The sequence below is a fragment of the Pseudomonas sp. CFBP 5748 genome (assembly GCF_053850495.1).
Window position 1 is genome coordinate 749358 of the sequence record NZ_JBSPTN010000001.1, and the last position, 56482, is coordinate 805839.

Here is a 56482-nt window from a genome sequence, read left to right on the forward strand (position 1 = left end):
TTCGATGCCAAAGGGCAACGGACAGGCGACCGCACGTTTGATTCTCGTTGTTGAAGATGATCAGACCATTCTGGAGTTCCTGTGCGAGATCCTGCAGGAGGAGGGTTTTGATGTGGAGCCGCGGGAAAGCGCCGACGCGGCGCTGGAGTTCCTCGAACAGAGTGCCGGCGACGTAGACTTGTTACTCACCGATATCACCATGCCGGGCATGCTGAACGGCGCGGACCTGGCCAACGTCACCGGGGACCGGTGGCCGCAGATACCCCTGCTGATCATGTCCGGCTACGAAACGCCGGAGAGCGCCGGGATCAAGCACCACGCTTCGTTCATCGCCAAGCCCTGGGCGTTGGGGCAGATGTTGGATCTGGTGGAAAGCACGGTGAAAAATCACTCGGTGCACTGAGCTATGGTGAAGTGGCAGGGCCGGTCCCGCGCATGTTTGGGTTGCAAGCGGCGATGTGCTCGATGACAATGCGATTCATTATCAGTCGCGAATTATTCCATAGCCATGCCCGCCAACGATCTGTCCTTACGCAGTGCTGTCGACGTTCTGTACAGTGATCATCACAGTTGGCTCCAGGGCTGGCTGCGCAAGCGCTTGGGCAACACCTTCGATGCCGCGGACCTGACCCAGGATACTTTCGTGCGCGTCATCAAGGCGCGCTCCGCATTGGATATTCGTGAGCCGCGACCCTATCTGTCGATGATCGCCAAGGGGCTATTGATCGATCTGTTTCGCCGCCGCTCGCTGGAACAATCCTATCTCGAAGCCTTGGCCGCGATGCCGCAAGAGCAGCACCCGTCGCTGGAAGAACAGGCCATCCTGCTCCAGGCCCTGATGGAGATCGACCGCTTGCTGCTGGGGCTGGGGCCGCGAGTCAGGCAGGCGTTCATCCTGTCGCAGTTCGATGGCCTGACCTACCCGCAAATTGCCGAGCGCCTGGGCGTCAGCGTTCGTACGGTCAATAACCACATGGCCAAGGCCATGGAACATTGCTGCCTGATGCAGATTCAATTGCAGCTTTCATGAACCTGCCAGCCGAAGAGTTGCAAGCCATCCGTGCCGCGGCGCAGTGGTACGCCCGGCTTCATTCCGGCATCACGACCGACGCGGATCGGGCCGGGTGGAATGCCTGGCTGACTGCAAGCCCGTTGCATAGCCAGGCCTGGCAAAGAATCACGGCGGTGGCCGAACAGATGGCGAGTGTGCCGGGCGCCCTGGCGGCACCGACCTTGAGCGAACGCCACAATCGATCCCGTCGCCAGGTATTGCGCAGCGCCTTGTTGCTGACGTCCGCCAGCGGCCTGGGTTGGTTGGGCTGGCGCAGCCAGGCTACACAAAACCTGCTTTGCGATTACCGCACCGCAGTGGGCGAGCGCCGCGAGTTTCAGCTGGCGGACGGCAGCACCGTGCTGCTCAACACCGACACCTCGGTCAACGTTCGTTTCGATGGGCGCCAGCGGCTACTGGAGCTGTTGTGGGGGGAGATCATCGTGACGACGGTGGTCGATCCCTTGCAGCGGCCTTTCAAGGTCATCACCGGTCATGTCGAGGTACTTGCGCTGGGCACGCGGTTTATCGTTCGTGGCCAGGCGCGGGGCGGCGAAGTGGCGGTGCTTGAGAAAGCGGTCGAGGTGAGCCTGCCGGCGATTGGCTCGAGGATGCGGGTCGAAGCCGGCCAGCGCCTGGATTTCAATGATCGGTCGCTGGGTACGCTGCGCGGCAACGATGTGTCGGTCGGTGCCTGGCAGAAGGGCAGCATCATCGCCATTGACCGTCCTCTGGCGGCGCTGCTGGATGAACTCTCGCGTTACCGCAACGGCGTGCTGCGTTGTGATCCGGCCATTGCCGACTTGAAGGTTTCTGGCGTGTTTCCCGTCGACAACACAGATCTCGCCCTGGCGGCGCTGGAGAGTGGTTTTTCGTTGCGCGTGACCCGCTACAGCCGATTCTGGGTCCGGGTATCGAGCAGCGATCAGCGCTGAGACGCAGATAAAAAATTCTTGCCCTGCACTTTTTATCCCCATCGTTCGGCTCTTCCTCAGTGAGTTTTTATCGACCGTTTTGGGGAGGGGAAGCATGTCTTGGGTGAGCGTGTCAGGTCATCTGGTGTCTGCAGTGAAAATCGGCTTGTTGGTCGTCACGACCGCCAGCGTCGGGGTCGTGAATGCCAGCCCGGTTCCAGGGGCCTCGGCGCAGCAGCGTTCGGTGCAGGTTTACGATATCGGGGCCGGTAGCCTGGTGGATGTCCTGACCCGGTTCTCCAGCACCGCCGGTGTCGCCATTTCGTTTGATGCCCGGCAACTCCAGGGTCTGCAATCGCCCGGCCTGAAAGGTTCGTTCGGCGTGAGTGATGGGTTTGCCCGTATTCTTGGCGGTAGCGGCCTGCAAGCCGACCTCCAGGCCAACGGCACGTACGTGCTGCGCCAGCTGCCCGCCAACGGTTCGATCATGGAGCTGGGAGCAACCACCATCGAAGGGCAGATGCTCGGAGCGACCACCGAGAACAGTGGCTCCTACACGACGGGGGCGGTCACGATCGGCAAAGGCGAGCATTCTCTGCGTGAGACGCCGCAATCGGTGACGGTGATCACCCGCAAAATGCTCGATGACCAGAACCTGAACACCATCGATCAAGTGATGGAAAAGACGCCCGGTATTACCGTCTACGACTCGACCATGGGCGGCAAGTATTTCTATTCCCGTGGGTTCCGGATGTCCGGTCAGTATCAATATGACGGGGTTCCGCTGGACATGGGCAACAGCTATGTCCAGGCCGACAGTTTCAGCAGTGACATGGCGTATTACGACCGGGTCGAAGTCCTGCGCGGTGCCGCCGGGATGATGAAGGGGGCGGGCGGAACCTCTGGTGGCGTCAATTTCGTCCGTAAACGCGGCCAGGCCACGGCGCAGACAGAACTCAGCCTGTCCGGTGGCACCTGGGACAACTACCGTGGGCAGGTCGATACCGGTGGCCCGCTGAATGATTCCGGCACCGTGCGGGGCAGGGCGGTGATCGCCGAGCAGAGCCGGCATTATTTCTACGACGATGCCCGGCGCAAGGACCAGATTTATTACGGCGCCCTGGACTTCGACCTGACGCCCGACACGACCCTGGGCCTGGGCCTGGCCTATGAGGACGTCGATGCGAGTCCTTGCTGGGGCGGGCAGCCGCGCTACAGGGATGGCAGCGATTTGAAACTCAGTCGCTCCACTTGCCTGGATCCGTCGTGGAACACCTGGCGTAGCCAGCGGACCACGGTGTTCAGTGATCTCAAGCATCAGCTCAATGACGACTGGGCCGTGAAGGTGGCCGGTGTCTATACGAAAAACACCCAGGACATCAAATACGCCTTTGCATCCGGCTCGGTGACGCCGGGCGTCTCGACCACCAATGTGCTGGGCAGCATGTACGACTATGACCAGGTCGATTATGGCCTCGACGCCTACTTGGACGGCAAGTTCGACGCTTTCGGGCAGCAGCATGAATTGATCGTCGGCTTCAACGCCAGCCGTTCGGACAAGGATGATTTTTTCTCGGTCGCCTTCCTGCCGCAGCAACAGAACGTATTCGATCCGGATCGACATATTCCGGAACCGGACGACAGTTACTTCATCGAGAACTCGACGCGCGGTGGCCCGGTTAAAACCGTCACCCGGCAACAAGGCCTGTATTCGACCCTGCGCCTGAAACTGGCGGACCCATTGACCTTTGTCGTGGGCAGCCGGGTGAGCTGGTACAACTCCAAGACCGACTCGGTGTTCCTCACCGGCGGCTCGGAGCACGCCAAGAGCACGGAGACGGGCCAGGTCACCCCGTTTGCCGCCGTGTTGCTGGACCTCAACGAACACCTGACGGCCTACGCCAGTTACTCGGACATTTTCACCCCCCAAGGCAACTACCGCTCCGAAAGCGGTTCGGCACTCAAGCCCCTGGTGGGTGAAAGCTATGAGCTGGGGATCAAGGGCGAATGGTTCGAGGGCCGTCTGAACAGCGCCTTCAACCTGTTCCGCACGCTGCAGAAGGACCAGGCCCAGACCGACTACATCTCAAGCTGTTCGTCCTCGGACGGTTTCTGCTATGAGAACGCCGGCAAGGTGCGCGCCCAGGGCTTCGAAGCCGAGATCAGCGGTGAAGTCATCGAGCGCCTGCAGTTGCTTGCCGGCTACACCTACACCCAGACCAAGACCCTGGATGACATTGACACCAGCCTCAACGGCGGCTCGTTCAACAGCTATGTGCCGCGTCATGTGCTGCGCCTGTGGGGTGATTACGCCCTGGGTGGGGCGTTCGAACGGTTCAGCGTCGGTGCCGGGGTCAACGCCCAAAGCGACAATTTCCGGGTGTCGCCGGCGACGGGCGAGAAGATTACCCAGGCCGGTTATGCGGTGTGGAACGGTCGTGTCGGCTACCGCATCGATGACACCTGGTCGTTGGCCCTCAATGGCAACAACCTGTTCGACAAGCGCTACTACAGCACCATCGGGACCGAGAACTTCGGTAACTATTACGGTGAACCGCGCAACTTCACCATGACCATGAAGGCGCGCTTCTGATCCGCTGGCGAGGGAACAAGTGCCCTCGCCACGGTTTTGCCCTCAGTTTTTATCCAGGTCCACGTTCCGGGTTTCCCGCAGGCAGATCATACCCACCACAAGGCTCACCCCGGTGATCACCACCGGGTACCACAGCCCATAGAAAATGTCCCCGGTGTAGACCACCAGGGCAAACGACACGGTGGGCAGGAAGCCGCCGAACCAGCCGTTGCCGATGTGGTAGGGCAGGGACATGGAGGTGTAGCGGATCCGGGTGGGGAACAGTTCGACCATCAGCGCCGCCAGCGGGCCGTAGCACATCGCGGAAATGATGATCAGCGCCACGATCAGGGCCACGATCATCGGCCGGTTGATCTGCTGGGCGTCGGCCTGTTGCGGGTAGCCCGCCAGGGTCACCGCGCCGCGCAGGGCAGCTTCGTCGTAGCCATCGATCGTCACCTCACCGACGCTGACCTGCACATTGCTGCCGGCCGGTGCCGCGACACTGCTGTAGGGCAGGCCTTGTTTGACCAGGAAGGTCTTGACCTTGTCGCAAGGGCTGTCGAAACGCGCCTTGCCCACTGGGTCGAACTGGAAGGTGCAGGTGGCCGGGTCGGCGAGCACGGTGATCGGCGCCTGGCGGCTCGCCTGGTCGATGGCCGGGTTGGCGTAGTGGGCCAGGGTCTTGAAGATCGGGAAGTACAGCGCCGTGGCCAGCAGCAGGCCGATCATCAACACCGGTTTGCGCCCGACCTTGTCCGACAGCCAGCCAAAGAAAATGAAGAACGGTGCGCCGATCACCACACTGACGATCAGCAGGCTGTTGGCCAGGGCCGGGTCCATCTTCAGGAACTGGGTGAGGAAAAACAGCACGTAGAATTGCGCGGCGTAGAAGGTCACCGCTTGCCCGGCGTTGATGCTGAACAGGGCGATCAACACCACTTTCAGGTTTTCCCAGTTGCCGAAGGATTCGCGGATCGGCGCTTTGCAGCACTTGCCTTCTTCTTTCATTTTCACGAAGGCTGGCGACTCGTGCAGGCTCAGGCGAATCCAGGTGGAAATGCCCAGCAGCAGGATCGACAACAGGAACGGAATACGCCAGCCCCAGACTTCGAACTGATCGCCGGTGAAGTAGCGGCAGCCCAGCACCACCAACAGCGAGAGCAACAGCCCCAGCGTGGCGGTGGACTGAATCCAGCTGGTATGAAAACCGCGCTTGCCCATTGGCGCGTGCTCGGCGACGTAGGTGGCCGCGCCGCCGTACTCACCGCCCAGGGCCAGGCCCTGGAGCATGCGCAACACCACCAGGATGATCGGCGCGGCGATGCCGATGCTGGCGTAGTTGGGCAGCAGGCCGACACAGAACGTCGCCAGGCCCATGAGGACGATGGTTGCCAGGAACGTGTATTTGCGCCCGATCATGTCTCCCAGCCGGCCGAACACCAGCGCACCGAACGGCCGCACGATGAAACCGGCGGCGAACGCCATCAGGGCGAAGATGAACGCCGTGGTGTCGTTGACCCCGGCGAAGAACTGCTTGCTGATCACCGCCGCCAGGGCGCCGTAGAGGAAAAAGTCGTACCACTCGAACACCGTCCCCAGGGACGAGGCGAAGATGACTTTCTGGGTTTCCTGGCTGGTTCCGGCGCTGCGCGTGGCTTCCAGGGGCTGAACATGTTCAGACATAGCGGTATCCCTCACAGTGATTGTTTTTGTTGTTCCACTGTCGACGCCGGGGTGGCGTCTCCTGCCTTCCTTCGTACGCACATTCCCCTGTGGGAGCGGGCTTGCTCGCTCCCACAGGGGGACTTACTTGTTCTTCAGACCGTGGCTGGCTCCTTCTGGATCGTGGTGCTCCTGGTGTCCTGTTCAAGCATCATCTGCGCCGCCTTCTCGGCAATCATCAGCGTCGGCGAGCAGGTGTTGCCCGAGGTGATGCGGGGCATGATCGAGGCGTCGGCGATGCGCAGGCCCTTGATGCCACGCACGCGCAGTTGCGCATCCACCACCGCATCGCGGTCCTGGCCCATGCGGCAGGTGCCCACCGGGTGGAAAATCGTCGTGCCGATGCGCGCGGCGGCCTGGTGCAGTTGCTCTTCGGTTTGCAGGCTGGTGCCCGGCAGGTATTCCACCGGTTTGAAGGCGCTCAGGGCCGGGGCCGCGACGATGCGTCGGGTCAGGCGAATAGCGTCGGCGGCGACCCGCAGGTCTTCGGGATGGCTCAGGTAATTGGGCTGGATCAACGGTGCTTCGTGCGGGTCGGCCGAGCGGATATCGACCCGGCCACGGCTTTGTGGGCGCAGGTCACAGACCGACGCGGTGAACGCCGGGAAGCTGTGCAGCGGTTCGCCGAAGCGTTCCAGGGACAATGGCTGCACATGGTATTCAAGGTTGGCCGAGGTCTGTTCCGGCCCCGATCGGGCAAACGCGCCGAGTTGGCTGGGGGCCATGGACAGCGGGCCGCTGCGGTCGTACAGGTAGCGCAGGCCCATGCCCATCTTGCCCCACAAGGTGCCGGCGATCTGGTTCAGGGTCCGGGCGTTTTCCAACTGGTAGATCAGCCGCAATTGCAGGTGATCCTGCAGGTTGTCGCCCACGCCGGGCAGTTCATGCACCACACCGATGCCCAGGCGCTGCAGCAGGCTGCGCGGGCCGATCCCGGAGCGCTGCAGGATCCCCGGCGAACCAACGGCTCCGGCGCACAGCACGATTTCCTTGCGGGCCTTGAAGGTCATGCCCTTGCCTTGCCAGCGGGCACTGACAGCGTGGGCCCGGTCATCACGCAGCAACACGCGGTCGACTTCGACGTCGGTCAATACCGTGAGGTTGGGGCGCTGGCGAATCGGTTTGAGAAAGGCCTTGGCCGCGTTCCAGCGTACCCCGGCTTTCTGGTTGACCTGGAAGTAGCCGCAGCCTTCATTGTCGCCGCCATTGAAGTCGTCGACGTTGGGGATGCCAGTCTGCTCGGCGGCGCTGCGAAATGCATCGAGAATCGGCCATGACAGGCGCTGGCGTTCGACCCGCCATTCCCCGCTGGCGCCGTGGAATTCGGACGCTCCGGCAAAGTGATTTTCGCTTTGCCGGAACAGCGGCAGCACGTCCTTCCAGGCCCAGCCGGGATTGCCCTCGGCGGCCCAGCCGTCGTAGTCCGCGGCCTGGCCGCGCATGTAGATCATGCCGTTGATCGAGGAGCAGCCACCCAACACCTTGCCCCGTGGGTAACTCAGGGCGCGCCCTTGCAGGCCTGGCTGCGCTTCGGTCTTGAAGCACCAGTCGGTGCGCGGGTTGCCGATGCAGAACAGGTAGCCGACCGGGATGTGAATCCACGGATAGTTGTCGCGCCCGCCGGCTTCGAGCAGCAGCACCCGATGTTGCGGGTTGGCCGAAAGCCGATTGGCCAGCAGGCATCCGGCAGGGCCGGCGCCCACGATCACGTAATCGTATTCATCGACGACAGGTTGCATTCGCGACCTCATTTTTATTCTTGTGGGGTCCATCCTAGTTGTTAGTTTTCGTCAAAAGAATGTTAGTTTTTGCGCAGCGGCTGTGCGTTTTTAAACAATCATGCCTTCAGACGTGTTCAAGGATGGTCCATGTTCGATTGGAATGACCTGCGCTATTTTCTCGAACTGCAACGCAGTGGCCGTTTGCTGACGGCCGCCCGTCGCCTCAACACCACCCATGCCACGGTGGCCCGGCACATCGAAGCCATCGAAAAGAGCCTTGGCACTGCGTTGTTTGTCCAGCATGCCCAGGGTTATGAACTGACCCCGGCCGGCGAAACGTTGCTCAAGCACGCTGAGGCCATGGAAAACGTGGCGTTGCTGGCCCAGGAGGACATCACCCAGTCCAGCGCGCCCCTGGGCAAGATCCGCCTGGGGGTGACCGAAGGGTTGGGCATCATGTTTCTGGCCAGCCGCATGGACGGGCTGTTCCAACGTTATCCGGGGCTGGAGGTGGAACTGGTGGCGGTGCCGCGATTTGTCAGCATCCTCAACCGTGAGGCGGAAATCAGCATCCACCTCGAACGCCCGGCGGCCGACCTGCTGGTGACGCGCAAACTCACCGACTACAGCCTGGCGCTGTACGCCAGCCAGGCCTACCTGGACCGCTCGCCAGCGTTGCGCAGCCGCGAGGACCTGGCTCGTCACGCCTGGATCGGCTACGTCGATGACTTGCTGTTCAGCCAGGAACTGATGTTCCTCAACAGCTTTTGCCGCAACCCCCGCGTGGTGTTCCACAGCACCAGCGTCATCGCCCAGCAACAGGCCGCGCGTTCGGGGCTGGGGATCGCCGTGCTGCCTTGCTACATGGCCAGCGGCGACCCGGCGCTGGTGCCCTTGCTACCAGACGAAACCATCCGCCGCAGCTACTGGATCAGCACACGCCGCGAATTGCACAAGTCTGTGCGGCTGCGGGTGTTGTGGGATTACGTGGTGCAGTTGTGCGAGCGCGAGCAGGGGTTGCTGCTTCCTTAGCAGCGCTAGGGAATTCGCGGTCGGCCCAACCCCCGTGGCGAGGGAGCTTGCTCTCATAAGGGTTGGCGGTGGGCTCTGAGTCTGTGAGCTGACTGGCGGTGCTTGTCAGAAAAAACCGACAGGAGTACAAATGTACTCCATGACGACTCTCACTCCTCGCCGTACCGCCATCCTGACCTTCATCCGCGAACGCATCGCCGATCAGGGCCAGCCTCCCAGCCTCGCTGAAATCAGCGAGGCGTTTGGTTTTGCCTCGCGCAGCGTGGCGCGCAAGCATGTGCTGGCGTTGACCGAAGCCGGTTTTATCGAAGTCAATCCGCACCAGGCCCGGGGTATCCGCTTGCTGAACCAGCCACCGCGTCTCGAGCTGCTGGACGTGCCGGTGCTGGGGCGGGTGGCTGCCGGCTTGCCGATTGGCGCCGACGCCGAGGTCCACAGCCGTCTGATGCTGGACCCGGCGATGTTCACCAAGGCGCCGGATTACCTGCTGCGGGTCCAGGGCGACTCGATGATCGAGGACGGCATTCTCGACGGTGATCTGGTGGGGGTGCAGCGCACGCCCCAGGCCTCCAACGGCCAGATCGTCGTGGCGCGCCTGGACGGTGAAGTCACCATCAAGCGTTTCGAGCGAATTGGCGAACGTGTACGTTTGCTGCCACGCAACCCGGCCTACCAACCGATCATCGTCGAAGCCGACCAGGACCTGGCGATTGAAGGGGTGTTCTGTGGCCTGTTGAGGCAAGGCTGATGGGCGCCGTCGTTGCATTGGATACGCTGTTCAACGGCGGCCAGGTCTGGAAGGGCCGGCCTGCGCCTGCGGTCACCAGCCCGCACCCCACTGGCCATGCGGCACTGGACGCGGCGTTGCCCAGCGGTGGTTGGCCGGAAGCGGCGCTGACGGAATTGCTTATCGCCGCACCCGGCATAGGCGAGTTGCAACTGGTGTGGCCGACCCTGGCGCGGCTGTCGGCGGCAGGGGAGCGAGTCGTGCTGGTGGCGCCGCCGTTCGTGCCCTATCCCCAGGCCTGGCAGAGCGCCGGGGTCGATCTGAGCCAGTTGTCGGTGATCCGCGCCGATGAGCGCGAGGCCCTGTGGGCCACCGAACAATGCTTGCGCTCGGGCAGTTGTGGCGCGGTGCTGTGCTGGCCTCGCCTGGTTGACGACCGGGCCCTGCGTCGCCTGCAAGTGGCGGCGGAAACCGGCCAGACCCTGGCGTTCGCCTGGCGCTCGATCCAGGAGGCCATCAACCCATCACCGGCGGCCCTGCGCATCGCCATCGATGCCCGGCCTGGGCAGTTGCGCGTGCTCAAGTGCCGCGGCGGACTGGCCCGTTCGGCACCGATCGCTTTTGCCGCGCTCTCCACACAGACAGGGCATTGAGGTTGCGATGCGCTGGGTCTGTATTCTCTTCCCGCAATTGGCGCTGGACGCCGCGCTGCGTCAGCGCCCCGATCCCGACGAACCCCTGGCTTTGCTGACCGGTCCGGCCCAACGCCGGGTGCTGCAAGCTGTCAATGCCCCGGCCCGCGCCTTGGGCTTGCGGCCCGGCCAGACCATGACCGCCGCCCAGGCCCTGAGCAAAGGTTTCGCCACCGCCGAATACGACGTGGCGCAGATCGCACACTGGCAACAGTTCCTGGCGGCCTGGGCCTATCGTTTCAGTTCCCAGGTCAGCGTGCATTACCCGCGTACGGTGCTGTTCGAGATCGAGTCGAGCCTGGGCCTGTTTGGGCCCTGGCCGGTGTTCGAGGCGCGGTTGCGGGCCGAGCTGACTGAGCTGGGGTTTCGTCATCGCATCGTCGCGGCCCCGAACCCGGTGGCGGCGCGGGTCTTGGCCAATGCCTATGACGCCCTGGTAGTGCCCGATAGTGAGACTTTGCAACAGTGGCTGGGACACATGCCGGTGGAGCGGATCGGCCTGGAACCCGACGTCGCCACGGCGTTGTCGCGCATGGGCCTGCGCCGTCTGAGCCAGGTCCAGGCCTTGCCCCGGCACACCCTGGCACGGCGCTTCGAAGCCCAGGTGCTCAAGCACCTCGACGCGCTGACCGGCAGTCGCACCCTGGCGCTGTCGTTCTACCTGCCGCCGGACCGTTTCGATGTACGCATCGAGCTCAACTATGACGTCCAGTCCCACCAGGCGCTGCTGTTCCCGTTGCGCCGGTTGACCGGTGATCTGTCGGCCTTCTTGTGCGGTCGCGACAGCGGCGTGCAGCGTTTCGACCTGCACCTGGAGCACGCCGGATTGCCGGACACGCTGATCAAAGTCGGCCTGCTCAGCGCCGAACGGGACCCTTCAATGCTCTTCGAACTGGCCCGTGGTCGGTTGGAACAAGTGCAGGTCGCGGCACCGGTGCGCGGCTTTCGCTTATGTGCCGAAGACTTGCCGAGTTTCGTGCCTCAGCGCTTGGAGCTGTTCGATGAGCGCCCGCAACAGTCCTTGCCCTGGGAGCAACTGCGCGAACGACTGCGCGCGCGACTGGGGGATGACGCAGTGCAGGGCCTGGGGTTTCGCGACGATCATCGGCCTGAATGCGCCTGGCAAATGACACCCCAACCTCGACCCCAGGCCTGCCCGATGCGCGATGGCGTGCTGCGTCCCGGCTGGCTGCTCGGTGACCCCCAGGTTCTGCCGGAAGGCCACACGCGTATCCTCATGGGCCCGGAGCGAATCGAGACCGGCTGGTGGGACGGCGCCGACGTACGCCGCGATTACTACCTGATCGAAACCCGCAGCGGGCAACGCGGCTGGGCCTATCGACCGGTAGGCGAGGGCGGGTCGTTGTGGCTGCAGGGCTGGTTCGCATGAGCGTCGACTATGCCGAGCTGCATTGCCTGTCGAATTTCAGCTTCCAGCGCGGCGCCTCCAGCGCCCTGGAGTTGTGCCGGCGGGCCAAGGAGCAGGGTTACCAAGCCCTGGCAATCACCGACGAATGCACCCTGGCCGGCATCGTCCGAGCCTGGCAGGCGGCCAAGGAACTGAAGCTGCAGTTGATCGTTGGCAGCGAGATCCAGATCGAAAACGGTCCGAAACTGGTGTTGCTGGTGGAGAATCTGGAGGGCTATCAAGCCCTGTGCCGGCTGATCACCCGCGCCCGGCGCCGCAGCGAGAAGGGCCGCTATCGCATCGTGCGCGAGGACTTTGACGAGCCCTTGCCGGGACTGCTGGCGCTGTGGGTGCCCGATGGAAAAGACTCCGAAGACCAAGGCCACTGGCTCCAGCAGGTTTTTGCCGGGCGCCTGTGGCTGGCGGTCCAGTTGCATTGCGGGCAGGACGACCGGCGGCGGTTGGCAGACTTGCTGGCATTGGCAGAGCGCTTGAACCTGCCGGCTGTCGCCAGTGGCGATGTACACATGCACGTGCGCGGCCGGCGTGCCTTGCAGGACACCATGACCGCCATCCGGCACCACGTCACGGTGGCCGAGGCCGGCCAGCGCCTGCACCCCAACGGCGAGCGCCATCTGCGCAGCCGCAAGGATCTGGCCGATCTCTATCCTCGCGCCTTGCTCGAGGAAACCCTGGCGATCGCCCGGCGCTGTACCTTCGACCTCGGTCAGTTGCGCTATCAATACCCACGGGAACTGGTGCCTGAGGGCCATGACCCGGCATCGTGGCTGCGAGAGCTGACTGAGCGCGGGATGCGTGAGCGTTGGAAAAACGCTGTGGAAGATAAGGTCCGGCGGCAAATCAACAATGAATTGGCGCTGATCGCCGAGCTGGGCTACGACAGTTATTTCCTCACCGTGCAGGATATCGTCAGCTTCGCTCGCAGCCGGAAAATCCTCTGTCAGGGGCGCGGTTCGGCGGCGAACTCGGCGGTGTGCTACGCCTTGGGCATCACCGAAATCGACCCCAGTCGCACCAGCATGTTGTTCGAGCGTTTCCTGTCCCGCGAGCGCAATGAACCGCCGGACATCGACGTCGATTTCGAACATGAGCGGCGTGAAGAAGTGCTGCAGTACGTGTTCCAGCGCTACGGTCGTCATCGTGCGGCTTTGACGGCGGTGGTCAGCAGTTACCACGGTGCCGGGGCGGTGCGCGACGTCGCCAAGGCCCTGGGGTTGCCGCCGGATCAGGTCAACGCCCTGGCCGATTGTTGCGGTCGCTGGAGCGACGAGGCGCCGCCGGTGGAGCGCTTGCGCGAGGGCGGTTTCGATCCAGACAGCCCGGTGCTGCGCCGGGTCCTGAGCCTGACCCAGCAATTGATCGGTTTTCCCCGGCATCTGTCCCAGCACCCCGGCGGCTTTGTGATTTCCGAGCAACCGCTGGACACCCTGGTGCCGGTGGAAAACGCCGCCATGGCCGAGCGCACCATCATCCAGTGGGACAAGGACGACCTGGACGCGGTGGGGTTGCTCAAGGTGGATATTTTGGCCTTGGGTATGCTCAGTGCGATTCGCCGGTGTTTCGATTTGATCGAGCGCTACCGGGGCGAGCGCTATGCCCTGGCGTCGTTGCCCAAGGAGGATCGGGCCACCTATGAAATGATCACCCGCGCCGACACCATCGGTGTGTTCCAGATCGAATCCCGGGCGCAGATGTCGATGTTGCCTCGACTGAGACCCAAGAGGTTCTACGATTTGGTCATCGAAGTGGCGATCGTGCGGCCCGGGCCGATTCAGGGTGGGATGGTGCATCCGTACCTGCGGCGCAGAAACAAAGAAGAGGCGGTGACTTATCCCTCTGAAGCGCTGGAAAAAGTGCTCGAGCGCACCTTGGGTGTGCCCTTGTTTCAAGAACAGGTCATGCAGATCGCCATCGTCGCGGCCGATTACACCCCCGGCGAAGCTGACCAGTTGCGACGCTCCATGGCTGCCTGGAAACGTCACGGCGGCTTGGAGCCCCACCGGGAGCGCCTGGCCGCCGGGATGAAGAAAAACGGTTACACCGCCGAATTCGCCGCGCAGATCTTCGAACAGATCAAGGGCTTCGGCAATTACGGCTTTCCCGAATCCCACGCCGCCAGTTTCGCCTTGTTGACCTACGCCAGCAGTTGGCTCAAATGCCACGAACCGGCGGCGTTCGCCTGTGCCCTGATCAACAGCTGGCCCATGGGGTTCTACAGCCCGGACCAGATCCTCCAGGATGCCCGCAGGCATCAATTGCAGATCCGTCCGGTGGACGTGCGCGCCAGTGACTGGGATTGCAGCCTCGAACCCCTGGAAGGCCGGCAACCGGCGATCCGCATGGGCCTGCGCCTGGTCAAGGGCTTTCGCGAAGAGGATGCCCGGCGTATCGAAGCGGCCCGCCGGCAGCGGGCTTTCAGTGACGTGGCCGACCTGGGCGAGCGCGCGCAACTCGATGCCCGGGCTTTGGCGCAACTGGCCGATGCCGGGGCCTTGCAAGGCTTGGCCGGTGATCGTCATCGGGCCCGCTGGGAAGTCGCCGGGGTGCAGAAACAACTGGGTTTGTTCGCCGGTTTGCCCAGCCAGGAAGAACCGCCCGTGGCCCTGCCAACACCCACGGTGGGCGAAAACCTGTGTGCCGATTACGCCACGCTCGGCACGACCCTGGGCCCTCATCCGCTGGCCTTGCTGCGCCCCGAACTGCGCGCCCGCCGTTGCCGCAGTTCACGGGAACTGCAAGAGGTGGAACATGGCCGCAACGTCAGCGTCGCCGGGCTGGTCACCGGCCGCCAACGCCCGGGCACGGCCAGCGGCGTGACCTTCGTCACCCTGGAAGATGAGTTCGGTAACCTCAACGTGGTGGTCTGGCGCGACTTGGCGGACCGTCAGCGCAAGATCCTGGTGGGCTCTCAATTACTCAGGGTCGACGGGCGCTGGGAAAGCGTCGGCGAGGTTCGCCACCTGATCGCCGGGCGCTTGAGCGACCTGACGCAATTGCTGGCGGGTATCAATGTGCGCAGTCGCGATTTCCACTAAGCCGGCTGCTGTCTCGCCATGCTTGGCGAAAGTATCGTGCCCGACGAATTGTCCTGTGTCGGCAAGGGCATTAGCGGCGGGTGACTCTGTGCGATACAAACAAATGGAACCGAAGCTGTTGCGTCATCTTCGAATGACAAGACCGGTCATCATTCCGGCCCTGTCATGAACGAGGTGTCTATGAACAACGATCCTGCAAACACCCAGCAACAAGGCCAGACACAATCCCCACGTAACGACCCGGCCATCGATCCTCAGGTGTCGACTACCCCGGCCGGTGCCCAGCCAGTCAGCCCCGCCGGGACGGACCAGGCCCAGAGCGCTGACAGCGAGGTCGATCAGAAGAATCATCATCAAGACAATGACAATACCTTCAGCCCCGGCTTCAAGCCTGACCCGGACCGGCCAAAATCCGATGAAAGCACTGACGCTGATATCGACACCGATGGTGGTTAACCGCGACCCGATTGCTGGGAACGTTGAGTGCTACCCGCCCGGATCGATGAGTCGTCTGGTACTTGGGCCGATAGGCGCGCCAGCGCATTTTTTGTGCAACGGGGCCTCAGCGCTTGCCTTTCCAGCGGTCCAGGGCAATCAACACCAGTGACACTACCACCAATCCCAGCAGCACCATCACTGCATTGATGAACACTCGTGGATAACCCAGCGTGTCCACTTCGATAAAGGGATAGGGGTAGGAACCGACGAAGTGACCACGCACCAGGGCATAGATGAAATAGACCAGCGGATAGATCAGCCATGGCCAGACATCTCGCCATTGCAAGGCCCCCTTGGGCACGCAGAACCACCAATAGACCACAAACAGCACCGGCATCACGTCATGCAGCAATTCATCGGCCACCCACTGCAAGCCTTGGGGGTTCCAGATATTGCGCAGCAGCAGGTTGTACGCCAGCCCCACCAGTACAATGGCAGCGGCTACACCGCCCTGGACCGTGGGTTTGAGAAAGAATCTCCGCAGCGCCGAATCCCCTGAGGTGGCCGCGCAAGTCAGCACCACGGCCACCAGGATATTGGTCAGCACCGTAAAATAACTAAAGAAGATGTCTACTCCGCCCAACAGGCTCTTGCCGCCTTGCCAGCGTGAAGTCAGGATCAGGTAGAGCTGGAGAATCAATGCGAACCATCCCAGCAGTGCGGCGATTTTCACCGTAATACCGCCAGCGCTTTGCGTTAACACTGATTCATCGCTCATGACTTGTCTCCTGCTACGCGGCACCTGCGACTGCAAAGCCCCCAAGAGGTTGGATGCTTGTATAAGCAGGATTGTCTGTTGAGCGAGACCCTAGGAGCATGAGTTGCAAGATTCTACTGTCATAAATGACAGTGCTGACCAGCGGTAGCCGGGAACACCGACGCACTTGGGTCGAATAAGGTCATCTTCAAGAAGACGGCCTTATTCTGTGCCTCAGGATTACTTGCTTGGATGAGCAGCCTGAAGTTTTTTGGCCTCGTCCAAGTGATGCTGCAGGGCTGGCAGCATCTTCTGGGCGAACGCTTTGAGCTCAGTGTTGCCAGGCTTCTTGTCGTCCGTCACGGTCTCGGCTTCTTTCTTGAACAGGGCGATGGTTTCCTCGTGAGCCTTCACCTGGTTGTTGGCATAGGCTGCATCAAAGGACTCGTCCCGCAGGTCGAGGATTTTTTCCTTGGCCTTCTTCACCAGCGTGGTGTCGTCTGGCACTTCGATGTCGTGTTTTTTCGCCAGCGATTTCAACTCTTCATTGGCCTTGGTGTGATCGGTGATCATCGTGTTGGCGAACGCCTTGATGTCCGCCGAGCCACTCTTTTCCAGCGCCAGTTTGCTGGTCTCGATTTCCGCGATGCCACCGGCTGCCGCGTTGTCGACGAAGTCGTTGGAAGTCGCGGCCCAGGCCACGCCCATGCTGGTGCTCAGGGCAACTGCCAGGCCGAGTTGACGCAAGGTAAATCCGTCCATAGGTAGGTCTCCACACAGGTTGAAAGAGCGATTCGTTTCGTCTCTGTTCAATGGAGAGCGGCGCGCCGGCAAAGGTTTGATTGGAAGATATCCCGTTACGACGAACGGTCACCGCTGGTCGGATTGGCGGTCGACAGAACCCCGTCGACGAGGCCATCCTGATCATCGACGAGCGCCGTAAAGGCGTCTGCCACCGACCCACTGAAGGAGGTGTTCCATGCCGGTGTCCCACGATTTGTGCCAGGATCTCAACTGCACAAAAGACCACATCCAGCAAAAGCGCAGCGAGGATCCAAGGCTCGACTCGTTATTTCAAAAATATTCCCTACTTGATGCCGAGGTGGTGGACGCCGAAAAGCCGACATCCGCCACCCTGTCCGGCGAGGCCCTGGAGACACTCAAGAAGAAACGGTTGCAGATCAAGGACGAGATCGCTAAGCGGTTGCAATAAAACCGTCCTGCTTGCTGCTTGTGGGGGGCTTTTACGAAGGGCCCTTGAGGAAGCCATAAACCCGTGGCGAGGGAGCAAGCTTCCTCGCCACGATGTAGTTCACAACAAAGTCGATATTCAGGGAGCAGCCGAACCGGCATCCATCAACCCAGCGGGTCCCAGCGCTGGGACCAGTCGCTGCCGGTCTTGACGATCTCGCGCAGCACTTCGAACGCCTGCTGCAACGCCGCCGAATCCCGGTCCCGGGAGTAGACCAGGTAGGTCGGGTAGTTGAATTCCGGTGCCTTGGGCACCCGTTCCAGGATGCCGCTGTCCAGGTAACTCTGCACGACGCGAGTGCGGAAGTAGCCGCTGCCGCCGTTCTCCAGGATGTACTGCAGGGCCAGTGGGCCAAGGTTGAAGGTCACGGCGGCCTTGGCTTTGTCCGGCAGGGCGGTGTCGTGCTGGCGGCGGAAGTCAGCGCTCCAGTCGATGTACACGTAGGGTTCCGGACGGGTGGCCAGGCGCACCAGGATGAGTTTTTCTTCCAGTAACTGTTCAACTTGCAGGCGCGGCCAGTATTCGGGCTGGTACACCACCGCTGCATCCAACAGGCCCAGTTCCAGCTGTTGCAGCAGTTTTTCACCGTCGCGGATGTCCATGCGCAGGGCATGACCGGGGATCTTCTGCCGCAATTCCCCGGCCCAGGCGAGCATCAAGGGATTACACAGGCTGACCTCGCCACCCAGATGCAGGACGTTGCGATAGCCCTCGGGCAGCGGCAGATCCCGGCGGGCCGCTTCCCAGGTCTGCACGAGTTGGTTGGCGTAGATCACGAAGGCTTCGCCATCGGCAGTCAGACGTGCGCCGGCTCGGTTGCGCACGAACAATGCACAACCGAGCTGGCTTTCGAGCTTTTGTACCCGGGCGGTAATCGCTGTCTGGGTGACGTGCAGCTTGTCGGCCGCCGCAGCGAGACTGCCGTGGCGGACAATTTCCAGGAAGGTGCGGGCGAGGTCGATGTCCATGGTCAGGCCGATGCGAGGGAAGCGGGCATTGTAAGAGCTGCCACGCATCGCCGATACCGGGAATCATGGAGCGGCTTGAGCCTCAGCCACTCGCGCCCAGGGGGCGATCAGACGCTCGGGCGTGCGACAGGCTTTGCGCTTGAGCACGAAGTTGCGGCATTTCTCGGCAAAGCCGTGGCGGTTTTCCACCATGTCGCGGCGCATTTGCGTGAGCTCGCCGGCGCGACACGCCTGGATCGCCGGCAGGCTCCGTTCGGCCTTGCGAACCCGGATGGCCTCATAGATCGGATCGAGCAGGGCGCTGTTGGCCCGTTGCAGCAGCCACAGACCGAACTCGTCAGGGCAGCGCGGCCCGATCTCCTGGACCATGCCGCAGCGTAACGCCTGGAGGGCGCTGATGGGCAAGCAGTCCTGGGTGAGTTTCCAGGCCATGTCCGGGCCGACCGCGCGGGGCAAGCTGTAGGTCCAGTACTCGGAGCCGTACAGGCCCATGGTTGCGTAATGCGGGTTGAGCACGATGTCACTGCGCGCCAGAACGATATCGGCCGCCAGGGCGAGCATCACACCGCCGGCCCCGGCGTTACCTGTCAGGCCGCTGACCACCAGTTGCCGGGCGCTGAACAACTCCAGGCAAACATCGTCGATGGCCTGGATATTGGCCCACGCTTCCAGGCCGGGTTCGGCGGCGGCCTGGATCACGTTCAGGTGCACGCCGTTGGAAAAACTGCCGCGTGCGCCGCGGATCAACAGCACTTGGGTGTCCCGGGACTTGGCCCAGCGCAGCGCTTGCACCAGGCGCTGGCATTGCTCGGTGCTCATCGCGCCGTTATAGAACTCGAACGTCAGCTCTCCCACATGGCCGCACTCCCGGTAGCGAATGGGCTGATAGGGTTCATCGCTGAACGGTTGTCGAGCCAGGGAACTGTCGAGCAGCGGGATATCGTCGAGCCGTCCCGAGAGCACATGGCGCGCCGGTCGTTTGAAGGTCTGTTCACCGGGCTGCGGCTTGTGGCGCAGGGCGCCGATCCACAGGCTCGCATCACCGGTCGCCACCAGCACCGCATCGTCGCGCACGGCCAGCAGTTCGCCGGGCATGCCGCGACGGACGTCCGGATGGGCGTCGTACAGGTAAAACTGGCTGCCGGCCAGGCTCGCGAGCACACCCGGCTGGCCGTCGGCGGCGTCGATGCAGCGCTTGATGAAATCGGTGCTGTCGTGCCAGCTGAAGGTGCGGTCGTCCTGGGTCATGTTCGGTTGCAGGCGCCCGACCACGTCATGGCGACTGTAATCCAGCGGCACTGGGACGAAACCGTTACTGAATTTCTCCACGACTTCGCGGATACAACGAATGGCCGCATCGCTGACCGGGCCGTTATACAACTGCGATTTGCGCAGGCCCTCGGGCAAGTTGAATTCGCAGGTGGCCCAAATCGGCCCGGCGTCCATTTCTTCTACCGCCTGCAGCGCCGTCACGCCCCAGCGCTTGGGTTGCCGGGTGATCGCCCAGTCGAGGGCACTGGCGCCGCGATCGCCGACAATGCCGGGATGAATGATCACTACCGGGCGCCGAGGGTTGCGCCACAGCTGCTCGGGTACGCGGTCCTTGAGAAACGGGCAGATCACCAGGTCGGCGGCGCTTTCTTCGATTTGCTGGCAGACCGCGGCCGGATCGGTGAACAGCACCACGCTGGGGCGATAGCCAGCCTCGCGCAGCTCTAGCCAGGCGCGTTGGGTCAGGCCATTGAATGCGGTCGACAGCAGAATAATCTTCAGTTTGGGCATGAAACTCTCTTCCTTGAGATGAGCGGGCGCAGGCTCCCGATGAGCCGTCCCTGGCTTCGATGGAGGCGCTAAATTAGCGGCTCAAGGGCGAGGGGCAACTGACGAGGGTCAAGGTTGAGTGTGTTGCGGGAAATCATCGGAAGATAAAAACGCGAATCCCGCCTCGGGGGCGGGATTCGTTTGCAGCCAAAAGGCCCGCGAAGAACGCGAGCGCAGTCTCAGCTTGGGAACAGCTCGGACAGTTTCATCGCCAGCATCATGTCGCCTTCGGCGCGCAGCTTGCCGCCCATGAACGCTTGCATGCCGTCGGTGCTGCCGTCGACGATGCCTTGGAGGGTTTCGCCGTCCATTACCAGGGTCACCTGGGCGTCCGGGTTTTCACCTTCCTGCAGTTCGCAGGTGCTGTCCTTGACGATCAGCGAGAAATTCTTGGTTTCGTCGATGCGGAAACCGAATACCAGGTCCAGGCCGGCAGCAGCGGCTGGGTTGAACTTGGCTTTCATGGCTTGTACGGCGTCGGCTACGGAGGTCATGGTTTCGATCCTTATTTGGGTGGTACAGCAAGGGTCTACAGTAATCCGGACTCAGCGAAAGGTGATGAGGTCCGGGGCCTTCAGCAGTTGCAGATGGGCGTGACTGTTGAAGGAAGCCAGGGCCACCTCGCGGCCCCTGAACTTCAGGTGGTTGAGCGAGGTGTTGACGATTTGCCAGTTCAATTCGAAGGCTTGTCGGGCGGGTATCCGGGTGATCAGGTGGAGCAGGGCGGTGATGGTACCGCCAGACGTGAACACGGCGATTTTCTGGGTGTTGTCGGCTTGTTCCAGGATGCGCTGCAGACCCGCTTGGACCCGCTCGACGAAACCCAGCCAGCTTTCCAGACCGGGCGGGTCGTACTGGCCGCTGAGCCAGCGCTCAACGATCAATGCGAAGATGCGCTGGAATTCGGCGCGGTTCTGCGCGGCGTTGCGCAGGATATGCAGCGCCTCGGGCTCCTGGGGGAGCATGTCCGGCAGCAGGGCGCGGATCACCGCGTCGGCGTCGAACTCGTTGAATGCGGCGTCGATTTCCAGTCCGGGAACCGGCAGGCCGGCGGCGGACATCTGGCCCAACGCTCCGGTGGCGGTGTCCTGCTGGCGGCGCAGGTCGCCCGAAAGGCAGCGATCGAACACCACGCCGAGCTCTGCCAGGTGACTGCCGAGCACTTGCGCCTGGCGTACGCCGTTGGGCGAAAGGACATCGTAGTCGTCCGCACCGAAGGAGGCTTGGCCATGTCGAATCAGATAGATGCTGCCCACGTCCGCGTCATCCCGGTACGTTGAAGGTTTGGCGAGGTTATGAGGATGGGGGGGAGCTGTCAATGAAAAAACATACGCTTGTTTGAAATGCTCGTTACAACCTTGTCCTGCCAGGCCCGCGTTAAGGTAACCACAGGTTTCATGGCTGGTCGCGACGCAGGCGCATGGGTATGCTGGGGTTGTTACGCGCCTGCGTTCAGTGGTGCATTACATTTAAGGAGTTGCTGTGGAGTTTTTCATCGAATACGCCGGTTTTCTGGCCAAGACCGTGACGCTGGTGATCGCCATCTTGGTGGTGCTGGCCAGTTTTGCCGCGTTACGTAGCAAGGGGCGACGCAAGTCGACCGGCCAGTTGCAGGTGAGCAAACTCAACGATTTCTACAAAGGGCTGCGTGAGCGCCTGGAGCAGACGCTGCTGGATAAAGACCAGCTCAAGGCCCTGCGCAAGGCGCAAGGCAAGACTGAAAAGGCCGAGAAGAAGCAAAAGGACAAGCCAGCGGCCAAGCCCCGGGTGTTCGTGCTGGATTTCGACGGCGACATCAAGGCCTCGGCCACCGAGAGCCTGCGGCATGAAATCACCGCGCTGCTGACCCTGGCGACCCCTAAGGACGAAGTCGTGCTGCGCCTGGAAAGCGGCGGCGGCATGGTCCACAGCTATGGCCTGGCTTCATCGCAACTGGCGCGGATCCGCCAAGCCGGCGTGCCGTTGACGGTCTGTATCGACAAGGTCGCGGCCAGCGGCGGCTACATGATGGCGTGCATCGGCGAGAAGATCATCAGCGCCCCGTTCGCCATTCTTGGCTCCATCGGCGTTGTCGCGCAGTTGCCCAACGTCAACCGGCTGCTGAAGAAACACGATATTGATTTCGAAGTGCTGACGGCGGGTGAATACAAGCGCACGTTGACGGTGTTCGGTGAAAACACCGAGAAGGGCCGGGAGAAATTCCAGGAAGACCTGGACATCACCCATGAGCTGTTCAAGAACTTCGTCTCCAATTACCGCCCGCAACTGGCCATCGATGAAGTGGCCACCGGTGAAGTCTGGCTGGGTGTGGCGGCGCTGGGCAAAGGGCTGGTAGACGAGTTGAAGACCAGCGACGAATACCTCGCCGAACGAGCCAAAGGCGCCGAGTTGTACCACCTGCACTACGCCGAACGCAAAAGCCTGCAGGAACGCATCGGCATGGCGGCCAGCGGTTCTGTCGACCGGGTGCTGCTGAGTTGGTGGAGCCGCCTTACCCAGCAGCGTTTCTGGTAACGGCTAACCCCTGTGGGAGCGAGCCTGCTCCCACATTGGTTTCGAAGTGGTTGCGGGATTTCGACATAATTCATGCCCCAATAAAAAAGCCCTGAACCGGAACACCCGGATCAGGGCTTTTTCATGTCTCAGGTTTCAGCGACGACGAAACAGCGGCAGCGGCTCGTCGGTGGCAGCCTGGTAGGTCACCGAGAAGTCCTTGAGGCTTTCGAGGGCTTCATAGGGGTCTTTGTCGGCACGCAAGGCAAAGGCGTCGAAACCGCAGCGACGCATGTAGAACAGCTGGTCGCGCAGCACATCGCCAATCGCCCGCAACTCACCCTTGAAACCATAGCGATCACGCAACAGGCGGGCGTTGGAGTAGCTGCGCCCGTCGGTGAAGGCCGGGAAGTTCAGGGCGATGACCTGTAGCTGATTGGCGTCATCACCAATTTCTTCCGCTTCCTCGTCGGCGTCCAGCCACACACCCAGGCCGCCGTCGCGGGCCTTGAGGGCGTGAGCATGGTCGCGCCACAGGGCCAGGGGCACGATCAGGTCGTCGCAGTTGGAGATGCCATCGAAGGACGCATCCTTGGGCAACAGGTGCCAGGTTTCGTCGATGACCTCGTTGTTCTTAATGATTCGCTGCATAGACGCGTTCCTTGAAGAGGTCGATGCCAATACGTTGGTAAGTGTCGATGAAGCGCTCGTCTTCGGTACGTTGTTCGATGTACACGTCGATCAGCTTCTCGATCACGTCAGGCATGTCGTCCTGGGCAAAGGACGGGCCGAGGATCTTGCCCAGGCTGGCGTCGCGGCTACCGCTGCCGCCCAGGGAGACCTGGTAGAACTCTTCGCCTTTCTTGTCCACGCCCAGGATGCCGATGTGGCCAACGTGGTGGTGACCACAGGCGTTCATGCAACCGGAAATGTTCAGGTCCAGCTCGCCGATGTCGAACAGGTAGTCCAGGTCGTCAAAGCGACGCTGGATCGATTCGGCAATAGGGATCGACTTGGCGTTGGCCAGGGAGCAGAAGTCACCGCCCGGGCAGCAGATCATGTCGGTCAGCAGGCCGATGTTCGGCGTGGCGAAACCTTGCTCGCGCAATTCGCCCCACAGGGTGAACAACTGGCTCTGTTCAACGTCCGCCAGGATGATGTTCTGCTCGTGGGATGTGCGCAGTTGACCGAAGCTGTAGCGCTCGGCCAGGTCGGCCACGGCATCCAGTTGCTTGTCGGTGATGTCGCCCGGTGCAACGCCGGTCGGTTTCAGCGACAGGGTCACCGCGACATAGCCCGGCTTCTTGTGGGCCAGGGTGTTGCGGGTGCGCCAGCGGGCGAAGCCTGGATGCTCTTTGTCGAGCGCTGCCAGTTCGGCGTCCTGATTGCTCAGGGCCTTGTAGGCGGGGTCGACGAAGTGCTTGGCCACGCGATGGACTTCGGCTTCGGTCAGGGTGGTCTGGCCGCCGCGCAGGTGAGCCATTTCGGCCTCGACCTTCTCGGCGAACACTTCAGGCGTAAGGGCCTTGACCAGGATCTTGATCCGCGCCTTGTACTTGTTGTCGCGACGGCCATAGCGGTTGTACACCCGCAGGATGGCGTCGAGGTAACTCAGCAGGTCCGGCCAAGGCAAGAACTCGTTGATGAACGCGCCGACCACCGGCGTACGGCCGAGGCCGCCGCCCACCAGCACACGGAAGCCCAACTCGCCGGCGGCGTTGTAGACCGTCTCCAGGCCGATGTCGTGGACTTCGATGGCGGCACGGTCCGAGGTCGAGCCATTGATGGCGATCTTGAACTTGCGCGGCAGGTAGGCGAATTCCGGGTGGAAAGTGGTCCACTGACGGACGATCTCGCACCATGGTCGCGGGTCGATCAGCTCATCGGCGGCGACACCGGCAAATTGATCGGTGGTGACGTTACGCAGGCAGTTGCCGCTGGTCTGGATCGCGTGCATCTGCACGGTGGCCAGTTCAGCCAGGATCTCAGGCACATCTTCCAGGGCCGGCCAGTTGTACTGGACGTTCTGCCGGGTACTGATGTGGGCGTAGCCCTTGTCATAGTCGCGGGCAATCTGGGCCAGCTTGCGCACCTGGCGCGAGGTCAGTTGGCCATAAGGCACGGCGACGCGCAGCATCGGGGCGAAGCGCTGGATATACAGGCCATTCTGCAAGCGCAGAGGGCGGAATTCTTCTTCGCTCAGCTCGCCTGCCAGATAGCGTCGGGTCTGATCACGGAACTGCTTGACGCGGTCCTCGATGATCCGCTGATCGTACTCGTCATATACGTACATATAAGTCTCGTTCTCAGGCTTGGGCCGACTCAGAAACAGCTGCGTGTTGGCTCGCTGAAATCGGGTTCTGCCTCGGCAATTCTGCGCGCACGGCCGCGCACTCCTAGAGGAGCCGGTGCAAGATACCTGTTTTGGGTTATGCGCAAAAGTGATGTTTGAGTATATGTAAAGAACCAAATCGACTAATGAGATTGATTATTGCCTAATCCACATTTGTCGTGCGGGCAATCATCGTCTTAACTGTGGTCGAGTCCCGATGCAATCACCTATAAAACCGACAAGAGGCGATGCAATGAGCAATCCGACCAAAGCAAGGAAAAGCGACAGTTCTGTTGATGCCTGGGCCATTTTGTTCCTGATTATCCTGGTGGTGGGCACCGCAGTGTTCTGGGTCAGTCATCAATAAGCTCGAGCCGTTGCAGGCCGCATGAAGGTCTTGAGTTCATGTGCCCGTTCGCCACCTGGGTCGTTATACTAGGTGGCGTATTATTCGGGGCGGGCGGGATGTCGAAGTTTATTTGCAGGCTACTGGCGTGGTTATGCCTGTCATTCTGGGCGCAGGTCCAAGCCGCCAATACGGTTTCCTCCTCGACCGAGGCTTCGCTGGCGAGATCGACTGCTCCTTCGGTAGTGTTCCTCAATCCGGGGTATTCCACGGAGCCTTTCTGGGTCAGCTATACCGAATTCATGCAAGCGGCGGCAAGCGGGCTGGGCCTGCGGCTGCGCGTGGAATATGCCGAGCGCGATCCTCTGGCCATGATCCGCATGGCGCGCGAGGCGGTTACGGCGACTGACCGTCCGGACTATCTGGTGTTGGTCAATGAGCAGTATGTCGCCCCGCGAATCCTGCAATTGGCCCAAGGCAGTGGGGTCAAGCTGTTCCTGGTGAACAACACGTTGACCAGCGATCAAAGCCGCCTGCTGACTGAGAATGGTGCCCCGCCTTCCGAGCTGCTCGGTAGCCTGGTGCCCAACGATGAACGCAGCGGCTACCTGATGCTCAAGGAGCTGTTGCGCCAACACGGGCCGCTGGCGCCTGGGCAGACCCTCGACTTGCTGGCATTTTCCGGGAAAAAACTCACCCCTTCGGCGCAACTGCGCGAGAAAGGGCTGCTCCGGGCGCTGGCCGAGCACCCGCAGGTGCGTCTGCGCCAGTTGGTCTATGGCGAGTGGAACCGTGAACGGGCTTATGAGCAGGCGAGCCAGTTGGTCAAACGCTATCCGCAGACCGCGCTGGTCTGGTCCGCCAACGATGAAATGGCCCTGGGCGCCATGCAAGCGTTCGAGGAGGCGGGGCGCCAGCCGGGAAAGGATGTGTTGTTCAGTGCGATGAACAGCTCCAGGCCGGCGCTTCAAGCACGTATCGATGGGCGCTTGAGCGTTCTGTTCACCGGGCATTTCAGCCTGGGGGGCTGGGCCATGGTCATGCTGCATGATCACGCTCTGGGCGTCGACCTCGCGCGCCATGGCGGCTACGACCAGCAGCTCGACCTGATGCAGTCCCTCGACCAGGCCCGGGCCCGTGCCTGGTTGAAGATGAATCCCGCCAAGGACTATCGCCTGGACTTCAAGCGCTTCAGCCTGGTGTCCCACCCGGATGGCGAGCGCTATGCCTTCTCGCTCGATGGTCTGGGGCGTCGCTAGCCTCAGTCCGGATTGCAGGCAAGCTGTCCATAATGATCTGTGGATACTGAGTGTTCACACACCCGCAAAGTACAACACCAAATTAACGATCCCATACAACGTCAACCCGAAAATCACCGTAAACAGGATGCCGAGGATCACGAAGTGACTCGGCTTTCCATGGGTAAAGTCCCGGGCGCGGTTTTTCCCGCTTTGCACGCCAAAGGCCGCCGCCCCCACGCTGTGCAGCATTTGCCAGAGGGTTGGCGCCTTGTTTTCAGTTGGTTCGTCCATGATGCTCTCCATACACAAGGTCGTGTGTGGAGAGCATAGCCAATCTCTGCGAACTTAGCTGTCGTAACCCAGGTTCGGCGACAGCCAGCGCTCGGTCACGCTCAGGTCCTGGCCCTTGCGGGCGGTGTAGCTCTGGACCTGGTCCTTGTCGATCTTGCCCACGGCGAAATACTGCGCCTGGGGGTGGGCGAAGTACCAGCCGCTGACCGCTGCCGCCGGGAACATGGCGTAGTGTTCGGTGAGGAACACGCCGCTGCGTCCGGCCTTCAGTTCGCTGGCCTCGGGGTCGAGCAGGCGGAACAGGGTGGCTTTCTCGGTGTGATCCGGGCAGGCCGGGTAGCCGGGAGCAGGGCGGATGCCGGTGTATTGCTCCTTGATCAGGGCGTCGTTGTCCAGGCTCTCGTCCTGGGCGTAGCCCCAATGTTCCTTGCGCACCTGCTGGTGCAGCCATTCGGCGCAGGCCTCGGCCAGACGATCGGCCAGAGCCTTGACCATGATCGAGTTGTAATCGTCGCCAGCGTCCTGGTAGGCCTTGGCAACTTCTTCGGCGCCGATGCCGGCGGTGGTGATGAAACCGCCGACGTAGTCGGTCACGCCGCTGTCTTTGGGGGCAACGAAGTCGGCCAGGGAGAAGTTCGGCTTGCCGTCGGTCTTGATGATCTGCTGGCGCAGGTGATGCAGGCGCGCCAGCGGCTTGCCGTCGTCGCCGTAGACTTCCAGGTCGTCGTCATGCACCTGGTTGGCCGGCCAGAAGCCAAACACGGCGCGAGCGCTGATGAGTTTCTCGTCGATCAGCTTGCGCAACATCGCCCGGGCATCGGCGTAGAGCGCGGTCGCGGCTTCGCCGACCACTTCGTCGGTGAGGATGCGCGGGAACTTGCCGGCCAGGTCCCAGGAAATGAAGAACGGGGTCCAGTCGATGTATTCGGCCAGGACGTTGAGGTCGATGTTGTCCAACACCTTGGCACCGGTGAAGGTCGGCTTGACTGGCTGGTAGCTGCTCCAGTCGAACTGCGGCTTCTTGGCCACGGCGGCGGGGTAGCTCAGGCGCTCGGTGCGGGCACTGCGGTTGGCGGTGCGCTCGCGCACGTCCACGTATTCCAGGCGGGTCTTCTCGACGAACGCCGGCTTGAGTTCCTTGGACAACAACTGCGTCGCCACGCCCACGGCGCGGGAGGCGTCGGTAACGTAGATCACCGCGTCGTTGCTGTACTTGGGTTCGATCTTCACCGCCGTGTGGGCCTTGGACGTCGTTGCGCCGCCGATCATCAATGGCAGATGGAAATCCTGGCGCTGCATCTCGCGCGCCACATGCACCATCTCATCCAGGGACGGGGTGATCAGGCCGGACAGGCCAATGATGTCGCACTTCTGCTCCTTGGCCACCTGCAGGATCTTCTCCGCCGGCACCATCACGCCCAGGTCGACAATGTCATAGCCGTTGCAACCGAGCACCACGCCGACGATGTTCTTGCCAATGTCATGGACGTCGCCCTTGACCGTAGCCATGAGGATCTTGCCCTTGGCCTCCGGCTTGTCGCCTTTTTCCGCCTCAATGAACGGAATCAAGTGGGCCACGGCCTGCTTCATCACCCGGGCGGATTTCACCACCTGGGGCAGGAACATTTTGCCGGCGCCGAACAGGTCGCCGACGATGTTCATGCCGGCCATCAGCGGGCCTTCGATGACTTCGATCGGACGGCTGAAGGACTGTCGCGACTCTTCGGTGTCTTCAACGATGTGGGTGGTGATGCCCTTGACCAGTGCATGTTCCAGGCGCTTGTTCACTTCCCAGCCGCGCCACTCCTCGGTTTCCGCTTCCTTGACGCTGCCATCGCCTTTGTACTTGTCGGCGATGGCGAGGAGGGCGTCGGTGCCCTCGGGGGTGCGGTTGAGTATTACGTCCTCCACGGCATCGCGCAGCTCCGCCGGGATCTGGTCGTAGATCTCCAGCTGGCCGGCGTTGACGATGCCCATGGTCAGGCCCGCGCGAATCGCATAGAGCAGGAACACCGAGTGAATCGCCTCGCGCACCGGGTTGTTGCCGCGGAACGAGAAGGACACGTTGGACACGCCACCGGAGGTCAGCGCGTAGGGCAGTTCGTCGCGGATGTAGGCGCAGGCGTTGATGAAGTCCACGGCATAGTTGTTGTGCTCTTCGATACCGGTGGCGACGGCGAAGATGTTCGGGTCGAAGATGATGTCTTCCGGTGGGAAGCCGACTTCGTTGACCAGGATGTCGTAGGAGCGCTTGCAGATTTCCTTCTTGCGCGCCTCGGTGTCGGCCTGGCCGGCTTCGTCGAAGGCCATCACCACCACGGCGGCGCCGTAGCGCTTGCACAGTTTGGCGTGGTGGATGAACTGCTCGACGCCTTCCTTCATGCTGATGGAGTTGACGATGCCCTTGCCCTGGATGCACTTGAGGCCGGCTTCGATCACTTCCCATTTCGAGGAGTCGATCATGATCGGCACGCGGGAGATGTCCGGTTCGCCGGCGATCAGATTGAGGAAGGTCACCATGGCCTTCTTCGAATCGAGCATGCCCTCGTCCATGTTGATGTCGATCACCTGGGCGCCGGCCTCGACCTGTTGCAGGGCCACTTCCAGGGCTTCGGTGTAGTTGTCCTCGCGGATCAGCCGGGCGAACTTGGCGGAACCGGTGATGTTGGTCCGCTCGCCGACGTTGACGAACAGGGAGCTGCGATCGATGGTGAACGGTTCCAGGCCCGACAGGCGGCAGGCCCGAGGGATATCCGGAATCTGCCGCGGTGCGTAACCGGCCACGGCCTTGGCGATGGCTTCGATATGCGCCGGGGTGGTGCCGCAGCAGCCGCCGACGATGTTCAGGAAACCGCTTTGGGCGAATTCTTCGATGACCTTGGCGGTCTCGACCGGCAACTCGTCGTATTCACCGAATTCGTTGGGCAGGCCGGCGTTCGGGTGCGCTGATACGTGGGTGCTGGCCTTGTTCGACAACTCTTCCAGGTATGGGCGCAGCTCGCTGGCACCGAGGGCGCAGTTCAAGCCCACGGAGATCGGCTTGGCGTGGGCCACGGAGTTCCAGAAGGCTTCGGTGGTCTGGCCGGACAGGGTACGGCCGGATGCATCGGTGATGGTGCCGGAGATCATGATCGGCAGTTCGACGCCCAGCTCTTCGTAAACCCCTTGTACGGCGAAAATCGCCGCCTTGGCGTTGAGCGTATCGAAAATGGTTTCGATCAGGATCAGGTCGGCACCGCCTTCGATCAGGCCCTTGGTGGCCTCGGTGTAGTTCTCCACCAGTTCGTCGAAGGTCACGTTGCGGTAACCGGGGTTGTTGACGTCCGGCGATAGCGAGCAGGTGCGGCTGGTCGGGCCGAGCACGCCGGCGACGAAGCGCGGCTTGTCCGGGGTTTCCAGGGTCTTGGCGTCGGCCACTTTACGGGCCAGGCGCGCGCCTTCCAGATTCAACTCATAGGCCAGCGCTTGCATGCCGTAGTCGGCCTGGGACACCTGGGTGGCGTTGAAGGTGTTGGTTTCCAGGATGTCGGCACCGGCATCCAGGTAGGCTTTTTCGATGGCGCCGATTACGTCAGGGCGGCTCAGCACCAGCAAGTCGTTGTTGCCCTTGACGTCACTCGGCCAGTCGGCGAAACGCTTGCCGCGGTAGTCCTGCTCCTCCAGCTTGTAGCTCTGGATCATCGTGCCCATGCCGCCGTCGAGGATCAGGATGCGCTCCTTGAGGGCTTGCTGGAGAAGATAAAGGCGAGCGCTGCGATCGGACATAGGACTACCTGGAAAAAAAGACCATTACGAAGGCCGGGATGATAGCAAACCTGTGCAGGATTTGATCATGGTGGGCTTTTGCATGAATATCGCTCATGTTTGCAAGGCGATGCTGGCCCGGTAGAATCGCCGGATTATCTCTTAGGGACCCGAGACATGCCGTATCGCGTTTTCTTCGGCAGTCTGTTGCTGCTGTTGTCTTTTACCGCAGTGGCAAAGGATTCCGCTCCAGCGCTTTCCTACACCCGTGACATCCAGCCGATCTTCACGCAAAAGTGCGTGGCTTGCCATGCGTGCTACGACTCCGCCTGCCAGTTGAACCTGGGCAGTGGCGAAGGCGCGGCCCGCGGCGCGACCAAGCTATCGGTATACGACGGCGAGCGCCGCCAGGCCGCCGACCCGACCCGTTTGTTCTATGACGCCTCTGGCCCGCAGGCCTGGCAGCGCAAGGGTTTCTATTCGGTGCTCGACGCCCAGGGCAGCCAGGCCGCGCTAATGGCACGGATGCTGGAACTGGGGCATCGCACGCCGTTGCAGCCTAACGCCAAGCTGCCGGAGGAAATCGTGCTGGGCCTGAACCGTGAGAACAGTTGCGCGATGCCCGGGCAATTCGACGAATACGCCGCCGCGCACCCCAAGGAAGGTATGCCCCTGGCCGTTACCGGCCTGACCGACCAGCAATACCAGACGTTGCAGCGCTGGCTGGCGGCTGGCGCACCCATCGATCAGCAGGCCCTGGCGCCGAGTGCCGCCGAAGCCTTGCAGGTGGTGCAGTGGGAGAATCTGCTTAATGCCCCAGGTGCCCGGGAAAGCCTGGTGGGCCGCTGGTTGTTTGAGCACTGGTTTCTGGCACACATCTATTTCAAGGATGGCGAGCCGGGGCATTTCTTCCAGTGGGTGCGTTCGCGCACGCCCACCGGTCAGCCCATCGACCTGATCAACACCCGTCGCCCGAACGACGACCCTGGCACCCGGGTGTATTACCGGCTCTGGCCGGTGCAAGGGGTGATCGTGCACAAGACCCACATCACCTATGGCTTGAGCGCGGCGAAAATGGCGCGGATCAAGAGTCTGTTCTACAGCGGCAAATGGCAGGTCACGGCATTGCCGGGCTATGGCCCGGAACGCCGGGCCAACCCGTTTTCCACCTTCGAAGCGATCCCGGCCCAGGCCCGCTATCAGTTCATGCTTGATAACGCCGAGTACTTCGTGCGCACGTTCATCCGCGGCCCGGTGTGCCGGGGCCAGATCGCCACCGACGTGATCCGCGATAATTTCTGGGCGCTGTTCCAGGCCCCCGAACATGACCTGTACATCACTGACCCGAACTACCGCGGCCAGGCCACGCCGTTGCTGGCGATGCCGGGGCAGAACGACGATGTGGGCAGTGTCCTCAGTCTCTGGCTCGACTACCGGGACAAACGTAACGAATACGAAGCCTTGCGCCGCGACAATTACGCCGAGGTACCCGCGCCGAGCTGGTCGACGCTGTGGGCCGGCAACGACAATGCGTTGCTGAGTATTTTTCGCAACTTCGACAGTGCTTCGGTCACCAAGGGCTTGATCGGCGAAGTGCCGCAGACGATGTGGTTGTTCGACTTTCCGTTGCTGGAGCGCACCTATTACCAGTTGGCGGTGAATTTCGACGTGTTCGGCAACGTCTCCCATCAGGCCCAGACCCGGCTGTACTTCGACTTGATACGCAATGGCGCGGAGCAGAATTTCCTGCGCCTGATGCCGGCTGACTCCCGGGAAGGTTATCTCGACGATTGGTATCAGGCCGGTGGCAAATTCAAGATGTGGCTCGATTACGAGGCCATCGACGATGACAAGCCGACCGCGCTCAAGCTGGACGAACACGACCCCAAGCGCGATTTCGCCCAGCAATTGCTGGCCCGTTATGGCGAACTGAACGCGCGCCCCGATCCAATCAACCGCTGTGAAGGGGCTTACTGTTCACGGCCCAATATCGACCCGACCTTGCAGAACGCCGAACAGGCTCTCAGTCGGCTGGTGTCGCGCCCGGCGGCGGGGCTCAGCGTGATCAATCAGTTGCCCGAAGCGACCATGCTGCGAATCGAAACCGCCAGCGGTCAGCGTGAGGTCTACAGCCTGCTGCGCAACCGGGCCCACAGTAACGTGGCGTTTCTGTTGGGGGAGGAACTGCGCTGCCAGCCGGGGCTCGATACGTTGACGGTGTACCCGGGCTTGCTCAGTAGCTACCCTAACTTCATCTTCAACATCCCGGTCGAGCAAGTGCCAGCGTTTGTCGATGCAATGGAGCGTGCCTCGGATGCCCAGGCTTTCGAGCGGATCGTCGAGCGCTGGGGGATTCGTCGCAGCCACCCGCAGTTCTGGGAATACTTCCACGACTTGAGCCAGTACATCCGCGAGACGGAGCCCCTGGAGGCCGGTGTGCTGGACATGAATCGCTACCAGAACCTCTGATCGACATGCCCGGCGGTGAGGAGCCCACCGCCGGTTGCTTTCCCGACAAAAATACTGGGACTTTGTCCGGCGCGATGATTGGCGTAAACTGCCGGCAAGCCTGCGAGGAGTTCCCATGACCGCTATTACGATTACCGACGCCGCCCACGATTACCTGGCTGATCTGCTGTCCAAGCAGAACACCCCGGGTATCGGGATCCGCGTCTTCATCACCCAGCCCGGCACCCAGTACGCTGAGACGTGCATTGCCTACTGCAAGCCGGGGGAAGAAAAACCCGAAGACACCGCGCTGGGGCTCAAGAGCTTCACCGCCTACATCGACTCGTTCAGCGAAGCGTTCCTGGACGATGCGGTGGTCGACTACGCCACCGACCGCATGGGCGGCCAACTGACTATCAAGGCGCCGAACGCCAAGGTACCGATGGTCAACGCCGACAGCCCGGTCAACGAGCGCATCAATTACTACCTGCAAACCGAAATCAACCCGGGGCTGGCCAGCCACGGCGGCCAGGTTTCGCTGATCGACGTAGTGGAAGACGGCATCGCCGTGCTCCAGTTCGGCGGCGGCTGCCAGGGCTGCGGCCAGGCTGACGTGACCCTTAGGGAAGGCATCGAGCGCACCTTGCTCGAACGCATTCCGGAGCTCAAGGGCGTGCGCGACGTGACCGACCACACGCAGAAAGAAAACGCCTACTACTGATAGGTGTTCGCTGCGGATATAAGAAACGGTGCCCGTGAGCACCGTTTTTTTATGGGCGCAGATCCGACCGCCGCCAATCCCTGTGGGAGCGAGCTTGCTCGCGAAGGCGTCGGCACATTCAACATCACCGCTGGCTGATCCACCGCTATCGCGAGCAAGCTCGCTCCCACAGGGGATCCCGGTTGGCTCTCGCTGATTGAGTCAGGGCCTGTAGAGATGCGCATGCCCGGCGCGATACAGCGACGATTCGCTGAACACATCATTACCCAGCACACGCCCCACCAGAATCAGCGCCGTTCGGCGAAAGCCCTTGGCCTGTACCTTGGCGGCGATATCGGCCAGGGTGCCCACGACCCAATCCTGATCCGGCCAGGTGGCCCGGTGAATCACGGCGATCGGGCAATCCGCGCCGTAATGGGGCAGCAGTTCGCTGATGATTTTCTCCAGATGATTGACCCCCAGGTGAATCGCCATGGTCGCCCCGTGCTGTGCCAGGCTGCTCAGTTCCTCACCCGCAGGTATCGCGGTTTTGTCTGCGTAACGGGTGAGAATCACGCTTTGGGACACGTCCGGCAAGGTTAGTTCCGCACCCAGCAGGGCGGCGCAGGCTGAGGTTGCGGTCACGCCCGGAATGATCTCGAACGGGATCTCCAATTCCCGCAGGCAACGAATCTGCTCGCCGATGGCGCCGTACAGGCTTGGGTCGCCGGAGTGTACCCGGGCCACGTCCTGGCCTTTGTGGTGTGCGGTTTTGATCAGCTCGATGATTTGTTCCAGGTGCAGCTCGGCGCTGTTGATCACCTGTTCGGCGTGATGGCCCTCAAGCACGGCCGTCGGCACCAGGGAGCCGGCGTAGATGATCACCGCGCAACTGCGGATCAGCCGCTGGCCTTTGACGGTGATGAGTTCCGGGTCGCCGGGGCCGGCGCCGATGAAGTAAACGGTCATGACCGGCTCCTGTGAAAGATGGGTGAGCGTCGCCCAGATGAAGATCGCTCATGATCCTGAGTGCGGATTATCGGGATTTACAAGGCGAGCGCCAATGCCAAGGTGCTCATGGGACCGCTCAGGCGAGGAATCAGCAGCGTTGCAGGCGTCGTGCCCAGCTTGTCGGCCAGGGCCAGGGCGGCACTTTCGGCGACGCCGTAGCAACCCGTGCGTTCGAAAGCGATCTCGGAGCGGTGACTGAGCCGCTCCCGATAATCGGCCAACTGCTCGGCGCTGAAGCAAGTCAGCGGCAGCGCCAGTTGTTCGGCCAGTTCCAGCAGGCCCGGTTCGTCACGCTTGAGGTCGATACTGGCCAGGGCCCGCACCTGATCAAGCGCAATGCCGTGGGCCAGCAACGCCTGATCGAGCAATGCCCGTAACGTGCTGGCCAGGCAGCCGCGCTGGCAGCCGAGGCCGACCACCAGGATCGGCCCGCTGTTCATGCGTCGTGCTGGGCTTGACCGTCACGGCGAAACAGCCAGGCGCTGATCAGGCCGAGGGCCAGCCAGAACGCGACGTTGGTCACTTGCGAGGCGATCTTGAATTGGCTTTCCAGCGCTTCGGGCGCCAGCATCGAGTGAACTTCCGGCTGCGGTGCGCCGATGACATGAGGCACCAGCAACGTCGCCACGCCCAGCAGCTTGAGCAGCCAATGTCTGCCGAAGGCGATCAGGGCGATGCCCACCGCCGTGGACGCTGCGGTGCCAATCCACCACATCTGCCGCTGGGCCAGGTCGGCTGCTGCGGTGCCGGGCAGTTCCGGTGGCAGGCCGAGGGTCGGCGCCAGGACGAAAGTGGCATAACCGGCCAGGCCCCAAAGCAGGCCCTGGGAGGTGCGAGTCGGTGCGCGCAAGGTGTACAGGCCCGCCAGCATCAGGGCGAAACCCACCGCCACCACCAGGTTACCGCCGGTGGTAGACAGCACGCGCTGCCAGCCATCTTCCGGTTCCCAGGCCTCGGCATCATGGGTGTGAGCGGCTCCATTGGCGTGCTCATGAACCTCGGCGGCCGGGGCTTTCTCATAGGTTTCGGCTTGCAGAATCAGCGGCGACACCCAGAAACTTTGCAGGAGGGTCAGCAGCAGGGCGGCCAGCAAGCCGCTGAAACCGGCGGTCTGCGCGATACGCTTGATCATGTCGTCAGGTCTCAATGGCACGGGAAGGCGGCGCTGTGGCGGGTGTCGTGGGCCGCGTTGTGTACGGCTTCGATGTGGGAGAAACCGGCGAAATAGACCAGGCCGGCGCCCAGGATCGAGGCGAAGATCGCAGCGCTCAGGCGTTGGCTCAAGGTGGTGGTGCTGCTGGCGGTGCGGGCGGTGCTGCTGATGGTCGACATGGCGCTTCCCTCTGTTCTTGTTCAGTGGGTGATTCGAGCGCAATGAAACCCCGGGCGCAAGCCCGCCAAGGTTCGAACAGCGCCCGCCCACCGCGGGTTTGTTGATGCTTGAGTCATGGGCCGGTCTCCGGGCTTGCGAGGGGCCGGGCTTGTGCCTGGCCTGCAAGCGTCACCTTCCCATGTCGACAGACACAGTGGTTCAGACGCTTCGCTCGCTTACCGTTGCGGGGGCAGCACCGGACTGACGTGGCCTTGAAGTAAAGCACACGATTCACCGGTTTCCCGTTTCACCCTGTGAAGGGCACCCGTAACTAGGCGCACAGGAGAGCATGGGCGAGGGCGGGGCGTCAATTGGCATGGGGTTTCAGGCTGGCACCGGGTCGCGCCCAATCGCGAGCAAGCTCGCTCCCACAGGGAACTTGTGGTGATCGTTATTTCTATGTACGCCAGCAACCAACGTGGGAGCGAGCTTGCTCGCGATGACGGTGGCAAGGCCACCACAGAACTTACCTGCGGACATTGACCCGCCCCCACACCCTGCGTAGCCTTGCGCCTTCGAGGTTCTTCGGCACGTGTCGAAGCTAAGAAGGGAACGCGGTCCAAGCCGCGGCTGCCCCCGCAACTGTGAACGGTGCTGTTTCTGCAAGGCCACTGTGCATGCCCTTTTTCACTAGGCGCACGGGAAGGCGCAGTCATTGCCAGTCGAATGACTGGCCCACCGTCAGCCAGGAGACCTGCCTCGAGACAGATTCTCACTACAACCGGGCGGGGTGATCCGGTGGCGAAATCTTCCGCGCATGCCTTGCCTGCGGTTGTCGTCCCGTTTGCCCGCCACTTTGCCAAGGGGCATCGGATGAAAACACTGGCCAAACTTCCCGTCACCATCGTCACCGGTTTCCTCGGCTCGGGTAAAACCACCTTGCTGCGGCACATGCTCGACAACGCCCAGGGCCGCCGCATCGCGGTGATCGTCAACGAGTTCGGCGAGCTGGGCATCGACGGCGAGATCCTCAAGCAGTGCTCCATCGGTTGCACCGAAGAAGAAGCCAACGGCCGCGTCTACGAACTGGCCAACGGTTGCCTGTGCTGCACGGTGCAGGAAGAGTTCTTCCCGGTGATGCGCGAGCTGGTGGCCCGACGTGGCGACCTCGACCACATCCTCATCGAAACCTCCGGCCTGGCCTTGCCCAAGCCGCTGGTCCAGGCCTTCCAATGGCCGGAAATCCGCAGCGCATGCACTGTCGATGCGGTGATTACCGTGGTCGACAGCCCAGCCGTGGCCGCCGGCACCTTCGCTGCCTTCCCTGACCAGGTCGATGCCCAGCGCAAACTCGACCCGAACCTGGACCACGAATCACCGCTGCACGAGCTGTTCGCCGATCAACTGGCCAGCGCCGACCTGGTGATCCTCAACAAAGCCGACCTGATCAGCCCGGAAGACCTGGCGAAAGTGCGCCTGGAAGTGGCCGAAGAGTTGCCGCCGGCGGTCAAGGTCATCGAAGCCAGCAGCGGTCGCCTGCCACTGGAGGTGTTGATCGGCCTGGGCGCTGGCTCCGAAGAACACATCGACGGCCGCCACAGTCATCACGATCATCACCATGACGGTGATGAAGACGACCACGATCACGACGCTTTCGATTCGATTTCCATCGAGTTGCCCCAGGCCGACGAGAGCCTGCTGCTGGACGCGCTGACGCAATTGGTGGTCCAGCACGGCGTGCTGCGGGTCAAGGGTTTCGCGGCGATCCCGAACAAGCCGATGCGCCTGCTGATCCAGGGTGTTGGCACGCGTTTCGACAAGCATTTCGACCGCCAGTGGGGCGCCGATGAAGCGCGGGTTACCCGTCTGGTGCTGATCGGCCAGGCGCTCGATGCCGGGCTGCTTGAAGCGCAGTTGCGCGCTGCCCTCAGCGCCTAAGCCATGCACCTGCTCAGGACCCAGCCCGGCGGCTTTGTGTCGGATGACAACATTGCCGACCTGGGACAAACCCCCGCCGAACTGGTGATCCTGTGCAGCGGCGACTCCAGCCTGGCGCTGCTGGCCGAAGCCGCAAAGCAGTTGCCAGACGACTATCCGGAATTTCGCCTGGCCAACCCGATGCAGGTGCAGAACCACGCTTCGGTGGATCTGTACTTCGACGACGTGCTGCGGCACGCCAAGGTCATCCTGTTGTCGCTGCACGGTGGCATTGGCTATTGGCGCTACGGCATCGAGCGCCTGATGGAGCTGGCCGGGCGCGGGGTGAAGCTGATCCTGGTGCCGGGGGACGATCGTCCGGACCCGGAGCTCAGCGACTTGAGCAACGTGCCTTTAGAGGACCGCGACCGGCTCTGGCAGTTCTTGCGCCAGGGCGGGCTGGGCAATGCCCTGGACTTGTTTCACAACTTGGGCAGCCAATGGTTCGGCCGCGATTATCCCTGGCGTGAGCCGCAAACTCTGCCGCGCACGGCGATCTACCACCCTCGAAAAACCAGCGCCAGCCTCGGCGATTGGCAAGCCGACTGGCAGGCCGATCGACCGGTGGCGGCGGTGCTGTTCTATCGCTCCCACCTGCAAGCGGCGAACACCGCGTTCATCGACGTGTTCTGCCAGCGCCTGCAAGTGGCGGGGCTCAATCCACTGCCGATTGCCGTGGCCAGCCTCAAGGAGCCCGGTTGCCTGGCATGGGTGGAAGATTGGTTGGATGAGGTCGAAGCCGGGGTGATCCTCAATACCACCGGTTTCGCCCAATCCAGCCCCGAAGCGCCGCATCTGCGACCGTTTCGTCGCAACATCCCGGTGATCCAGGCGATCTGCGCCCAGGACAACGAACCCGGCTGGCGCGCCAGCGAGCAGGGCCTGGGCCCGCGGGACCTGGCGATGCACATTGCCTTGCCGGAACTGGACGGGCGGATCATCAGCCGGCCCATCAGTTTCAAGGACCTGGCCTGGCGCAGCGAGCGCAGCCAGAGCGATGTGGTCTGTTACCGGGCCGTGCCCGAACGCATGGATTTTGTCGCCGAACTGGCCCGGCGCTGGACCACCCTGGCGCGCCTGCCCAACGCCGAAAAGCGCGTGGCGCTGATCCTCGCCAACTACCCGACCCGGGACGGGCGAATCGGCAACGGGGTCGGCCTGGACACCCCGGCGGCGGCGCTGAATATCCTGCGGGCCATGCAGGCCGAGGGTTATCCACTGCCGACCGATCTGCCAGCTAGCGGCACCGCGCTGATCCAGCAGTTGCTCGGCGGGGTCAGCAACGACCTGGACAGCCTCGACTTGCGCCCGTGTCACCAGAGCTTGGCCCTCGACGCTTACCAGGCCATGTTCGACGCATTGCCCGAGGCCAATCGCCAGGCAGTGCTGCAGCGTTGGGGCTCGCCCGAGAAAGACCCAATGTTCCGCGAAGGACGCCTGATGATCGCCGGTCTGCGCCTGGGCCTGACCTTCGTCGGTATCCAGCCGGCCCGTGGTTATCAAGTCGATCCGAGTGCGGTCTACCACGACCCGGACCTGGTGCCGCCCCACGGCTACCTGGCGTTTTATTTCTGGTTGCGCCACACCTACGGCGTCCACGGGGTGATCCACGTCGGCAAGCACGGCAACCTCGAATGGCTGCCGGGCAAGGGCGTCGGGCTCTCGGAGAATTGCTGGCCCGATGCGCTGCTGGGGCCGCTGCCGAATATCTATCCGTTCATCGTCAACGACCCTGGGGAGGGCGCCCAGGCCAAGCGTCGGACCCAGGCGGTGATCATCGACCACTTGATGCCACCGCTGACCCGGGCCGAAACCTACGGACCGCTGCGTAACCTCGAGTTGTTGGCCGACGAATATTACGAGGCGCAGTTGCTCGACCCGCGCCGCGCCCGGGAACTGCAACGGGACATTCTCAACCTGGTGCGCGAGACGCACATCGACCGCGAGTTGCAACTGGACGACGACGCTGACGCTGCAACTTGGCTGCCGCGGCTGGACACCTATCTGTGTGATTTGAAGGAGTCGCAGATTCGCGATGGCCTGCACATTTTTGGCGAGTCGCCCAGCGGACGGCTGCGTATCGACACCTTGCTGGCGTTGCTGCGCATTCCCCGTGGCGATGGCAAGGGCGCGCAGTCGAGCCTGCTGCGGGCGCTGGCCAAGGCGTTCGGGCTGGGTTTCGATCCGCTGGATTGTGCCTTGGCCGAGCCTTGGACTGGCGACTGTCCCGAGGCGTTGCGCCGGACCAGCGCCGAACCTTGGCGAACCGCTGGCGATACCCGCGAGCGCCTGGAGTTGTTTGCTGCGCAGTTGATCGAGCAAGCGCTAAACGGTGAAGTGCCGCAACTCGACGCACCGGGCTGGGAGGTGGTGAGCAGCATCATCGCGAGCCTGCGCGGCGTCGTGGCCCCGCGCCTGGACGCCTGCGGCCCGGCGGAAATGCGCGGCTTGCTCGATGCCTTGAGCGGGCGCTTCGTGCCGGCCGGCCCCAGCGGCGCGCCGAGTCGAGGACGCCTGGATGTGTTGCCCACCGGGCGCAATTTCTTCTCGGTGGATGTGCGCAACCTGCCGACCACCACGGCGTGGCGCATCGGTTTCCAGTCGGCGAACCTGATTCTTGAACGGCATTTGCAGGACCACGGCGATCACCTGCGTCAGCTCGGCCTGTCGGTGTGGGGCACCGCGACCATGCGCACCGGTGGCGACGACATCGCCCAGGCCATGGCGCTGATGGGTGTGCGCCCGGTGTGGGCCACGGGCAGCCAGCGGGTCGATGATTTCGAGATTCTGCCCTTGAGCCTGCTGGACCGGCCTCGGGTCGATGTCACGCTGCGGGTCTCCGGGTTCTTCCGTGACGCCTTCGCCAACCTGATCCGCCTGTTCGATGCGGCGGTGCAGGCGGTTGCTGCCCTTGATGAGCCGGACGACATGAACCCCTTGGCGGCCAAGGTGCTTAGCGAGCGCGAAGCCTTGCTGGCGTCGGGCCTTGAGCCGGAGGTTGCGGCCCGACAGGCCGGCTGGCGGATCTTCGGCGCCAAACCCGGTGCCTATGGCGCCGGCGTGCAGGGCGCGATTGACGGTCGCTTGTGGCAGAGCCGCGAGGATTTGGCCGAGGTGTACCTGAACTGGGGCGGCTACGCTTACGGCGCCAGCGATGAAGGCAGTGCCGCCCGCGATCAGTTCTCCCGGCGCTTGAGCCAGGTGCAAGCGGTGTTGCAGAACCAGGACAACCGCGAGCACGACCTGCTCGATTCCAACGATTACTACCAGTTTCAGGGCGGTATGCTGGCGGCGGTAGAGACCCTCAGCGGTGCGGCAGCGGCCAGTTACCATGGCGATCACAGCCAGCCGGATCTGCCGAAGATCCGCACCTTGAAAGAAGAGCTCAACCGCGTCATCCGTTCCCGCGCGGCGAATCCGAAGTGGATCGACGGGGTCAAGCGTCACGGCTATAAAGGCGCGTTCGAACTGGCGGCGACGGTGGACAACCTGTTCGCGTTCGACGCCACCACCCGGTTGATCGACGATCACCAATACGCTTTGCTGGCTGATGCGTACCTGCTCGACCCGGACACCCGGGATTTCGTCCGCCAGCACAACCCCGACGCCCTGCGGGACATGACCGAGCGCATGCTCGAAGCGCAGCAGCGCGGAATGTGGCAGGAGCCGGGCGAGTATCGCCAGGCCCTGGAGAATTTGTTGTTGGACATAGAAGAAGACAGCTGACATGAGGATGACAGACGCGCAGTTGTGGCGAGAGAGCTTGCTCCCGCTCGGCTGCGCAGCAGTCGTCATTCTGAAACAACACTGGGACCTCAGATTCTGGGGGCCGCTTCGCGCCCCAGCGGGAGCAAGCTCCCTCGCCACAGGGAACCTCGCACATTTCATGAGACATTCAACATGACCGACACCCCCCATTTCCCGCTCTCCGCCGTGGTCGGCGCCGATGACTTGAAACTCGCCCTGTGCCTGGCCGCCATCGATCCGAAAATCGGCGGCGTGCTGATCGAAGGTCCGCGGGGCATGGCCAAGTCCACGTTGGCCCGGGGCCTGGCGGATCTGCTGGCCAGTGGTCAGTTCGTCACCTTGCCCCTCGGTGCCACCGAAGAGCGGCTGGTGGGGACTCTCGATCTGGACGCAGCTTTGGGAGAAGGGCGTGCGCAGTTCTCCCCGGGCGTGCTGGCCAAGTCCGACGGCGGCGTGTTGTACGTCGATGAAGTGAACCTGCTGCCCGATCATCTGGTGGACCTGCTGCTCGATGTGGCCGCCAGCGGCACCAACCTGATCGAGCGCGACGGCATTTCCCACCGGCACCCGGCGCGTTTTGTGTTGATCGGCACCATGAACCCGGAAGAAGGCGAACTGCGTCCGCAGTTGCTTGACCGTTTCGGCCTGAACGTGGCCCTCGACGGTCACACCGCCCCCGCCGAGCGCGGGCAGATCATTCGACGCCGGTTGGATTTCGACAATGACCCGGTGCGGTTCTGCGCAGAGTGGGAGATGGCCCAGCAGCAACTGCGCGAACGTTGCCAGGAGGCGCGCAACCGCTTGGCCGCGATTGCCCTGGATGATGCGGCACTGGCGCAGATTACCGAACGCTGTTTTGCCGCCGGGGTCGATGGCTTGCGCGCCGATCTGGTCTGGCTAAGGGCAGCCCGGGCCCATGCCGCCTGGCGTGGGGCGCAGGCTATCGCCGCTGAAGACATCGATGCAGTCGCCGAGTTTGCCTTGCGTCACCGTCGACGTGGGCATTCGGCACCGACACCGTCCCAGGCGCCGCAAACACCTGCAAATGCAACGGCTCAGCCCAACGAAGGCCAGGGCCAGTGGGGTGATTTGCCGGCCCAGGCATTGCCCACGGGGGCCCGGCGTGAAGTGCCGAGCTGGCCAAAAAAGCCCTAGGCATTCGCCCCCGTTCACCGGCGGGGGCGAATGCCAGACCCCGTGCCGGACGACTCGACCAAGGCCGTCAGGGCCGGAGCAAAGCGGCGGTCAGCGGTGTGGTGAACTGGCCGGGCACGTTACTCAATGGCCGTCCGCGCCTGCATGAAGACCTGCGTTTTCACGGTCGCCACCGCTCGTCCCATGAGCTGTGGCTGGTCATCGTCGATGCCTCGGCCTCGACCCGTCGGCATCGAGCCCTCTGCGATGGCAAAGGCCTGCTGGCGCAATTGTTCGATGACGCCTACCGACAACGCGCTCGGGTGGCACTGCTGACGGCCAGCGGCACGGTGCCGAACTGGCAGGTGCAGGGGCTCAAGGCCTCGGCCGGCCTGCGGGACTGGCTCGATGGGCTGGGCGCCGGTGGTGGTACGCCGTTGCTGGCGGCGCTGAGCGAGGCCGGACGCTGGCTGTCGGCCCGGCGCAAGCGTTTCCCAGCGGAGCAGCAGCGGGTGTTGCTGATGACCGATGGACGAGTGAAAGAAGGGCTGGCACTGCCCTCCATGGATTGCCCGTGCCTGTTGATCGACATCGAGCGCGGCCCGATTCGCCTGGGCCGGGCCCGGCAGTTGGCGGGGCTGTTGGGGGCTGAGTATCGGCATATTGATGAGGTGTGATGGGCTTGAGTGTGAGGTGCCTGGTCGGACGCCTTCGCGAGCAAGCCCGCTCCCACACGGGTTCTGCGGTGTTCAAGCATTATCTGTTCACAACGATCAAATGTGGGAGCGGGCTTGCTCGCGAAGGCATCCCATCGGTCCCGGACTTGTCCCCTTAACCCGGATCACTGCTCTATGCTCAGGCAGTCCCTCACAGGAGTGAACCATGCGCGTACTCGCCACCAACCCCCAGGACGATTTTCGGGTCAAGGCCTATGCCGGCACCAACGGCGTGCTGCTCGCCATGGACCTGGCCGAATCCCGGCGCAAGGGCTTGCTGGGTTTTGCCATCGAGAAGCAGCAGGGTGACAAACCCTGGCTGTTCCTGTTCAACAGCCTGACCTTCCCCGACAAGGCCCACACATTCCCCCAGTTCCACGCCACGCCTAGCGACAAGGCACCGTTGCAAAAATTTCGCTGGGCCGACTACGCCGTCAACCCTGGCGTGACAATGCACTACCGCGTGCACCTGGCCTACGGCAGCCCCGATGCGCCGCAGTTGGGGGAGGCCCTGGAAATCACGATCACCAGCGACGACGGGCAGCCGGCCAATCAACGGGTGATCTTCAATCGTGCCGTGGCCGCCAGCCAGGCGTTCCAGCGCAAGTTTCCCGAAGTGGACGCGTTGATCAGTGCCAACAAAAAACTTTCCATCGATGACTGGCCCGACGCCCCGCGCCGCTGGCTGGAAAATGGCTTATTGGGACGTTTGACCGGTTTCATCGACCGGGCCCTGGATGCCAACTGGGCCTTGGATGTCGCCATCTACGAATACGAACTGCCGGTGATCGTCGACGCGGTCAACGCCGCTCATGCTCGCGGGGCACGGGTCCGAGTGCTTTACCACGCCGAACCAGGCGATGACACCACGCAACGCAACGAAGCCAACCTCGAAAAACTGCCAGCGGCCAACAAGCGTGGGCGGGTCACTCACAACATTTTTCATGACAAGTTCATCGTGCTGAGCAAGGTCGGTGGCGGCGGTGCGCTACAACCCGAAGCGGTGCTGTGCGGCAGCACCAACTTCACCGCCAACGGCGTCTACCGCCAGGCCAACGTTGTCCACGTGCTGGATGATCCACGGGTCAGCGACAGTTACCGCCAGGTGTTTGAACAGATCTGGGCCGAACCCCAGGACGTCGATGCCACTCGTCAGTGGCTGACCCGGAACAACCCAATGGCTCCGGACGAGCCATTGTTCGCCGGGTTTTCGCCGCGTACGGGAGGAGGCGACCTGGACCGCTTCGTCGAGATCATCAATGGCGCGCGAAAGGACCTGCTATTCGTCACGGCATTCGTCTTGCCTGACCGAATTCTCGATGCCTTGCTCGGTCAACCCAATGATGAAGTGCTGCGCTATGGCCTGCAAAACACCACCAGCCGCATCACCGGCTTCCATGCCGACCGCACCGCCGAATTCGCCGCCACCGCACTGCTCAACACCGGCCTGGAAGGCTGGCTCAGGGAAAACATGAAAGGCCAGAAGGGCAACCTGCTGGTGCACACCAAAGCCATCGTCACCGACTTCACCAGCGACACGCCGACGATCATCAGCGGTAGCCACAACCTGAGTGCCGCGGCCAGCAGTGGCAACGACGAGAACTACCTGATCATCCAGGACAACACCGACCTGGCCGACCGCTACGGCCTGGAACTGTTGCGTTTCTATGAACACTATCGCTTCCGCTATTTCGCGAAAAAACTCGCGCTCAAGCAGGTCAAACCCCTGGCGGTGGACGACAGTTGGAGCGATGACTATTACCGCGAGGGGGATTTGCGGATGCTGTCCAGGGTGAGGTTTTGCGGGCGCTGAGCGGTGGCAAGAGATGTTTTAGAGTGCTACTTTTAGCTCCATTAAGAGTGCTTAAGGACTTATCTCATGACACATATCGTGCTTTCTCAAGTGGTAGCCAGCATTTCCGAACTCAAGAAAAATCCAATGGGCACCGTTGCTGCTGGTGGAGGATTATCTGTAGCGATCCTCAACCGGAACGAGCCGGCTTTCTATTGTGTTCCTGCCAAGGAATACGAAGCCATGATGGACCGGCTTGAGGACATGGAGTTGGTTGCTCTTTGTCGCGAGCGAGAGAATGATTCAACGATCAAGGTTTCTCTCGATGACTTATGAGTTGGAATTTTCCGACAAAGCATGGAAGGAGTGGCAAAAGCTGGGTGCAACTTTAAGGGCACAGTTCAAGAAAAAGCTGGAGGAGCGGCTTGAGAACCCACATGTCCAGGCGGACCGTCTACACGGACTGGGCAATGCCTATAAGATTAAGTTGCGTAATGCAGGGTACCGACTGGTCTACCGCGTGGTAGACGATCTGCTGGTCGTTACGGTGATTGGCGTTGGTAAGCGTGAGCGTGGCCAGGTTTATGACGAGGCGGCTGCCAAGCGGTAAGTCGTCTGTTTTCCGATACAGGAATTTAAGCCGAGAGCGGCTTGCGGACGTTAGGTGCAGCAGTTATCCGGTGATAGCATAGGGCTACCTATCAGCCAGGAAGCTGTCATGAGTCTCTGCCACGGAATGTCCGGTTTACTGCGCACCAGTGTCGCAATCCTGTTGTTGGCCATGGGTACTTCGGCCGTTGCCGCCAATCAACCGTGTTCCGGACGCAAGGGCGGGATTGCCGGGTGTGATGGCGATACCTTCCTGTGTAACGACGGCTCCATCAGCGCTTCGAAGAGGTCCTGTTCTGCGGTGCTGGGGCTGCGCAATGAGGCTCGACCGCAGTCGTTGCTCAAATCCTCCGACGGTTGCCAATGCGGCAGTGGCAATTATTGCGTCGGGCCCCGGGGCGGGGTGTATTGCCTCACGCCTGGCGGTAGTAAGAGTTACAAGCGCAAGTAGGCCGCATACCTTTCAATAACACCACCGAACATAATGTGGGAGCGGGCTTGCTCGCGAAGGCGGCGTTACATTCAACTTCTTGGTTGACTGACACGCCGCCTTCGCGAGCAAGCCGCTCCCACAGGCACTCATTCACAACGCCAATTCTGCGTTTAGCGCACGTCCGTTTCGTTTCGGTGCAGTGCCACCCGGTGCAGCTCCGGTTTGGGGCCTTGTTACCCGTGCGTCGTGGCCAACGGTAGCAACAGCATTTGCACGCGGACGCCGCCGTCCGCAGGTCTGTTTCCCCATCCCCCTGATTTCCTTCACTTTCCATTTTCCTCACCCATGGCCCTCAAGCCTATGGCACACTTTCTGCTGTCTATTCCGTTGTTACATACTTAGTTCCGGTATAGCGGAATAAACTTACCCTGGAGTGCTTGCCATGCAACGCCGACCTTCCTTGTTCAAAGCGTGTGTTTTTCTCTTCGCGGCCACGACGGCTGCCATGGGTGTCGCTCAGGCGGCCGACAGCAAGCTGGACAGCGTGCTGCAACGGGGGAAATTGATCGTGGGCACGGGCAGTACCAATGCGCCGTGGCACTTCCAGGGAGCGGATGGCAAGTTGCAGGGGTTTGATATCGACATCGCGCGGATGGTCGCCAAGGGCCTGTTCAATGACCCGGAGAAAGTCGAGTTTGTGGTGCAGTCTTCCGACGCGCGGATTCCCAACCTGCTGACCGACAAGGTCGACATGAGCTGCCAGTTCATCACCGTTACCGCCAGCCGTGCCCAGCAAGTGGCCTTTACCTTGCCGTACTACCGTGAAGGGGTGGGCCTGCTGCTGCCAAACAACAGCAAGTACAAGGAAATCGAAGACCTCAAGGCCGCCGGCGACGGTGTCACCGTGGCCGTGCTGCAGAACGTCTATGCCGAAGAACTGGTGCACCAGGCGCTGCCCAAGGCCAAGGTCGACCAGTACGACAGCGTCGACCTGATGTATCAGGCGGTGAACTCTGGTCGTGCCGATGCCGCCGCCACCGACCAGTCCTCGGTCAAGTACCTGATGGTGCAGAACCCTGGTCGCTATCGCAGCCCGGCCTACGCCTGGAGCCCGCAAACCTATGCCTGCGCGGTCAAGCGCGGCGACCAGGACTGGCTGAACTTCGTCAACACCACCTTGCATGAAGCCATGACCGGGGTGGAGTTCCCCACCTATGCGGCGTCGTTCAAGCAGTGGTTCGGTGTAGACCTGCCGTCGCCGGCGATCGGCTTCCCCGTTGAATTCAAATGACCCTGTGAGCCCGGGGCGCCGTTTGCGGGCGCCCCGGAGAAGGTACTGCCGACCATGAATTATCAGTTGAACTTTGCCGCCGTCTGGCGCGATTTCGACACCTTGCTGGCGGGGCTTGGCCTGGGGCTGTCCCTGGCGCTGGTGTCGATCGCCATTGGGTGCGTGATCGGCCTGGCAATGGCATTTGCGCTGCTCAGCAAGCACCGGGTCTTGCGGGTGCTGGCGTCGGTGTATGTCACGGTGATCCGCAATACGCCGATCCTGGTGCTGATCCTGTTGATCTACTTCGCCTTGCCGGGCCTGGGCATTCGCCTGGACAAGCTGCCGTCATTCGTCATCACCCTCTCGCTGTACGCCGGGGCGTACCTGACCGAAGTGTTTCGCGGCGGGCTGATGAGTATTCACAAAGGACAGCGGGAAGCGGGGCTGGCCATCGGCCTGGGCGAGTGGCAGGTGAAAGCCTACGTCACCGTGCCGGTGATGCTGCGCAACGTGTTGCCGGCCTTGTCGAACAACTTCATTTCGCTGTTCAAGGACACCTCCCTGGCGGCGGCGATTGCCGTGCCCGAGCTGACCTATTACGCCCGCAAGATCAATGTGGAGAGCTACCGGGTGATCGAAACCTGGCTGGTCACCACGGCGCTGTATGTCGCGGCCTGTTACTTCATTGCCATGCTGCTGCGGTATTTCGAGCAGCGCCTGGCGATCCGCCGTTAGGAGTGTTCCATGTACGAATCTCCCAGTTGGTTGCATGAGTTGTGGGTCGCCCGGGACACCTTGTGGGCCGGTTTCCTGACCAGTGTGCAGTGTTCGGTGCTGGCGATTTTGTTGGGCACCTTGATCGGCCTGTTCTCCGGGCTGGTGCTGACTTACGGTCGGACCTGGATGCGCGCGCCGTTTCGTTTCTATGTCGACGTGATTCGCGGCACGCCGGTGTTCGTGCTGGTGCTGGCCTGCTTCTACATGGCCCCGGCGCTGGGCTGGCAAATCGGCGCGTTCCAGGCCGGCGTCCTGGGCCTGACGCTGTTTTGTGGCTCCCACGTCGCCGAGATCGTGCGCGGGGCCTTGCAGGCATTGCCGCGCGGGCAGATGGAAGCGAGCCAGGCCATCGGCCTGACGTTCTTCCAGGCGTTGGGTTACGTGCTGTTGCCCCAGGCCTTGCGGCAGATCTTGCCGACCTGGGTCAACTCCTCCACCGAGATCGTCAAGGCCTCGACCCTGCTGTCGGTGATCGGCGTTGCCGAACTGCTACTCAGCACGCAGCAGATCATCGCCCGGACCTTCATGACCCTGGAGTTTTACCTGTTCGCTGGGTTTCTCTTTTTCATCATCAATTACGCCATCGAATTGCTCGGGCGGCACATTGAAAAGCGGGTGGCTTTGCCATGACTGACGTTTCGAATCTCTCCAATACAGAGCTCTCCAACACCCAGCCGCTGCTGGATATTCGCGGCTTGCGCAAACAATACGGCCCGCTGGAGGTGCTCAAGGGGGTGGACCTGAGCATGCAGCGCGGCAACGTGGTCACGCTGATCGGCTCCAGCGGCTCGGGCAAGACCACGCTGCTGCGCTGCGTCAACATGCTGGAAGAATTCCAGGGCGGGCAGATCGTCCTCGATGGCGAGTCCATCGGTTACGACGACGTCAACGGCAAGCGCGTGCGCCATCCCGAGAAAGTCATCGCCCGGCACCGGGCCATGACCGGCATGGCGTTCCAGCAATTCAACCTGTTTCCCCATTTGACCGCGTTGCAGAACGTCACCCTGGGCCTGCTCAAGGTGAAAAAACTGCCCAAGGACGAAGCGGTGGCCCTGGCCGAGAAATGGCTGGAGCGGGTTGGCCTGCTGGAACGCCGTGATCATTTCCCCGGTCAGTTGTCCGGTGGCCAGCAGCAGCGCGTGGCGATTGCCCGGGCGATTGCCATGAACCCCAGCCTGATGCTGTTCGACGAAGTCACCTCGGCCCTGGACCCGGAACTGGTGGGCGAAGTGTTGAACGTGATCAAGGGCCTGGCTGAAGACGGCATGACCATGTTGCTGGTGACCCATGAAATGCGCTTTGCCTTCGAGGTCTCCGACAAGATTGTGTTTATGAACCAGGGGCGCATCGAAGAGCAGGGGCCGCCGAAAGAATTGTTCGAACGACCCCAGTCGCCGCGACTGGCGGAATTTCTCAAGAACACCCGTTTTTAATTTTCTTGAACATTTTTACCCGCAAGGAGAAACACCCATGAGCATTACCCGTTACGGCACCGGCAGCACCGCAGGCGGTGGTCAGCCGCGGCCCTTCGCCCGCGCCGTGGAGGCCGATGGCTGGTTGCACGTGTCTGGCCAGGTGCCGGCGGTGAACGGCGAGATCATTGTCGGCGGGATCGTCGAGCAGACGCACCAGACCATGAAAAACTTGGTCGCCATTCTCGAAGAAGCCGGGTATGGCCTCAAGGATGTGGTGCGCTGCGGCGTGTGGCTGGAAGATCCACGGGACTTCTGGAGTTTCAACAAGGTGTTCGGCGAGTACTTCAGCCCGGAACACGCCCCGGCCCGCGCTTGCGTGCAGGCGAACATGATGGTCGATTGCAAGGTTGAGATTGACTGCGTCGCCTACAAGAAAAAGGCCTGAACCGTTGTAGGAGCTGCCGAAGGCTGCGATCTTTTGATCTTGATCTGTCGGGCTTTCGCTCAAGACTCAATTGGCTGGGGAAAGATCGCAGCCTCGTTACACTCGACAGCTCCTACGACCAATGAACGGGAATGCAATAAATGACCGAAGACACCATCAAACGCCGGGCCCGGGGACTGGATCGGGCGTTCGATATCCTAGATTTCCTCAAGGAAATCGGCCAGCCGCTGCGCCCGAACGACATCGCCAGCGGCATCGGCAGCCCCAAGTCCACGGTCTATGAACTGGTGGCGTCGCTGCTGGAGCGACGCATCCTCGAGCCCGTGGGCAAGGACGGTCACGTCTACCTGGGCCGCCAGTTGTACTTTCTCGGGCAGGCGCACCTGCGGCATTTCGACCTCAGCCGCGAGGCCGATCACGCGTTGCAGGAGATCGTCAGCCAGACCCGCGAAACCGCGCAGATGTGCCTGCTCAACGGGCGCAAATACACCGTGGCGCTGATGAAGGAGGGCGAGCGGCATTTCCGTATTTCATCGGACATTGGTGAAAACGCGCCGATCCCCTGGACCGCGTCCGGGCGCCTGCTGCTGGCGCATTTGAGCGACCAGCAGATCGTCGATTTGATCGACCCCGACGACTTCATCCTGCCGGACGGCGAGCGGCTGCCCCTGGAGCAGTTTCTCAAGGAAATCCGCCAGGCCGGCCTCGACGGTTTTTTCTCTTTCGACAGTGTGGCCGACACCTTCACCCATTGCTTCGCCGCGCCGGTCAAAGACCCCACAGGCGTGGCCATCGCAACCCTGTGCATCGTCGCCCCACGGGCCGACGCCAAGAACAATTACGCCGACTACCGCCGGGTGCTGATCGACAGCGCCAACAACCTGGCCCGGCGCATCAATGAATAGACAGCAGCGGCTGCAAGCGGCCGTGTGCGAGGAGTTCGAACATGTCTTCTGCCATTCTTAACGCGGGCATAGAGAAGGGCGCCGCCACTGTCGGCGCCCACCTGTTGCGGGACGTCAGCCTGCCGGCGCTGGTGCTGCACCGCGCGGCGCTGGAGCACAACATCCACTGGATGCAAACCTTCGTCACAGGCAGCGGCGCCGAACTGGCGCCCCACGGCAAGACCAGCATGACCCCAGCGCTGTTTCGCCGCCAGCTTGACGCCGGCGCCTGGGGCCTGACCCTCGCCACCGCGGTGCAGACCCGTGCCGCTTACGCCCACGGCGTGCGCCGGGTGCTGATGGCCAACCAATTGGTGGGCACTCCGAACATGGCGCTGATCGCTGATTTGTTGGCCGACCCGGGGTTTGAGTTCCATTGCATGGTCGATCATCCCGACAACGTGGCTGACCTGGGCACGTTCTTCGCCTCTCGCGGCATCCAGTTGAACGTGATGATCGAGTACGGCGTGGTCGGCGGCCGTTGTGGCTGCAGGACCGAGGCCGAGGTGCTGGCCCTGGCCGAGGCGATCCGGGCGCAACCGGCGCTGGCGTTGACCGGTATCGAAGGCTACGAAGGAGTGATTCACGGTGACCACGCCATCAGCGGCATCCGCGCGTTCGCTGCGTCCCTGGTGCGGCTGGCGGTGCAACTGCAGGACAGCGGCGCGTTTGCCATCGACAAGCCGATCATCACCGCCTCGGGTTCGGCCTGGTACGACCTGATCGCTGAATCCTTCGAAGCCCAGAATGCCCACGGGCGTTTTCTCAGTGTGCTGCGCCCCGGCAGTTACGTGGCCCATGACCATGGTATCTACAAAGAAGCCCAGTGCTGTGTGTTGGAGCGGCGCAGTGACCTGCACGAAGGCCTGCGCCCGGCCCTGGAAGTCTGGGCCCACGTGCAATCGCTGCCGGAGCCGGGCTTCGCGGTAATCGCCCTGGGCAAGCGCGACGTGGCCTACGACGCCGGGCTGCCGGTACCGCTCAAGCGCTACAAGCCGGGTTCAGCTTCGGTGGCGGGGGATGATGTGAGCGGCTGCAAAGTGACGGCGGTGATGGACCAGCATGCGTTCATGAGCGTGGCACCGGGGGTTGCGTTGCGAGTCGGAGACATCATTTCGTTCGGTACTTCCCATCCGTGCCTGACGTTCGACAAGTGGCGGGTGGGGTGTCTGGTGGATGAGCAGTTGCGGGTGGTGGAGAGCATGGAGACTTGTTTCTAGCCTTCAGACCGAGTCGCGGCTATCGCGAGCAAGCTCGCTCCCACAGGGGATGTTTGGCGAGCACGGATTGTGTGTTCACAACGGCCCAAATGTGGGAGCGAGCTTGCTCGCGATAGCGCCCTGCCAGACACCACCGAAACATCAGGATCATTCATGAGTACATCCAAACCCCGCATCGCCCTGATCGGCGAATGCATGATCGAACTGCAACAACGCGCCGACGGCAGCCTGCAACAAAGCTTCGGCGGTGACACCCTGAACACCGCGGTGTACCTGGCCCGCGCCTTGGGCGAGCGGGGCTCGGTTGACTATGTCACCGCCCTGGGCGACGACAGTTTCAGCGATGCCATGTGCGAGCAGTGGGCCGCGGAAAACATCGGCCTTGAACGGGTCCAGCGCTTGCCCGGGCGCTTGCCGGGCTTGTATTGCATCCAGACCGATGCGGCGGGCGAGCGGCGTTTTCTGTATTGGCGCAACGAAGCGGCGGTGCGCGAGTGCTTCACCACCCCGGCCGCCGGGCCGATCCTCGCCGCGTTACTGGATTACGATGTGCTGTATTTCAGTGGCGTCACCCTGGCGGTGCTCGGCGAGCAGGGGCGGGTCAGACTCATCGAAACCCTGGTCGAAGCACGTCGACGCGGGGCCCAGGTGGTGTTCGACAACAACTACCGGCCAAGGCTCTGGGCCTCGGTTGAAGCGGCCCGTGCGGCCTATCGCAGCGTATTGCCCTACGTGGAGCTGGCGCTGTTGACGGTGGAGGACGAGCAGGCGCTGTTCGGGTATGCCGACAGTGAGGCGGTGTTCGCCGCGTATGAGCAACTCGGCACGCCGGAAGTGGTGCTCAAGCGCGGCGCCGAGGCGTGCCTGATCCGTTGCGATGGCCAGTCTTATGAGGTGCCTGCCCAGCGGGTCGAGCGGGTAGTGGACACTACGGCGGCAGGGGATTCATTCAGCGCCGCGTACCTGGCGAGTCGCTTGCTGGGCGGCAGTCCGCAGGAGGCCGCCGAGGCCGGGCATCTGCTGGCGAGCCGGGTTATTCAGGTGCCGGGGGCGTTGATGCCCAGGGACTGACTACACCGGAAGTTGGGTGTGTCCTGTGGCGCGGGAGCAAGCTCCCTCGCCACAGGGGCAGGTTGTCAGGGCAATGTCATTTCAATCCCGGTAAAACACCTGCACCAAGTGATACCCGAACTTGCTCTTGATCGGCCCATGCACCACCCGCAGCGGCTTCTTGAAGATCACCGCATCAATCACGCCAACCATCTGCCCTGGCCGCACTTCACCGAGGTCGCCGCCACGTTTGCCGGACGGGCAGGTGGAGTACTTCTTGGCCAGCACATCGAAGGCTTCGCCCTTGGCGATGCGTTGTTTGAGCTGTTCGGCTTCTTCGGCGGTTTTCACCAGGATATGGCGGGCTTGGGCTTTCATTGCAGCGGTGACCTGAGCGGTGTGACGGGCCGGCGATTATGCCTCAAGTCAGTTGCCATGGTTGATCATCGTCCGAATCTTGTTTGCCAACAGATCGAGGGTGAAGGGCTTGGCGACCATGTCCATGCCCTGGTCGAGAAAGCCCTGGCGTTCGGCGGCTTTCTGCGCATAGCCGGTCATGAACAGCACTTTCAGGTCGGGTCGGTGCTGGCGGGCGATTTCTGCCAGTTGTCGGCCGTTCATGCCCGGTAGGCCGACATCGGTCACCAATAGGTCGATGCGTCGGTCTGACTCCAGCAGCACAATGGCCGTCTTGGCGTCCTGGGCTTCGAGGGCGGTGTAGCCCAAGGCTTCCAGCAGATCGCGCACCAGCATCCGCACCGCCGGTTCATCCTCCACCAGCAATACGGTTTCCCCGGCGACCGCCGCCGGCGCGTCGACAACCACGGGTGCGGTCGGCTGTTCGGCAGGTGTGACGTACAGCCGCGGCAGGTACAACTGCACCCGCGTGCCCTGGCCCGGCACACTGTCGAGGTGGAGGTGCCCGCCGGACTGTTGGGCGAACCCGTAGATCATCGACAGCCCCAGGCCGGTGCCCTGGCCGATGGGCTTGGTGGTGAAGAACGGATCGAAGGCCTTCGCCAGCACGGAGGGGGTCATGCCGCTGCCGTTGTCGCTGACGGCAATCATCACGTAGTCCCCAGCCTTGACCGGTTCCAGGGTGCTGATGTCATCGCCGTCGAGGTAGACATTGGCGGTTTCGATGGTCAGTTCGCCGCCATCGGGCATGGCGTCCCTGGCGTTGATTACCAGGTTGAGCAAGGCGTTTTCCAATTGGCTGACATCGGTGCTCACCGGCCACAGCTCATCGGCCAGTTGCAGCCGCAGCACGATGTGATCGCCGGTGGTACGGCTCAACAAGTCTTCAAGTGAATGCACCAGGCCGTTAGGGTCCAGCGGCTTGCGGTCCAGCGATTGGCGTCGGGAAAAAGCCAGCAGCCGATGGGTCAGGGCGGCGGCGCGGTTGGCCGAGGACACCGCCGCTTCGGTGAAGCGCCCGATCTCGGTGGCGCGGCCATCGGCGATGTAGCGTTGCATCAGGTCGAGGCTGCCGAGAATGCCGGTGAGCATGTTGTTGAAGTCATGGGCAATACCGCCGGTGAGCTGGCCCACAGCTTCCATTTTCTGGGCATGACGCAGCGCTTCTTCGGCGCGTTCGCGTTCGAACATCTCGCTTTGCAGACGATGGTTGGCTTCGGCCAGTTGCTGGGTGCGAGCGATGACCCGTTCTTCCAGCGTTTCGTTGAGGTAGCGCAGGGCTTCTTCGGTTTTTTTGCGCTCGGTTTCGTCGATCACAAAGATGTAGAAACCGTTCACCGACCCGTCCGAGCCACGGCGAGGCAGGTAGTTGATCAGTGAATGGCGCGGGCGGCCGTCGCGATGGTTCGCTTGTACGGTGAAGCTGCAGGGCTTGCCCGCCAGGGCGTCGGCGATCTGCTCGGCGCGGGCTGCGTAGGCTTCTTCACCGAGCACTTCGCGTACGGTCTTGCCGTACAGTTCCTGGGGCGTCAGGCCGTACCAGTCCAAATAGGCGCTGTTGTTCAGTCGGAAACGTTCTTCGCGATCCACATAGCTGATGAGGATCGGCATGGCGTTGATGATCAACTGCAGCTCGGTCTGACTCTGGCGCAAGGCCTGCTCGGTGTGCTTGCGTTCGGTCAGGTCCAGGGCCGCACCGAGAAACCGCTTGGGCCGGCCGTGGCGATCCTTGTAGCAACGACCGCGCACGAACACCCAGCGCAGGTCACCGTCGGGCTGCAGTAAACGGTATTCCTCGGCATATTCGGTGCCGTGGGTGATGCAGTGCTTGATGCTGCGAGCGACCATGGCCCGGTCTTCGGGGTGCACGCCTTCGAGGTAGGCGCTGATGGGCAACTGGCGTGACAGGCTCGGATCGACGCCATGCAGCAGCGCGAAGTGTTCGTCGGCGATGAAGCGATCTTCGCTGATATCCCAGTCCCAGGTGCCCAACGCATCGGTGGCGGCCAGGGCCAGTTGCAAGCGTTCCTCGCTTTCATACTGGGCCTTGAGGCTGGCCTCGGAGCGCCGTTCGAACTCCTGGGCCAGCCGTCGCCGTTCGCTGGTTTCGATGGCTGTGATCAGGATGCCGGCGACGCCAGCGCTTTCGTCGTGCACGGGGCTGTAGGTCAGGTCCAGCCACAGGTCGCAGAGGCGACCGGCAAATGGCAGGCGCCAGTGCTGATCGCGGCTGCTGTGGGGCCGGCCTTGCAACACGCTGTGATAAATCGGTTCGCTGACGCCCCGCAGTTCGGGCCATGCGGTGTGGGTCGGTTGGCCGAACGCCAGCGGATGCTTGTCTCCGACCAGTCGGGCAAAGGCGTCATTGTAGAGGTGGGTCAGTTGGGGGCCCCACAGCAAGGCCATTGGCATCGGGGAGTGGAGCACGATGTCCACGCTGGTGCGCAGGCTTTGTGGCCAGGATTGGACGGCGCCCAGCGG

49 protein-coding genes and 2 riboswitches (2 of these 51 only partly in view) are annotated in these 56482 nt (G+C 62.3%); of the genes, 31 read left to right on the plus strand and 18 right to left on the minus strand.

All coding sequences use genetic code 11. The features are described from left to right. The 4 genes from ACWNZ1_RS03440 to ACWNZ1_RS03455 all read left to right on the plus strand — a co-directional run. Positions 1-403, plus strand: the 3' portion of a protein-coding gene (locus ACWNZ1_RS03440; RefSeq protein WP_135844686.1) for a response regulator. 5 nt of this gene lie to the left of the window's left edge; 403 of the gene's 408 nt are visible here — the last part of the coding sequence; its start codon lies off the left edge, out of view; the stop codon is at positions 401-403. 105 nt (positions 404-508) lie between these two features. Then, positions 509-1030 (plus strand): sigma-70 family RNA polymerase sigma factor, encoded by a 522-nt coding sequence (locus ACWNZ1_RS03445; protein ID WP_210643838.1) that lies wholly within the window; start codon positions 509-511, stop codon positions 1028-1030. Continuing rightward, positions 1027-1986 (plus strand): FecR domain-containing protein, encoded by a 960-nt coding sequence (locus ACWNZ1_RS03450; RefSeq protein ID WP_456027346.1) that lies wholly within the window; start codon positions 1027-1029, stop codon positions 1984-1986. Before ACWNZ1_RS03445 ends, ACWNZ1_RS03450 begins: the two co-directional genes overlap by 4 nt. Before the next feature lie 94 nt (positions 1987-2080). After that, entirely contained in the window at positions 2081-4558 is a 2478-nt protein-coding gene (locus tag ACWNZ1_RS03455) for a TonB-dependent siderophore receptor (protein WP_456027347.1), read from the plus strand. Positions 4559-4600: 42 nt separating this feature from the next. Here the strand turns inward: ACWNZ1_RS03455 and ACWNZ1_RS03460 are convergent, their stop codons facing one another. Both ACWNZ1_RS03460 and ACWNZ1_RS03465 read right to left on the minus strand, forming a co-directional pair. Next, positions 4601-6223, minus strand: a complete 1623-nt coding sequence (locus ACWNZ1_RS03460) for an MFS transporter (RefSeq protein WP_456027348.1) — start codon at positions 6221-6223, stop codon at positions 4601-4603. A 134-nt stretch (positions 6224-6357) separates the two neighbouring features. Further along, entirely contained in the window at positions 6358-8001 is a 1644-nt protein-coding gene (locus tag ACWNZ1_RS03465; protein ID WP_456027349.1) for a GMC family oxidoreductase, read from the minus strand. A 129-nt stretch (positions 8002-8130) separates the two neighbouring features. Between ACWNZ1_RS03465 and ACWNZ1_RS03470 the strand changes: the two genes are divergently transcribed. From ACWNZ1_RS03470 to ACWNZ1_RS03495, 6 genes are all read left to right on the plus strand, one after another. Next, positions 8131-9015: a LysR family transcriptional regulator gene (locus tag ACWNZ1_RS03470; RefSeq protein WP_135844692.1), complete on the plus strand. Its 885-nt coding sequence runs from the start codon at positions 8131-8133 to the stop codon at positions 9013-9015. Between the two features lie 130 nt (positions 9016-9145). Beyond that, positions 9146-9763 (plus strand): transcriptional repressor LexA, encoded by a 618-nt coding sequence (gene lexA, locus ACWNZ1_RS03475; RefSeq protein ID WP_256452539.1) that lies wholly within the window; start codon positions 9146-9148, stop codon positions 9761-9763. Next, on the plus strand, positions 9763-10395 hold the full coding sequence (gene imuA, locus ACWNZ1_RS03480; protein ID WP_135844694.1) for a translesion DNA synthesis-associated protein ImuA: 633 nt from the start codon (positions 9763-9765) through the stop codon (positions 10393-10395). Before lexA ends, imuA begins: the two co-directional genes overlap by 1 nt. A gap of 7 nt (positions 10396-10402) precedes the next feature. After that, a complete protein-coding gene (locus ACWNZ1_RS03485; protein ID WP_456027350.1) occupies positions 10403-11824 on the plus strand; it encodes a Y-family DNA polymerase in 1422 nt (473 codons plus the stop codon). Beyond that, positions 11800-14898 (plus strand): error-prone DNA polymerase, encoded by a 3099-nt coding sequence (locus tag ACWNZ1_RS03490; RefSeq protein WP_265072889.1) that lies wholly within the window; start codon positions 11800-11802, stop codon positions 14896-14898. The genes ACWNZ1_RS03485 and ACWNZ1_RS03490 overlap by 25 nt, the downstream gene beginning before the upstream one ends. Positions 14899-15078: 180 nt before the next feature. Next, positions 15079-15354, plus strand: coding sequence for a hypothetical protein (locus ACWNZ1_RS03495; protein ID WP_256452542.1), 276 nt, complete (start codon positions 15079-15081; stop codon positions 15352-15354). Positions 15355-15460: 106 nt separating this feature from the next. On the opposite strand, the gene ACWNZ1_RS03500 is transcribed toward ACWNZ1_RS03495, so the two are convergent. Beyond that, entirely contained in the window at positions 15461-16114 is a 654-nt protein-coding gene (locus ACWNZ1_RS03500) for a Pr6Pr family membrane protein (RefSeq protein ID WP_456027351.1), read from the minus strand. Positions 16115-16333: 219 nt separating this feature from the next. Further along, positions 16334-16855 carry a DUF4142 domain-containing protein gene (locus ACWNZ1_RS03505; RefSeq protein ID WP_456027352.1) on the minus strand — a complete coding sequence of 174 codons (522 nt, stop codon included), beginning with the start codon at positions 16853-16855 and terminating at the stop codon, positions 16334-16336. A 217-nt stretch (positions 16856-17072) separates the two neighbouring features. On the opposite strand from ACWNZ1_RS03505, the gene ACWNZ1_RS03510 reads away from it, so the two are divergent. Then, positions 17073-17306 carry a YdcH family protein gene (locus ACWNZ1_RS03510; protein WP_135844700.1) on the plus strand — a complete coding sequence of 78 codons (234 nt, stop codon included), beginning with the start codon at positions 17073-17075 and terminating at the stop codon, positions 17304-17306. 143 nt (positions 17307-17449) lie between these two features. On the opposite strand, the gene ACWNZ1_RS03515 is transcribed toward ACWNZ1_RS03510, so the two are convergent. The 4 genes from ACWNZ1_RS03515 to ACWNZ1_RS03530 form a co-directional block, all read right to left on the minus strand. Then, the gene (locus ACWNZ1_RS03515; protein WP_135847969.1) at positions 17450-18313 is read right to left on the minus strand and encodes a LysR family transcriptional regulator; all 864 of its coding nucleotides are present in this window, start codon (positions 18311-18313) and stop codon (positions 17450-17452) included. A 63-nt stretch (positions 18314-18376) separates the two neighbouring features. Beyond that, on the minus strand, positions 18377-20095 hold the full coding sequence (locus tag ACWNZ1_RS03520) for a hydrogenase maturation protein (RefSeq protein WP_135844702.1): 1719 nt from the start codon (positions 20093-20095) through the stop codon (positions 18377-18379). 218 nt (positions 20096-20313) lie between these two features. Then, positions 20314-20628: an SCP2 sterol-binding domain-containing protein gene (locus ACWNZ1_RS03525; protein ID WP_030137963.1), complete on the minus strand. Its 315-nt coding sequence runs from the start codon at positions 20626-20628 to the stop codon at positions 20314-20316. 51 nt (positions 20629-20679) lie between these two features. Next, positions 20680-21390 carry a histidine phosphatase family protein gene (locus tag ACWNZ1_RS03530; RefSeq protein WP_256452544.1) on the minus strand — a complete coding sequence of 237 codons (711 nt, stop codon included), beginning with the start codon at positions 21388-21390 and terminating at the stop codon, positions 20680-20682. 226 nt (positions 21391-21616) lie between these two features. Here ACWNZ1_RS03530 and sohB point away from each other — a divergent pair, with 226 nt between their 5' ends. Further along, a complete protein-coding gene (gene sohB / locus ACWNZ1_RS03535; RefSeq protein ID WP_265072890.1) occupies positions 21617-22648 on the plus strand; it encodes a protease SohB in 1032 nt (343 codons plus the stop codon). Between the two features lie 135 nt (positions 22649-22783). On the opposite strand, the gene ACWNZ1_RS03540 is transcribed toward sohB, so the two are convergent. Then, positions 22784-23278, minus strand: a complete 495-nt coding sequence (locus tag ACWNZ1_RS03540) for a DUF934 domain-containing protein (protein ID WP_123413203.1) — start codon at positions 23276-23278, stop codon at positions 22784-22786. After that, positions 23262-24920, minus strand: coding sequence for a nitrite/sulfite reductase (locus tag ACWNZ1_RS03545; protein ID WP_135844705.1), 1659 nt, complete (start codon positions 24918-24920; stop codon positions 23262-23264). The genes ACWNZ1_RS03540 and ACWNZ1_RS03545 overlap by 17 nt, the downstream gene beginning before the upstream one ends. Positions 24921-25424: 504 nt before the next feature. Between ACWNZ1_RS03545 and ACWNZ1_RS03550 the strand changes: the two genes are divergently transcribed. Beyond that, positions 25425-26564, plus strand: coding sequence for an ABC transporter substrate-binding protein (locus ACWNZ1_RS03550; protein WP_135844706.1), 1140 nt, complete (start codon positions 25425-25427; stop codon positions 26562-26564). Between the two features lie 54 nt (positions 26565-26618). Here the strand turns inward: ACWNZ1_RS03550 and ACWNZ1_RS03555 are convergent, their stop codons facing one another. Both ACWNZ1_RS03555 and metH read right to left on the minus strand, forming a co-directional pair. Then, positions 26619-26837 (minus strand): DUF2970 domain-containing protein, encoded by a 219-nt coding sequence (locus ACWNZ1_RS03555; protein WP_135844707.1) that lies wholly within the window; start codon positions 26835-26837, stop codon positions 26619-26621. 54 nt (positions 26838-26891) lie between these two features. Beyond that, positions 26892-30602 carry a methionine synthase gene (metH, locus tag ACWNZ1_RS03560; protein WP_256452545.1) on the minus strand — a complete coding sequence of 1237 codons (3711 nt, stop codon included), beginning with the start codon at positions 30600-30602 and terminating at the stop codon, positions 26892-26894. Positions 30603-30758: 156 nt separating this feature from the next. Between metH and ACWNZ1_RS03565 the strand changes: the two genes are divergently transcribed. Together ACWNZ1_RS03565 and nfuA are read left to right on the plus strand one after the other, a co-directional pair. Beyond that, entirely contained in the window at positions 30759-33050 is a 2292-nt protein-coding gene (locus ACWNZ1_RS03565; protein ID WP_456027353.1) for a fatty acid cis/trans isomerase, read from the plus strand. A 115-nt stretch (positions 33051-33165) separates the two neighbouring features. Beyond that, positions 33166-33750, plus strand: a complete 585-nt coding sequence (gene nfuA / locus ACWNZ1_RS03570; RefSeq protein ID WP_135844710.1) for a Fe-S biogenesis protein NfuA — start codon at positions 33166-33168, stop codon at positions 33748-33750. Between the two features lie 201 nt (positions 33751-33951). Here the strand turns inward: nfuA and cobM are convergent, their stop codons facing one another. The 4 genes from cobM to ACWNZ1_RS03590 form a co-directional block, all read right to left on the minus strand. After that, positions 33952-34698 carry a precorrin-4 C(11)-methyltransferase gene (cobM, locus tag ACWNZ1_RS03575; protein ID WP_265072892.1) on the minus strand — a complete coding sequence of 249 codons (747 nt, stop codon included), beginning with the start codon at positions 34696-34698 and terminating at the stop codon, positions 33952-33954. Positions 34699-34775: 77 nt separating this feature from the next. Next, positions 34776-35180 (minus strand): cobalamin biosynthesis protein, encoded by a 405-nt coding sequence (locus tag ACWNZ1_RS03580; protein WP_135844713.1) that lies wholly within the window; start codon positions 35178-35180, stop codon positions 34776-34778. After that, positions 35177-35872 (minus strand): CbtA family protein, encoded by a 696-nt coding sequence (locus tag ACWNZ1_RS03585; RefSeq protein WP_135844714.1) that lies wholly within the window; start codon positions 35870-35872, stop codon positions 35177-35179. The genes ACWNZ1_RS03580 and ACWNZ1_RS03585 overlap by 4 nt, the downstream gene beginning before the upstream one ends. A gap of 11 nt (positions 35873-35883) precedes the next feature. Beyond that, complete coding sequence (locus ACWNZ1_RS03590) at positions 35884-36072, minus strand: CbtB domain-containing protein (RefSeq protein ID WP_025214547.1); 189 nt, start codon at positions 36070-36072, stop codon at positions 35884-35886. Positions 36073-36173: 101 nt separating this feature from the next. Next, positions 36174-36396, minus strand: a riboswitch (cobalamin riboswitch). Positions 36397-36613: 217 nt separating this feature from the next. Further along, positions 36614-36828, plus strand: a riboswitch (cobalamin riboswitch). A 97-nt stretch (positions 36829-36925) separates the two neighbouring features. Between ACWNZ1_RS03590 and cobW the strand changes: the two genes are divergently transcribed. The 16 genes from cobW (at position 36926) to ACWNZ1_RS03670 (ending at position 53605) form a co-directional block, all read left to right on the plus strand. Beyond that, positions 36926-37990, plus strand: coding sequence for a cobalamin biosynthesis protein CobW (gene cobW / locus ACWNZ1_RS03595; RefSeq protein ID WP_135844715.1), 1065 nt, complete (start codon positions 36926-36928; stop codon positions 37988-37990). A 3-nt stretch (positions 37991-37993) separates the two neighbouring features. Continuing rightward, on the plus strand, positions 37994-41755 hold the full coding sequence (cobN, locus tag ACWNZ1_RS03600) for a cobaltochelatase subunit CobN (protein ID WP_256452548.1): 3762 nt from the start codon (positions 37994-37996) through the stop codon (positions 41753-41755). A 174-nt stretch (positions 41756-41929) separates the two neighbouring features. Then, positions 41930-42931: an ATP-binding protein gene (locus tag ACWNZ1_RS03605; RefSeq protein WP_456027354.1), complete on the plus strand. Its 1002-nt coding sequence runs from the start codon at positions 41930-41932 to the stop codon at positions 42929-42931. Positions 42932-43032: 101 nt separating this feature from the next. Next, positions 43033-43587, plus strand: a complete 555-nt coding sequence (locus ACWNZ1_RS03610; RefSeq protein WP_256454388.1) for a vWA domain-containing protein — start codon at positions 43033-43035, stop codon at positions 43585-43587. A gap of 205 nt (positions 43588-43792) precedes the next feature. Further along, a complete protein-coding gene (locus ACWNZ1_RS03615) occupies positions 43793-45439 on the plus strand; it encodes a phospholipase D-like domain-containing protein (RefSeq protein WP_256452549.1) in 1647 nt (548 codons plus the stop codon). Positions 45440-45505: 66 nt separating this feature from the next. Further along, complete coding sequence (locus tag ACWNZ1_RS03620; RefSeq protein WP_135844719.1) at positions 45506-45754, plus strand: type II toxin-antitoxin system Phd/YefM family antitoxin; 249 nt, start codon at positions 45506-45508, stop codon at positions 45752-45754. Next, positions 45744-46028 (plus strand): type II toxin-antitoxin system RelE family toxin, encoded by a 285-nt coding sequence (locus ACWNZ1_RS03625; protein WP_135844720.1) that lies wholly within the window; start codon positions 45744-45746, stop codon positions 46026-46028. The genes ACWNZ1_RS03620 and ACWNZ1_RS03625 overlap by 11 nt, the downstream gene beginning before the upstream one ends. 126 nt (positions 46029-46154) lie before the next feature. Beyond that, complete coding sequence (locus ACWNZ1_RS03630; protein WP_456027445.1) at positions 46155-46478, plus strand: YdcA family protein; 324 nt, start codon at positions 46155-46157, stop codon at positions 46476-46478. A gap of 424 nt (positions 46479-46902) precedes the next feature. Further along, positions 46903-47751, plus strand: coding sequence for a transporter substrate-binding domain-containing protein (locus tag ACWNZ1_RS03635; RefSeq protein WP_135844722.1), 849 nt, complete (start codon positions 46903-46905; stop codon positions 47749-47751). Positions 47752-47805: 54 nt separating this feature from the next. After that, a complete protein-coding gene (locus ACWNZ1_RS03640; RefSeq protein WP_135844723.1) occupies positions 47806-48468 on the plus strand; it encodes an amino acid ABC transporter permease in 663 nt (220 codons plus the stop codon). A gap of 9 nt (positions 48469-48477) precedes the next feature. Next, positions 48478-49140, plus strand: a complete 663-nt coding sequence (locus tag ACWNZ1_RS03645) for an amino acid ABC transporter permease (RefSeq protein ID WP_256452552.1) — start codon at positions 48478-48480, stop codon at positions 49138-49140. Then, positions 49137-49943: an amino acid ABC transporter ATP-binding protein gene (locus ACWNZ1_RS03650; protein ID WP_256452553.1), complete on the plus strand. Its 807-nt coding sequence runs from the start codon at positions 49137-49139 to the stop codon at positions 49941-49943. Before ACWNZ1_RS03645 ends, ACWNZ1_RS03650 begins: the two co-directional genes overlap by 4 nt. A 37-nt stretch (positions 49944-49980) precedes the next feature. Then, positions 49981-50370, plus strand: a complete 390-nt coding sequence (locus ACWNZ1_RS03655) for a RidA family protein (protein ID WP_135844726.1) — start codon at positions 49981-49983, stop codon at positions 50368-50370. A 140-nt stretch (positions 50371-50510) separates the two neighbouring features. Continuing rightward, on the plus strand, positions 50511-51275 hold the full coding sequence (locus ACWNZ1_RS03660) for an IclR family transcriptional regulator (RefSeq protein ID WP_135844727.1): 765 nt from the start codon (positions 50511-50513) through the stop codon (positions 51273-51275). A gap of 41 nt (positions 51276-51316) precedes the next feature. Next, a complete protein-coding gene (locus tag ACWNZ1_RS03665; RefSeq protein ID WP_256452554.1) occupies positions 51317-52534 on the plus strand; it encodes an amino acid deaminase in 1218 nt (405 codons plus the stop codon). Between the two features lie 153 nt (positions 52535-52687). Further along, positions 52688-53605, plus strand: a complete 918-nt coding sequence (locus ACWNZ1_RS03670) for a sugar kinase (RefSeq protein WP_256452555.1) — start codon at positions 52688-52690, stop codon at positions 53603-53605. An 81-nt stretch (positions 53606-53686) separates the two neighbouring features. On the opposite strand, the gene ACWNZ1_RS03675 is transcribed toward ACWNZ1_RS03670, so the two are convergent. Both ACWNZ1_RS03675 and ACWNZ1_RS03680 read right to left on the minus strand, forming a co-directional pair. Then, positions 53687-53962 carry a peptidylprolyl isomerase gene (locus tag ACWNZ1_RS03675; protein WP_003182808.1) on the minus strand — a complete coding sequence of 92 codons (276 nt, stop codon included), beginning with the start codon at positions 53960-53962 and terminating at the stop codon, positions 53687-53689. A gap of 48 nt (positions 53963-54010) precedes the next feature. Further along, a protein-coding gene (locus tag ACWNZ1_RS03680) for a PAS domain-containing hybrid sensor histidine kinase/response regulator (RefSeq protein WP_135844730.1) crosses the window boundary here: on the minus strand, positions 54011-56482 show its 3' portion. 66 nt of this gene lie beyond the right edge of the window; 2472 of the gene's 2538 nt are visible here — the last part of the coding sequence; its start codon lies beyond the right edge, outside the window; it ends in the stop codon at positions 54011-54013.

What these genes read in the sequence shown, in the direction of transcription:
- ACWNZ1_RS03665 (WP_256452554.1), top strand. Translation starts at nt 51,317, where the DNA reads ATGTCTTCTGCCATTCTTAACGCGGGCATAGAGAAGGGCGCCGCCACT.
- imuA (WP_135844694.1), top strand. Translation starts at nt 9,763, where the DNA reads ATGGGCGCCGTCGTTGCATTGGATACGCTGTTCAACGGCGGCCAGGTC.
- ACWNZ1_RS03470 (WP_135844692.1), top strand. Translation starts at nt 8,131, where the DNA reads ATGTTCGATTGGAATGACCTGCGCTATTTTCTCGAACTGCAACGCAGT.
- ACWNZ1_RS03615 (WP_256452549.1), top strand. Translation starts at nt 43,793, where the DNA reads ATGCGCGTACTCGCCACCAACCCCCAGGACGATTTTCGGGTCAAGGCC.
- metH (WP_256452545.1), bottom strand. Translation starts at nt 30,602, where the DNA reads ATGTCCGATCGCAGCGCTCGCCTTTATCTTCTCCAGCAAGCCCTCAAG.
- lexA (WP_256452539.1), top strand. Translation starts at nt 9,146, where the DNA reads ATGTACTCCATGACGACTCTCACTCCTCGCCGTACCGCCATCCTGACC.
- ACWNZ1_RS03515 (WP_135847969.1), bottom strand. Translation starts at nt 18,313, where the DNA reads ATGGACATCGACCTCGCCCGCACCTTCCTGGAAATTGTCCGCCACGGC.
- ACWNZ1_RS03650 (WP_256452553.1), top strand. Translation starts at nt 49,137, where the DNA reads ATGACTGACGTTTCGAATCTCTCCAATACAGAGCTCTCCAACACCCAG.
- cobW (WP_135844715.1), top strand. Translation starts at nt 36,926, where the DNA reads ATGAAAACACTGGCCAAACTTCCCGTCACCATCGTCACCGGTTTCCTC.
- ACWNZ1_RS03540 (WP_123413203.1), bottom strand. Translation starts at nt 23,278, where the DNA reads ATGCAGCGAATCATTAAGAACAACGAGGTCATCGACGAAACCTGGCAC.
- ACWNZ1_RS03460 (WP_456027348.1), bottom strand. Translation starts at nt 6,223, where the DNA reads ATGTCTGAACATGTTCAGCCCCTGGAAGCCACGCGCAGCGCCGGAACC.
- ACWNZ1_RS03510 (WP_135844700.1), top strand. Translation starts at nt 17,073, where the DNA reads ATGCCGGTGTCCCACGATTTGTGCCAGGATCTCAACTGCACAAAAGAC.
- ACWNZ1_RS03485 (WP_456027350.1), top strand. Translation starts at nt 10,403, where the DNA reads ATGCGCTGGGTCTGTATTCTCTTCCCGCAATTGGCGCTGGACGCCGCG.
- ACWNZ1_RS03675 (WP_003182808.1), bottom strand. Translation starts at nt 53,962, where the DNA reads ATGAAAGCCCAAGCCCGCCATATCCTGGTGAAAACCGCCGAAGAAGCC.
- ACWNZ1_RS03505 (WP_456027352.1), bottom strand. Translation starts at nt 16,855, where the DNA reads ATGGACGGATTTACCTTGCGTCAACTCGGCCTGGCAGTTGCCCTGAGC.
- ACWNZ1_RS03670 (WP_256452555.1), top strand. Translation starts at nt 52,688, where the DNA reads ATGAGTACATCCAAACCCCGCATCGCCCTGATCGGCGAATGCATGATC.
- ACWNZ1_RS03625 (WP_135844720.1), top strand. Translation starts at nt 45,744, where the DNA reads ATGACTTATGAGTTGGAATTTTCCGACAAAGCATGGAAGGAGTGGCAA.
- ACWNZ1_RS03445 (WP_210643838.1), top strand. Translation starts at nt 509, where the DNA reads ATGCCCGCCAACGATCTGTCCTTACGCAGTGCTGTCGACGTTCTGTAC.
- ACWNZ1_RS03660 (WP_135844727.1), top strand. Translation starts at nt 50,511, where the DNA reads ATGACCGAAGACACCATCAAACGCCGGGCCCGGGGACTGGATCGGGCG.
- ACWNZ1_RS03640 (WP_135844723.1), top strand. Translation starts at nt 47,806, where the DNA reads ATGAATTATCAGTTGAACTTTGCCGCCGTCTGGCGCGATTTCGACACC.
- ACWNZ1_RS03630 (WP_456027445.1), top strand. Translation starts at nt 46,155, where the DNA reads ATGTCCGGTTTACTGCGCACCAGTGTCGCAATCCTGTTGTTGGCCATG.
- ACWNZ1_RS03525 (WP_030137963.1), bottom strand. Translation starts at nt 20,628, where the DNA reads ATGACCTCCGTAGCCGACGCCGTACAAGCCATGAAAGCCAAGTTCAAC.
- ACWNZ1_RS03550 (WP_135844706.1), top strand. Translation starts at nt 25,425, where the DNA reads ATGTCGAAGTTTATTTGCAGGCTACTGGCGTGGTTATGCCTGTCATTC.
- ACWNZ1_RS03465 (WP_456027349.1), bottom strand. Translation starts at nt 8,001, where the DNA reads ATGCAACCTGTCGTCGATGAATACGATTACGTGATCGTGGGCGCCGGC.
- ACWNZ1_RS03585 (WP_135844714.1), bottom strand. Translation starts at nt 35,872, where the DNA reads ATGATCAAGCGTATCGCGCAGACCGCCGGTTTCAGCGGCTTGCTGGCC.
- ACWNZ1_RS03520 (WP_135844702.1), bottom strand. Translation starts at nt 20,095, where the DNA reads ATGCCCAAACTGAAGATTATTCTGCTGTCGACCGCATTCAATGGCCTG.
- ACWNZ1_RS03495 (WP_256452542.1), top strand. Translation starts at nt 15,079, where the DNA reads ATGAACAACGATCCTGCAAACACCCAGCAACAAGGCCAGACACAATCC.
- cobN (WP_256452548.1), top strand. Translation starts at nt 37,994, where the DNA reads ATGCACCTGCTCAGGACCCAGCCCGGCGGCTTTGTGTCGGATGACAAC.
- nfuA (WP_135844710.1), top strand. Translation starts at nt 33,166, where the DNA reads ATGACCGCTATTACGATTACCGACGCCGCCCACGATTACCTGGCTGAT.
- cobM (WP_265072892.1), bottom strand. Translation starts at nt 34,698, where the DNA reads ATGACCGTTTACTTCATCGGCGCCGGCCCCGGCGACCCGGAACTCATC.
- ACWNZ1_RS03590 (WP_025214547.1), bottom strand. Translation starts at nt 36,072, where the DNA reads ATGTCGACCATCAGCAGCACCGCCCGCACCGCCAGCAGCACCACCACC.
- ACWNZ1_RS03450 (WP_456027346.1), top strand. Translation starts at nt 1,027, where the DNA reads ATGAACCTGCCAGCCGAAGAGTTGCAAGCCATCCGTGCCGCGGCGCAG.
- ACWNZ1_RS03545 (WP_135844705.1), bottom strand. Translation starts at nt 24,920, where the DNA reads ATGTACGTATATGACGAGTACGATCAGCGGATCATCGAGGACCGCGTC.
- ACWNZ1_RS03500 (WP_456027351.1), bottom strand. Translation starts at nt 16,114, where the DNA reads ATGAGCGATGAATCAGTGTTAACGCAAAGCGCTGGCGGTATTACGGTG.
- ACWNZ1_RS03580 (WP_135844713.1), bottom strand. Translation starts at nt 35,180, where the DNA reads ATGAACAGCGGGCCGATCCTGGTGGTCGGCCTCGGCTGCCAGCGCGGC.
- ACWNZ1_RS03565 (WP_456027353.1), top strand. Translation starts at nt 30,759, where the DNA reads ATGCCGTATCGCGTTTTCTTCGGCAGTCTGTTGCTGCTGTTGTCTTTT.
- ACWNZ1_RS03645 (WP_256452552.1), top strand. Translation starts at nt 48,478, where the DNA reads ATGTACGAATCTCCCAGTTGGTTGCATGAGTTGTGGGTCGCCCGGGAC.
- ACWNZ1_RS03455 (WP_456027347.1), top strand. Translation starts at nt 2,081, where the DNA reads ATGTCTTGGGTGAGCGTGTCAGGTCATCTGGTGTCTGCAGTGAAAATC.
- ACWNZ1_RS03635 (WP_135844722.1), top strand. Translation starts at nt 46,903, where the DNA reads ATGCAACGCCGACCTTCCTTGTTCAAAGCGTGTGTTTTTCTCTTCGCG.
- ACWNZ1_RS03605 (WP_456027354.1), top strand. Translation starts at nt 41,930, where the DNA reads ATGACCGACACCCCCCATTTCCCGCTCTCCGCCGTGGTCGGCGCCGAT.
- ACWNZ1_RS03555 (WP_135844707.1), bottom strand. Translation starts at nt 26,837, where the DNA reads ATGGACGAACCAACTGAAAACAAGGCGCCAACCCTCTGGCAAATGCTG.
- ACWNZ1_RS03620 (WP_135844719.1), top strand. Translation starts at nt 45,506, where the DNA reads ATGACACATATCGTGCTTTCTCAAGTGGTAGCCAGCATTTCCGAACTC.
- ACWNZ1_RS03655 (WP_135844726.1), top strand. Translation starts at nt 49,981, where the DNA reads ATGAGCATTACCCGTTACGGCACCGGCAGCACCGCAGGCGGTGGTCAG.